This window comes from Halomonas sp. ANAO-440 (assembly GCF_019915905.1).
In the GTDB taxonomy this organism is placed as follows: Bacteria; Pseudomonadota; Gammaproteobacteria; order Pseudomonadales; family Halomonadaceae; genus Halomonas; species Halomonas chromatireducens.
Genome location: NZ_JAHXBV010000036.1, coordinates 1 through 55,076 on the forward strand (window position 1 = coordinate 1; position 55,076 = coordinate 55,076).

Annotated in this window: 60 protein-coding genes and 4 tRNA genes (1 of these 64 running past the window's edge); 52 read left to right on the forward strand and 12 right to left on the reverse strand. The window is 63.1% G+C overall.

All coding sequences use genetic code 11. From position 1 onward, the window contains the following. The first annotated feature begins 197 nt into the window (after positions 1-197). The 46 genes from KZO25_RS17300 (at position 198) to rplQ (ending at position 33,128) form a co-directional block, all read left to right on the forward strand. Positions 198-1,181, forward strand: coding sequence for a biotin--[acetyl-CoA-carboxylase] ligase (locus tag KZO25_RS17300; RefSeq protein WP_223137941.1), 984 nt, complete (start codon positions 198-200; stop codon positions 1,179-1,181). After that, entirely contained in the window at positions 1,178-2,017 is an 840-nt protein-coding gene (locus KZO25_RS17305; RefSeq protein ID WP_066443606.1) for a type III pantothenate kinase, read from the forward strand. Before KZO25_RS17300 ends, KZO25_RS17305 begins: the two co-directional genes overlap by 4 nt. Positions 2,018-2,133: 116 nt before the next feature. Continuing rightward, positions 2,134-2,217: transfer RNA gene (locus KZO25_RS17310), tRNA-Tyr, on the forward strand. A 49-nt stretch (positions 2,218-2,266) separates the two neighbouring features. Continuing rightward, positions 2,267-2,340: transfer RNA gene (locus KZO25_RS17315), tRNA-Gly, on the forward strand. Between the two features lie 61 nt (positions 2,341-2,401). Next, positions 2,402-2,476: transfer RNA gene (locus KZO25_RS17320), tRNA-Thr, on the forward strand. A 143-nt stretch (positions 2,477-2,619) separates the two neighbouring features. After that, a tRNA-Trp gene (locus KZO25_RS17325) sits at positions 2,620-2,695 on the forward strand. Between the two features lie 72 nt (positions 2,696-2,767). Further along, positions 2,768-3,136 carry a preprotein translocase subunit SecE gene (gene secE / locus KZO25_RS17330; RefSeq protein WP_066443608.1) on the forward strand — a complete coding sequence of 123 codons (369 nt, stop codon included), beginning with the start codon at positions 2,768-2,770 and terminating at the stop codon, positions 3,134-3,136. Between the two features lie 8 nt (positions 3,137-3,144). Then, entirely contained in the window at positions 3,145-3,678 is a 534-nt protein-coding gene (gene nusG, locus KZO25_RS17335) for a transcription termination/antitermination protein NusG (RefSeq protein WP_043514683.1), read from the forward strand. 89 nt (positions 3,679-3,767) lie between these two features. After that, entirely contained in the window at positions 3,768-4,199 is a 432-nt protein-coding gene (gene rplK / locus KZO25_RS17340; protein WP_043514686.1) for a 50S ribosomal protein L11, read from the forward strand. A gap of 2 nt (positions 4,200-4,201) precedes the next feature. Further along, the gene (gene rplA / locus KZO25_RS17345; RefSeq protein WP_066443610.1) at positions 4,202-4,894 is read left to right on the forward strand and encodes a 50S ribosomal protein L1; all 693 of its coding nucleotides are present in this window, start codon (positions 4,202-4,204) and stop codon (positions 4,892-4,894) included. Between the two features lie 313 nt (positions 4,895-5,207). After that, the gene (gene rplJ, locus KZO25_RS17350; RefSeq protein WP_043514693.1) at positions 5,208-5,711 is read left to right on the forward strand and encodes a 50S ribosomal protein L10; all 504 of its coding nucleotides are present in this window, start codon (positions 5,208-5,210) and stop codon (positions 5,709-5,711) included. 89 nt (positions 5,712-5,800) lie between these two features. After that, positions 5,801-6,169 (forward strand): 50S ribosomal protein L7/L12, encoded by a 369-nt coding sequence (gene rplL / locus KZO25_RS17355; protein ID WP_066443619.1) that lies wholly within the window; start codon positions 5,801-5,803, stop codon positions 6,167-6,169. A gap of 231 nt (positions 6,170-6,400) precedes the next feature. Further along, the gene (gene rpoB / locus KZO25_RS17360; protein WP_223137942.1) at positions 6,401-10,480 is read left to right on the forward strand and encodes a DNA-directed RNA polymerase subunit beta; all 4,080 of its coding nucleotides are present in this window, start codon (positions 6,401-6,403) and stop codon (positions 10,478-10,480) included. Positions 10,481-10,491: 11 nt separating this feature from the next. After that, positions 10,492-14,712 carry a DNA-directed RNA polymerase subunit beta' gene (rpoC, locus tag KZO25_RS17365; RefSeq protein ID WP_223137943.1) on the forward strand — a complete coding sequence of 1,407 codons (4,221 nt, stop codon included), beginning with the start codon at positions 10,492-10,494 and terminating at the stop codon, positions 14,710-14,712. Positions 14,713-14,860: 148 nt separating this feature from the next. Further along, positions 14,861-15,235, forward strand: a complete 375-nt coding sequence (rpsL, locus tag KZO25_RS17370) for a 30S ribosomal protein S12 (protein ID WP_010626462.1) — start codon at positions 14,861-14,863, stop codon at positions 15,233-15,235. A gap of 125 nt (positions 15,236-15,360) precedes the next feature. Further along, positions 15,361-15,831: a 30S ribosomal protein S7 gene (gene rpsG / locus KZO25_RS17375; RefSeq protein WP_066443625.1), complete on the forward strand. Its 471-nt coding sequence runs from the start codon at positions 15,361-15,363 to the stop codon at positions 15,829-15,831. A gap of 42 nt (positions 15,832-15,873) precedes the next feature. Next, complete coding sequence (gene fusA / locus KZO25_RS17380; protein WP_066443628.1) at positions 15,874-17,994, forward strand: elongation factor G; 2,121 nt, start codon at positions 15,874-15,876, stop codon at positions 17,992-17,994. Positions 17,995-18,026: 32 nt separating this feature from the next. Further along, positions 18,027-19,220 (forward strand): elongation factor Tu, encoded by a 1,194-nt coding sequence (gene tuf, locus KZO25_RS17385; protein ID WP_066443631.1) that lies wholly within the window; start codon positions 18,027-18,029, stop codon positions 19,218-19,220. A gap of 164 nt (positions 19,221-19,384) precedes the next feature. Beyond that, positions 19,385-19,696, forward strand: a complete 312-nt coding sequence (rpsJ, locus tag KZO25_RS17390) for a 30S ribosomal protein S10 (RefSeq protein ID WP_016419080.1) — start codon at positions 19,385-19,387, stop codon at positions 19,694-19,696. 150 nt (positions 19,697-19,846) lie between these two features. Next, complete coding sequence (gene rplC / locus KZO25_RS17395; RefSeq protein ID WP_066443633.1) at positions 19,847-20,485, forward strand: 50S ribosomal protein L3; 639 nt, start codon at positions 19,847-19,849, stop codon at positions 20,483-20,485. Between the two features lie 14 nt (positions 20,486-20,499). After that, entirely contained in the window at positions 20,500-21,105 is a 606-nt protein-coding gene (gene rplD, locus KZO25_RS17400; RefSeq protein ID WP_043518300.1) for a 50S ribosomal protein L4, read from the forward strand. Then, the gene (gene rplW, locus KZO25_RS17405; RefSeq protein WP_066443635.1) at positions 21,102-21,398 is read left to right on the forward strand and encodes a 50S ribosomal protein L23; all 297 of its coding nucleotides are present in this window, start codon (positions 21,102-21,104) and stop codon (positions 21,396-21,398) included. The genes rplD and rplW overlap by 4 nt, the downstream gene beginning before the upstream one ends. Before the next feature lie 17 nt (positions 21,399-21,415). Continuing rightward, on the forward strand, positions 21,416-22,246 hold the full coding sequence (rplB, locus tag KZO25_RS17410; protein WP_223137944.1) for a 50S ribosomal protein L2: 831 nt from the start codon (positions 21,416-21,418) through the stop codon (positions 22,244-22,246). Positions 22,247-22,279: 33 nt separating this feature from the next. Further along, on the forward strand, positions 22,280-22,555 hold the full coding sequence (rpsS, locus tag KZO25_RS17415; protein WP_008959165.1) for a 30S ribosomal protein S19: 276 nt from the start codon (positions 22,280-22,282) through the stop codon (positions 22,553-22,555). Between the two features lie 18 nt (positions 22,556-22,573). Beyond that, positions 22,574-22,906, forward strand: coding sequence for a 50S ribosomal protein L22 (gene rplV / locus KZO25_RS17420; protein WP_018917732.1), 333 nt, complete (start codon positions 22,574-22,576; stop codon positions 22,904-22,906). Between the two features lie 11 nt (positions 22,907-22,917). Further along, positions 22,918-23,616 (forward strand): 30S ribosomal protein S3, encoded by a 699-nt coding sequence (rpsC, locus tag KZO25_RS17425; protein ID WP_066443639.1) that lies wholly within the window; start codon positions 22,918-22,920, stop codon positions 23,614-23,616. Between the two features lie 15 nt (positions 23,617-23,631). Then, positions 23,632-24,045 carry a 50S ribosomal protein L16 gene (gene rplP, locus KZO25_RS17430; RefSeq protein WP_066443642.1) on the forward strand — a complete coding sequence of 138 codons (414 nt, stop codon included), beginning with the start codon at positions 23,632-23,634 and terminating at the stop codon, positions 24,043-24,045. Next, positions 24,045-24,236 (forward strand): 50S ribosomal protein L29, encoded by a 192-nt coding sequence (rpmC, locus tag KZO25_RS17435; protein WP_066443645.1) that lies wholly within the window; start codon positions 24,045-24,047, stop codon positions 24,234-24,236. Before rplP ends, rpmC begins: the two co-directional genes overlap by 1 nt. 1 nt (position 24,237) lies before the next feature. Further along, positions 24,238-24,498: a 30S ribosomal protein S17 gene (gene rpsQ, locus KZO25_RS17440; RefSeq protein ID WP_066443648.1), complete on the forward strand. Its 261-nt coding sequence runs from the start codon at positions 24,238-24,240 to the stop codon at positions 24,496-24,498. A 39-nt stretch (positions 24,499-24,537) separates the two neighbouring features. Beyond that, the gene (gene rplN / locus KZO25_RS17445) at positions 24,538-24,909 is read left to right on the forward strand and encodes a 50S ribosomal protein L14 (protein ID WP_008959163.1); all 372 of its coding nucleotides are present in this window, start codon (positions 24,538-24,540) and stop codon (positions 24,907-24,909) included. A 14-nt stretch (positions 24,910-24,923) separates the two neighbouring features. Further along, a complete protein-coding gene (gene rplX, locus KZO25_RS17450; protein WP_066443651.1) occupies positions 24,924-25,241 on the forward strand; it encodes a 50S ribosomal protein L24 in 318 nt (105 codons plus the stop codon). An 18-nt stretch (positions 25,242-25,259) separates the two neighbouring features. Then, positions 25,260-25,799 carry a 50S ribosomal protein L5 gene (rplE, locus tag KZO25_RS17455; RefSeq protein WP_066443653.1) on the forward strand — a complete coding sequence of 180 codons (540 nt, stop codon included), beginning with the start codon at positions 25,260-25,262 and terminating at the stop codon, positions 25,797-25,799. A 10-nt stretch (positions 25,800-25,809) separates the two neighbouring features. Then, positions 25,810-26,115 carry a 30S ribosomal protein S14 gene (gene rpsN, locus KZO25_RS17460; RefSeq protein ID WP_066443658.1) on the forward strand — a complete coding sequence of 102 codons (306 nt, stop codon included), beginning with the start codon at positions 25,810-25,812 and terminating at the stop codon, positions 26,113-26,115. A 32-nt stretch (positions 26,116-26,147) separates the two neighbouring features. Further along, positions 26,148-26,540 (forward strand): 30S ribosomal protein S8, encoded by a 393-nt coding sequence (gene rpsH, locus KZO25_RS17465; RefSeq protein ID WP_066443667.1) that lies wholly within the window; start codon positions 26,148-26,150, stop codon positions 26,538-26,540. Positions 26,541-26,549: 9 nt separating this feature from the next. Further along, positions 26,550-27,080 (forward strand): 50S ribosomal protein L6, encoded by a 531-nt coding sequence (gene rplF / locus KZO25_RS17470; protein ID WP_066443669.1) that lies wholly within the window; start codon positions 26,550-26,552, stop codon positions 27,078-27,080. A 9-nt stretch (positions 27,081-27,089) separates the two neighbouring features. Beyond that, on the forward strand, positions 27,090-27,440 hold the full coding sequence (rplR, locus tag KZO25_RS17475) for a 50S ribosomal protein L18 (RefSeq protein WP_066443671.1): 351 nt from the start codon (positions 27,090-27,092) through the stop codon (positions 27,438-27,440). Between the two features lie 11 nt (positions 27,441-27,451). Beyond that, positions 27,452-27,952 carry a 30S ribosomal protein S5 gene (gene rpsE / locus KZO25_RS17480; protein WP_066443679.1) on the forward strand — a complete coding sequence of 167 codons (501 nt, stop codon included), beginning with the start codon at positions 27,452-27,454 and terminating at the stop codon, positions 27,950-27,952. Between the two features lie 5 nt (positions 27,953-27,957). Next, entirely contained in the window at positions 27,958-28,140 is a 183-nt protein-coding gene (gene rpmD / locus KZO25_RS17485) for a 50S ribosomal protein L30 (protein WP_066452141.1), read from the forward strand. 3 nt (positions 28,141-28,143) lie between these two features. Beyond that, positions 28,144-28,578 carry a 50S ribosomal protein L15 gene (rplO, locus tag KZO25_RS17490; RefSeq protein ID WP_066443682.1) on the forward strand — a complete coding sequence of 145 codons (435 nt, stop codon included), beginning with the start codon at positions 28,144-28,146 and terminating at the stop codon, positions 28,576-28,578. Next, positions 28,579-29,910 (forward strand): preprotein translocase subunit SecY, encoded by a 1,332-nt coding sequence (secY, locus tag KZO25_RS17495; RefSeq protein ID WP_066443685.1) that lies wholly within the window; start codon positions 28,579-28,581, stop codon positions 29,908-29,910. 51 nt (positions 29,911-29,961) lie between these two features. Beyond that, positions 29,962-30,075 carry a 50S ribosomal protein L36 gene (gene rpmJ / locus KZO25_RS17500; RefSeq protein ID WP_009099023.1) on the forward strand — a complete coding sequence of 38 codons (114 nt, stop codon included), beginning with the start codon at positions 29,962-29,964 and terminating at the stop codon, positions 30,073-30,075. Between the two features lie 121 nt (positions 30,076-30,196). Then, positions 30,197-30,553 carry a 30S ribosomal protein S13 gene (gene rpsM / locus KZO25_RS17505; RefSeq protein ID WP_066443688.1) on the forward strand — a complete coding sequence of 119 codons (357 nt, stop codon included), beginning with the start codon at positions 30,197-30,199 and terminating at the stop codon, positions 30,551-30,553. A 39-nt stretch (positions 30,554-30,592) separates the two neighbouring features. Beyond that, positions 30,593-30,979 (forward strand): 30S ribosomal protein S11, encoded by a 387-nt coding sequence (rpsK, locus tag KZO25_RS17510; protein ID WP_043518279.1) that lies wholly within the window; start codon positions 30,593-30,595, stop codon positions 30,977-30,979. Positions 30,980-30,991: 12 nt separating this feature from the next. After that, complete coding sequence (rpsD, locus tag KZO25_RS17515; protein WP_043518281.1) at positions 30,992-31,612, forward strand: 30S ribosomal protein S4; 621 nt, start codon at positions 30,992-30,994, stop codon at positions 31,610-31,612. An 82-nt stretch (positions 31,613-31,694) separates the two neighbouring features. Further along, positions 31,695-32,693, forward strand: coding sequence for a DNA-directed RNA polymerase subunit alpha (locus KZO25_RS17520; protein WP_043518283.1), 999 nt, complete (start codon positions 31,695-31,697; stop codon positions 32,691-32,693). 39 nt (positions 32,694-32,732) lie between these two features. Further along, positions 32,733-33,128, forward strand: coding sequence for a 50S ribosomal protein L17 (gene rplQ / locus KZO25_RS17525; RefSeq protein WP_066443693.1), 396 nt, complete (start codon positions 32,733-32,735; stop codon positions 33,126-33,128). A 374-nt stretch (positions 33,129-33,502) separates the two neighbouring features. On the opposite strand, the gene uvrA is transcribed toward rplQ, so the two are convergent. Then, positions 33,503-36,364, reverse strand: a complete 2,862-nt coding sequence (gene uvrA, locus KZO25_RS17530; RefSeq protein WP_223137945.1) for an excinuclease ABC subunit UvrA — start codon at positions 36,362-36,364, stop codon at positions 33,503-33,505. A gap of 162 nt (positions 36,365-36,526) precedes the next feature. Between uvrA and KZO25_RS17535 the strand changes: the two genes are divergently transcribed. From KZO25_RS17535 to KZO25_RS17550, 4 genes are all read left to right on the forward strand, one after another. Then, positions 36,527-37,918: an MFS transporter gene (locus KZO25_RS17535; protein WP_066443700.1), complete on the forward strand. Its 1,392-nt coding sequence runs from the start codon at positions 36,527-36,529 to the stop codon at positions 37,916-37,918. 79 nt (positions 37,919-37,997) lie between these two features. Then, the gene (gene ssb, locus KZO25_RS17540; protein WP_223137946.1) at positions 37,998-38,621 is read left to right on the forward strand and encodes a single-stranded DNA-binding protein; all 624 of its coding nucleotides are present in this window, start codon (positions 37,998-38,000) and stop codon (positions 38,619-38,621) included. A gap of 31 nt (positions 38,622-38,652) precedes the next feature. Further along, on the forward strand, positions 38,653-39,537 hold the full coding sequence (locus KZO25_RS17545) for a sugar nucleotide-binding protein (protein WP_223137947.1): 885 nt from the start codon (positions 38,653-38,655) through the stop codon (positions 39,535-39,537). Next, a complete protein-coding gene (locus KZO25_RS17550) occupies positions 39,534-40,301 on the forward strand; it encodes a lysophospholipid acyltransferase family protein (RefSeq protein ID WP_223137948.1) in 768 nt (255 codons plus the stop codon). Before KZO25_RS17545 ends, KZO25_RS17550 begins: the two co-directional genes overlap by 4 nt. A 94-nt stretch (positions 40,302-40,395) precedes the next feature. Here the strand turns inward: KZO25_RS17550 and fabB are convergent, their stop codons facing one another. Beyond that, positions 40,396-41,613 (reverse strand): beta-ketoacyl-ACP synthase I, encoded by a 1,218-nt coding sequence (gene fabB, locus KZO25_RS17555; RefSeq protein WP_066443710.1) that lies wholly within the window; start codon positions 41,611-41,613, stop codon positions 40,396-40,398. A gap of 13 nt (positions 41,614-41,626) precedes the next feature. Then, positions 41,627-42,142, reverse strand: coding sequence for a 3-hydroxyacyl-[acyl-carrier-protein] dehydratase FabA (gene fabA, locus KZO25_RS17560; protein ID WP_043513722.1), 516 nt, complete (start codon positions 42,140-42,142; stop codon positions 41,627-41,629). 248 nt (positions 42,143-42,390) lie between these two features. Between fabA and KZO25_RS17565 the strand changes: the two genes are divergently transcribed. After that, positions 42,391-44,253: a putative bifunctional diguanylate cyclase/phosphodiesterase gene (locus KZO25_RS17565; protein WP_223137949.1), complete on the forward strand. Its 1,863-nt coding sequence runs from the start codon at positions 42,391-42,393 to the stop codon at positions 44,251-44,253. Between the two features lie 13 nt (positions 44,254-44,266). Here the strand turns inward: KZO25_RS17565 and KZO25_RS17570 are convergent, their stop codons facing one another. The 8 genes from KZO25_RS17570 to KZO25_RS17605 all read right to left on the reverse strand — a co-directional run bounded on the left by KZO25_RS17570 (position 44,267) and on the right by KZO25_RS17605 (position 52,518). Continuing rightward, on the reverse strand, positions 44,267-45,454 hold the full coding sequence (locus KZO25_RS17570; protein ID WP_223137965.1) for an SAM-dependent methyltransferase: 1,188 nt from the start codon (positions 45,452-45,454) through the stop codon (positions 44,267-44,269). A gap of 77 nt (positions 45,455-45,531) precedes the next feature. Further along, the gene (locus KZO25_RS17575; protein WP_223137950.1) at positions 45,532-46,305 is read right to left on the reverse strand and encodes a DUF1365 domain-containing protein; all 774 of its coding nucleotides are present in this window, start codon (positions 46,303-46,305) and stop codon (positions 45,532-45,534) included. Continuing rightward, positions 46,302-47,648, reverse strand: a complete 1,347-nt coding sequence (locus KZO25_RS17580; RefSeq protein WP_223137951.1) for an NAD(P)/FAD-dependent oxidoreductase — start codon at positions 47,646-47,648, stop codon at positions 46,302-46,304. The genes KZO25_RS17575 and KZO25_RS17580 overlap by 4 nt, the downstream gene beginning before the upstream one ends. Continuing rightward, complete coding sequence (locus KZO25_RS17585; protein WP_066443722.1) at positions 47,645-48,436, reverse strand: SDR family NAD(P)-dependent oxidoreductase; 792 nt, start codon at positions 48,434-48,436, stop codon at positions 47,645-47,647. Before KZO25_RS17585 ends, KZO25_RS17580 begins: the two co-directional genes overlap by 4 nt. Before the next feature lie 35 nt (positions 48,437-48,471). Further along, entirely contained in the window at positions 48,472-48,912 is a 441-nt protein-coding gene (locus KZO25_RS17590; protein ID WP_066443724.1) for a nuclear transport factor 2 family protein, read from the reverse strand. A gap of 24 nt (positions 48,913-48,936) precedes the next feature. Next, entirely contained in the window at positions 48,937-50,352 is a 1,416-nt protein-coding gene (phrB, locus tag KZO25_RS17595; RefSeq protein ID WP_223137952.1) for a deoxyribodipyrimidine photo-lyase, read from the reverse strand. 24 nt (positions 50,353-50,376) lie between these two features. Then, positions 50,377-51,291 carry a MerR family transcriptional regulator gene (locus KZO25_RS17600; RefSeq protein WP_066443729.1) on the reverse strand — a complete coding sequence of 305 codons (915 nt, stop codon included), beginning with the start codon at positions 51,289-51,291 and terminating at the stop codon, positions 50,377-50,379. A gap of 192 nt (positions 51,292-51,483) precedes the next feature. Continuing rightward, positions 51,484-52,518 carry an NAD(P)/FAD-dependent oxidoreductase gene (locus KZO25_RS17605; RefSeq protein ID WP_223137953.1) on the reverse strand — a complete coding sequence of 345 codons (1,035 nt, stop codon included), beginning with the start codon at positions 52,516-52,518 and terminating at the stop codon, positions 51,484-51,486. A gap of 103 nt (positions 52,519-52,621) precedes the next feature. Here KZO25_RS17605 and KZO25_RS17610 point away from each other — a divergent pair, with 103 nt between their 5' ends. Continuing rightward, positions 52,622-53,533 carry a TIGR01777 family oxidoreductase gene (locus KZO25_RS17610; protein ID WP_223137954.1) on the forward strand — a complete coding sequence of 304 codons (912 nt, stop codon included), beginning with the start codon at positions 52,622-52,624 and terminating at the stop codon, positions 53,531-53,533. Between the two features lie 16 nt (positions 53,534-53,549). Here the strand turns inward: KZO25_RS17610 and rapA are convergent, their stop codons facing one another. Then, positions 53,550-55,076, reverse strand: the 3' portion of a protein-coding gene (gene rapA, locus KZO25_RS17615) for an RNA polymerase-associated protein RapA (protein WP_223137955.1). 1,434 nt of this gene lie beyond the right edge of the window; the window shows 1,527 of its 2,961 coding nt (coding positions 1,435-2,961); the start codon falls outside the window, past its right edge; its stop codon occupies positions 53,550-53,552.

Below are 55,076 nucleotides of genomic sequence, written 5' to 3' on the forward strand. Positions count from 1 at the left end.
GGCATGGGGAGACCCGCTCTTTATATGTGGGGCCGCTCCGCGGGCCGGCTCCTCGTCGGATGGCCGGCCCGAACTATAGTCAGGTGCCTGTCCAAAACCCCAGTTTCGAAAGAAGCTGGGGTTTTTCTTTTTGTGATCAGTGCAGTGCCTGCGGCAGTTCCGCTAGAATGGGATTTTTCCCGGTTGGGGCACAGGGCATGACCATCGGTGATCTGATCCGCCTGCTGAGTGACGGAGAGTTTCACTCCGGCGAGCAATTGGGCGAGCGGCTGGGCGTGTCGCGTACGGCGGTATGGAAGCAGCTAAAAAAGCTCGAAGCGCTGGGAATTCCTCTGGAAGCTGTCAAGGGGCAGGGGTACCGGATATCGGGACCACTGGAGCTTCTCGATGGTGGGATCATCGTGGCCGGTCTGTCGCGGCAAGGCAGGCAACATCTTACCCGCCTGTTCATTGAAGAGACGCTGCCATCAAGCAATCTGTTTATCCGCCAGCGCTTTGATCAGGGTGCAGGCCATGGTGAGGTATGCCTGGTGGAGCAGCAGAGCGAAGGCCGTGGGCGCCGTGGCCGTGCCTGGACGACTCCTTGGGGGCGTGCCCTCATGCTTTCGCTTGGCTGGAGGTTTGATTCCGGCGTCGCGGCTCTGGAAGGACTCAGCCTGGCCGTGGGGGTGGTGCTGGCCCGGGTGCTCGAGCGACACGGGCTCGCGCCGAGGCTCAAGTGGCCCAACGATGTGCTCCTGGAGTGCGACGACGGGGGGCTGGGCAAGCTGGCCGGCATCCTGGTCGAGATCAGCGGGGATACGGCTGGCCCCTGCGAGGTAGTGATCGGTATGGGGATCAACGTCAGCCTGCCCCAGGACTTTCGCAAGACGATCGAGCAGCCTGTCGCGGCGGTGCATGATCAGGCCCAGGGCTTATCTCGGAACCAGCTTGCGTACGAGCTGCTGGATGATCTTCTGCCGCTGCTTGCTGGCTATGAAAGCCAGGGCTTCGCTGCTTGGCGCGACGAGTGGAATGTCAGGCATGCCTTTGGCGGCTGTGAGATCGATGTGCTGCGGGGAGGGCAGCGTTTGGCGGCAACAGCTGAAGACGTCGACGAGTCGGGGAATCTCTGGATTCAACGGAAAGGGCGGCGCGAGCGCTTGGCTGGGGGCGAAATCAGCGTGCGTGGACGCTCATGATCCTTGACCTGGATATCGGTAATACGCTGTCGAAGTGGCGCCTCAAGGATGCCGACAGCAGCGAGATCCGTTCACGCGGTGCCGTCTGGACCCGCGAGGAGTGGAAGCCTGGTTCCGATATTCCTGACCTGGATGTGGTCGAGGCGGTAAGGATTTCCAGTGTGGCTCGAGAGGCTGTGTTGGAGCAGACCGTGGAGTTGCTGCACAGTCGAGTGCGCGGCGTGCATGTGGCTCGCTCCACGCCGGAGGCGCTTGGCGTCGTCAACGGCTATGAGGAGCCTCATCGACTGGGGGTGGATCGCTGGATGGGCGTGTTGGCGGGCTACCAGTTGGCAGGGGGCTGTTGCGCCGTGGACTGCGGTAGTGCGATTACCGTCGATTTCGTGTTGCCCGGTGGGCGGCATCTGGGCGGGTATATCATTCCCGGGCTGCGCCTGATGAAGGAGAGCCTCAAGCTGGGCACCCGCAACGTGGCCATTGATCCGGACAGCGAAGCCGAAGAGCTGCTGCTGCCCGGGCAGCGTACCGTTGAGGCTGTTAACCATGGTATCTATATGGCCGCAGTCAGTGCCATCAACCGAATCTACTCGGAAGTTTGCGACCGGGAGGGCGTGGCGCTGCCAATGTTGCTCACCGGTGGAGATGCGCGCGTCGTGTCGCGCGGCATGCAGTCTCCCCACGCGGTCTGGCCCGACATGGTATACGGAGGGTTGGAGGCGTGCTTTCCGCTGACCGCTGCCGAGCGAGGCGGGCGCATGTCGGGCGCGCCGCGGGTGCCCCAGCCGGCGGGGTTGGAAAAAATCCGCGCGGGCCTTGCTTTCTCCATGCTGCTTTGACACAATGCAGCGCGTTCCACGGTCGAGGGAGCTTCCGGCTAAAGGAAGTTCAGGCAAGTTGCTGATAAACAAGGACTTGACACGGTGCGTGGAGGCGGTAGAATGATCCGCCAGCTGGAGGGGTTCCCGAGTGGCCAAAGGGAGCAGACTGTAAATCTGCCGCGAAAGCTTCGAAGGTTCGAATCCTTCCCCCTCCACCAAGTTTCATGCCGAGATCGACTTTGGCGATTCGGCTGCCAGAGTGGGTAGGCGGGCATAGTTCAATGGTAGAACCTCAGCCTTCCAAGCTGATGATGCGGGTTCGATCCCCGCTGCCCGCTCCAGTATGGGAAGCGCTGACGAAGGTTGTCGGTGCAGGGCATGCGAGATGTGCCAAAGGGTTTTGCTCATGTAGCTCAGGGGTAGAGCACACCCTTGGTAAGGGTGAGGTCGACGGTTCAAATCCGTCCATGAGCTCCAAGTTTGAGAAAGGCGAGCCAAGGCTCGCCTTTCTCTTTTTCGGCGCAGTAGCGCAGGAAGGGGTTGTCAGCAGGCGAGACCTTCGCTATCATGGCGCCCGCTGTTGTGCATGCTGCCTGCAAGGGGTGGCGCGCATCAGATACAGGCCAGTAGCTCAATTGGCAGAGCAGCGGTCTCCAAAACCGCAGGTTGGGGGTTCGATTCCCTCCTGGCCTGCCAGCCTCCCCCAGGTTGGCACCCCATCTATCAGTTATAAAGATTCGATTGCCGCACCCTGAGGAGTCACGTTTCATGAAACATAACGCCGAGGTGCAGGAGTCGCGCCACGACGGGCTCAAGTGGGCGGTGGTCATCACGTTGCTGGCCGTGGCTGTCGTGGGGAATACCTACTTTGCCGACCAGGCCATCCTCTACCGTGTGCTGGGTGTCGTCATTCTCTGTGCTGCAGCTGCAGTCATAGCGCTGACTACTGCCAAAGGACGCGATCTGGCCGAGCTGGCCAAGAGCGCCAAGAAAGAAATTCAGCGGGTGGTATGGCCAACCCGCCCCGAAACCGTGCAGACCACGGCTATCGTGCTTGTCGCCGTGCTGGTGGTCGGTCTGATGCTGTGGTTGATCGACACCCTTCTTGGCTGGGCGATGTCCGGCGTCATCGGTTAGGAGTTTTCATGTCCAAGCGTTGGTACGTCGTTCACGCCTACTCCGGCTTCGAGAAGCATGTCATGCGCTCCCTGTTGGAGCGCGTGAAGATGTATGGCATGGAAGATCGCTTCGGCGAGATTCTGGTGCCGACCGAAGAAGTCGTCGAGATGCGAGATGGCAAGCGCCGCAAGAGCGAGCGCAAGTTCTATCCCGGCTATGTGCTGGTCGAGATGGAAATGGATGACGCCACCTGGCACCTGGTCAATGAGACGCCGCGTGTCATGGGCTTCATCGGTGGGACCAAGGAAAAGCCGGCACCGATCACCCAGAAGGAGGCCGATGCCATCCTGCGCCGGGTGAAAGACGGTACCGACAAGCCGCGGCCCAAGACCATCTTCGAGCCGGGCCAGTCCGTGCGTGTCGTTGACGGCCCCTTTGCCGACTTCAATGGCGTGGTCGAGGAAGTCAACTACGACAAGAGTCGCCTCCAGGTCAGCGTGCTGATCTTTGGTCGGGCGACGCCAGTCGAATTGGAATTTGCCCAGGTCGAGAAGGAGTAGTCTCCTCGTCCCGTATTTGCTGTCTGGCCGCTGAGGCGGCCGTATAACCCGGGGAGCCGAAAGGCGCTATTACCCAACTGGAGTCCATCATGGCCAAGAAAGTACAGGCTTACATCAAGCTGCAGGTTGCAGCCGGTAAAGCCAATCCGAGTCCCCCCGTGGGTCCCGCGCTGGGTCAGCACGGTGTCAACATCATGGAATTCTGCAAGGCCTTCAATGCGGCTACGCAGGAGATCGAGCCGGGTCTGCCGACTCCCGTGGTTATCACCGTCTACTCCGACCGCAGCTTCACCTTCATCACCAAGACGCCCCCTGCGGCTGTCCTGCTGAAGAAGGCGGCTGGCATCAAGTCCGGCTCCGGCGAGCCGAACAAGAAGAAGGTCGGCACCGTGACCCGCGAGCAGCTCGAGGAGATCGCCAAGACCAAGGAGCCGGATCTGACGGCTGCCGATCTTGACGCCGCTGTGCGTACCATTGCCGGTAGCGCCCGCAGCATGGGTCTGAACGTGGAGGGTCTCTGATCATGGCTAAACTGTCCAAGCGTGCCAAGGTGATTCGCGAGAAGGTCGATCCGGCCAAGGCGTACTCCCTGGAAGAGGCAGTGGCACTGCTCAATGAGCTGTCCACCGTCAAGTTCAAGGAATCCCTCGACGTCGCCATCAATCTGGGCGTAGATCCGCGCAAATCCGATCAGGTCGTGCGCGGTGCCACCGTAATGCCCAACGGCACCGGCAAGGACGTGCGCGTTGCCGTCTTTACCCAGGGTGCCAATGCCGATGCCGCCAAGGAAGCCGGTGCCGATATCGTCGGCATGGACGATCTGGCCGAGCGGGTCAAGAAGGGCCAGCTCGACTTCGACGTGGTCATTGCCTCGCCGGACGCCATGCGCGTTGTCGGCCAGCTGGGCCAGATTCTCGGTCCGCGTGGCCTGATGCCCAACCCCAAGGTCGGCACCGTAACGCCTGATGTCGCCACTGCGGTGAAAAACGCCAAGGCGGGCCAGGTGCGTTTCCGCACCGACAAGAACGGCATCATCCATACCACATTGGGCAAGGTCGATTTCGATGCGACCGCCATCCAGGGCAACCTGGAAGCGCTGGTAGCCGACCTCAAGCGTCTCAAGCCGAGTACGTCCAAGGGTATTTATGTGAAGAAGGTCACCCTGTCCACTACCATGGGCCCGGGGCTGACCCTGGACCACTCCGGCCTGGCGTAAGCAGGGCGAGAGAGGTTGCTGTCGGGCATCAATGCCGGCAGCGAAGCAAGTGTAGTTTGCATGAACTTTGCGGTCCCCGAGCGCCTTGCCAGGCAGGGTGCGAGGGGCGCCGTCAAAGACCGCAGGCGCCGCCGCTTTCGAGTGGCGGCTTAATGTCCCCGGCATGGGGTGCCTGCGCAGATGGTGTGGCCGCCAGATCGCTGGTGAGCACCATCACCCGGGACTTCCGAAGTCCGTCGCGAGGCGGCCTGCGGAAGAGATGGTAACCCCCGGAGCCCGCATGGCGAGGTTCCGGCACGAAGGAGTGATCACTGTGCCACTAGCACTCGAAGGCAAGAAGGCGATTGTTGCCGAGGTCAGTGAAGCGGCCAAGGGCGCACTCTCCGTCGTAGTTGCCGATTCTCGTGGTGTCACGGTCGAGAAGATGACCGACCTGCGCAAGCAGGCCCGCGAGAATGGCGTGCAGATCCGTGTTGTCCGCAACACCCTGGCACGCCGCGCCCTCTCAGGCACCCAGTGGGAATGCCTGAACGAGAGCTTCATCGGTCCGACACTGCTGGCTTTCTCCACCGAGCATCCGGGCGCTGCAGCCCGCCTGTTCAAGGAGTTTTCCAAGCAGGATCAGAACTTTGAAGTGAAGGCGCTGGCCTACGAAGGTGAGCTGATTCCGGCAAGCGACATCGATCGACTGGCAACGCTGCCGACTTATGACGAGGCCATCGCCAAGCTGATGTCCGTCATGAAGGAAGCATCTGCCGGCAAGCTGGTTCGTACCCTGGCCGCCCTGCGCGACCAGAAGCAGGAAGCGGCCGCCTGATCGGCGAACTCGCTCCTGCAGCCTGAATCGAACTCTGAATAGACGAGCGCTCGGCGCGCCGAGGCTCCCGCAAAGTTAGGAAGACCAAAATGGCACTGACCAAAGAAGATATCATCAACGCCGTCTCCGACATGTCCGTCATGGAAGTTGTCGAGCTGATCGAAGCGATGGAAGAGAAGTTCGGCGTTTCTGCCGCCGCCGCTGTCATGGCTGGCCCGGCTGCCGCTGGCGAAGTTGCTGAAGAGCAGACCGAGTTCGACCTGGTCCTGACCAGCGCTGGCGACAAGAAAGTCAACGTGATCAAGGCCGTTCGCGAACTGACCGGCCTGGGCCTGAAGGAAGCCAAGGGTGCCGTCGACGGCGCACCGGCTACCATCAAGGAAGGTCTGTCCAAGGACGACGCCGAAGCGGCAAAGAAGAAGCTGGAAGAAGCCGGCGCGAGCGTGGAGCTCAAGTAATCCTTGTGCCCATGGCTTCACGCGCTGCGTAAGCTTCCACGGCTGGTGGCGGGCCCTCCCGCTGCCGGCCTTTTTCTGTTGCACTAGCGCCTTGCTGACGCAGCGTCGCTAGAAGAATCCCGACGGCGAGCTACCTTTGTGGAGCTTGCCGTCAGCGCCTGACGGGGTCGAGCCCGTCGGGTGGCGCCGACCACGCATCGGTCACCATGGTGAACAAGCTGGGGAATACAGATGGCTTACTCATACACTGAGAAAAAACGCATCCGCAAGGATTTCGGCAAACTGCCCCAAGTGATGGATGTGCCCTACCTGCTGGCGATCCAGCTTGATTCCTATTACGACTTCCTCCAGCAGGACCGCTCGGCCGATGAGCGTCTCGAGACCGGGCTTCACGCGGCGTTCAAGTCCGTGTTCCCGATCGAGAGCTTCTCCGGCAACGCCGCGCTCGAGTATGTCAGCTACCGTTTCGGCACGCCGGCCTTCGACGTCAAGGAGTGCCAGCTGCGTGGCGTTACGTACTCGGCGCCCCTGCGGGTCAAGGTTCGCCTGATCATCTATGATCGGGACTCCTCGAACAAGGCCATCAAGGATATCAAGGAGCAGGAAGTCTACATGGGGGAAATCCCCCTGATGACCGAGAACGGTACCTTTGTAGTCAACGGTACCGAGCGCGTCATCGTCTCCCAGCTGCACCGCTCTCCCGGCGTGTTCTTCGATCACGACAAGGGCAAGAGCCATTCATCCGGCAAACTGCTTTACTCGGCCCGGGTCATCCCTTACCGCGGCTCCTGGCTCGACTTCGAGTTCGATCCCAAGGATAACGTCTTCGTTCGTATCGACCGTCGCCGCAAGCTGCCGGCCACGGTGCTGCTGCGTGCGCTGGGCCTGACCGCCGAGGAAGTTCTCGACGAATTCTTCGAGACCAGCACCTTCCACATCGAGAAATCTGGCTTCTCTGTGGAGCTGGTGCCGTCGCGCCTGCGCGGCGAAACCGCCACCTTCGATATCAAGGATGGCGAGGGCAACCTCATCGTCGAGGAAGGCCGGCGCATCACCCAGAAGCATATCCGCCAGCTGGAAAAGGCTGGGCTTGAGCGCCTCGACGTGCCGATGGACTACCTCTTCGGCAAGACTCTGGCGCGGGATCAGGTCGATTCCAGTACCGGTGAGCTGATCTGCCCCTGCAACACGGTGATCACTCCCGAGCTGCTCGAGAGGCTCGGGCAGGCCGGCATCACCACCATTGAGACGCTCTACACCAACGATCTCGACTGTGGCTCCTTCGTCTCCGACACGCTGCGGCTGGACACCACCGGCTCCCAGCTCGAGGCGCTGGTCGAGATCTACCGCATGATGCGTCCCGGTGAGCCGCCCACCAAGGAAGCCGCCGAGACCCTGTTCCACAACCTGTTCTTCACCGAGGACCGCTACGACCTGTCGGGCGTCGGTCGGATGAAGTTCAACCGTCGCCTGCGTCGTGACGCCGATACCGGCTCCGGGGTACTCGACAACCGCGATATTCTCGATGTGCTCAAGGAACTGATCTATATCCGTAACGGCTTCGGCGAAGTCGACGATATCGATCACCTGGGCAACCGCCGCATCCGCTGCGTCGGCGAGATGGCGGAGAACCAGTTCCGCGTCGGCCTGGTGCGGGTCGAGCGTGCGGTCAAGGAGCGTCTCTCCATGGCCGAGAGCGAGGGCCTGATGCCCCAGGACCTGATCAACGCCAAGCCCGTCGCCGCGGCGGTCAAGGAGTTCTTCGGTTCCAGCCAGCTCTCGCAGTTCATGGACCAGAACAACCCGCTCTCCGAGGTCACCCACAAGCGCCGCGTCTCCGCGCTTGGGCCGGGCGGCCTGACTCGTGAGCGGGCCGGCTTCGAGGTGCGCGACGTTCACGCCACGCACTACGGCCGCCTCTGCCCCATCGAGACGCCGGAAGGGCCGAACATCGGTCTGATCAACTCCCTGGCCACCTACAGCCACACCAACAGCTACGGCTTCCTCGAGACGCCGTACCGCAAGGTGGTGGATCGCCAGGTGACCGACGAGGTGGTGCACCTCTCGGCCATCGAGGAGGGCGATTACGTCATCGCCCAGGCCTCGGCTGCCGTGGACGAGTCCAACAAGCTGGACGACGACCTGGTTCAGGTGCGCCACAAGGGCGAGACCACCTTCATGCGTCCCGAGCAGGTGACGCTGATGGACGTCTCTCCGCGCCAGGTGGTCTCCGTGGCCGCGGCACTGATCCCGTTCCTCGAGCACGACGATGCCAACCGCGCCCTGATGGGCTCGAACATGCAGCGTCAGGCGGTGCCGACCCTGCGTGCCGAGAAGCCGCTGGTGGGTACCGGCATGGAGCGCTTCGTTGCGCGTGACTCCGGCGTCTGCGCCGTGGCACGTCGCGGCGGTGTGATCGACTCGGTCGACGCCAAGCGTATCGTGGTGCGTATCAACGAGGACGAGATCATCGGTGGCGAGGCCGGCGTCGATATCTACAACCTCACCAAGTACGTGCGTTCCAACCAGAACACCTGCATGAACCAGCGCCCGATCGTGCGTCCCGGCGATACCGTGGCGCGTGGCGATATCCTGGCCGACGGCCCGTCCGTCGACATGGGTGACCTGGCCCTGGGCCAGAACATGCGCATCGCCTTCATGCCCTGGAACGGCTACAACTTCGAGGACTCGATCCTGCTGTCGGAGCGGGTGGTGCAGGAAGACCGTTTCACCACCATCCACATCCAGGAACTGACCTGTGTGTCCCGCGACACCAAGCTGGGGCCGGAGGAGATCACCTCCGATATTCCCAACGTGGGTGAGTCGGCGCTCTCCAAGCTGGACGAGGCGGGCGTGGTCTACATCGGTGCCGAAGTCGGTCCGGGTGACATCCTTGTGGGCAAGGTCACGCCCAAGGGCGAGACTCAGCTGACACCGGAAGAGAAGCTGCTGCGGGCGATCTTCGGTGAAAAGGCCTCCGACGTGAAGGACACTTCGCTGCGTGCGCCCACCGGCATGAAGGGTACGGTCATCGACGTCCAGGTCTTCACCCGCGACGGCGTGGAGAAGGATTCCCGCGCACTGGCCATCGAGCAGATGCAGCTCGACGAGGTGCGCAAGGACCTGCAGGAGACTTACCGCATCGCCGAGGACGCCACCTTCGAGCGCCTCAAGCGCACCCTGAATGGCGAGGTGGTGCATGGCGGGCCCAAGCTCAAGAAGGGCGACGTGCTCTCCGAGAGCTACCTGGAGGAGCTGCCGCGCCAGCAGTGGTTCAAGCTGCGCCTGCAGGAGGAGTCCCTCAACGAGCTGCTGGCCCAGGCTGACGAGCAGTTGGAGAACCGTCGCAAGGAAATGGAGGAGCGCTTCGAGGACAAGAAGCGCAAGCTCACCCAGGGCGATGATCTGGCGCCGGGCGTACTGAAGATCGTGAAGGTCTACATGGCGGTCAAGCGTCGCATCCAGCCGGGTGACAAGATGGCCGGCCGTCACGGTAACAAGGGTGTCATCTCCGCCATCATGCCGGTCGAGGACATGCCTTTCGACGACAACGGTGTGTCGGTGGACGTCGTCCTCAACCCGCTGGGCGTGCCGTCGCGCATGAACGTGGGTCAGATCCTCGAGACTCACCTGGGCCTGGCGGCTCAGGGGCTGGGCGTGAAGATCGATGCCATGCTCCGCGACGCCCGCGGCCAGCAGGTGGCCGAGATCCGCGAGTTCCTGGACAAGGTCTACAACTCGGCTACCGGCACCCGGGTCGAGGACCTCGACACCCTCAGCGACGACGAGGTGATCGCCCTGGCCAAGAACCTGCGCAGCGGCGTGCCGATGGCCTCGCCGGTGTTCGACGGCGCCGATGAGAGCGAGATCAAGCACCTGCTGCGCCTGGCGGATCTGCCGGACTCTGGCCAGATGGCCCTTTACGACGGTCGTACCGGCGACGCCTTCGACCGGCCGGTCACGGTGGGCTACATGTACATGCTGAAGCTCAACCACCTGGTCGACGACAAGATGCACGCGCGTTCCACCGGCTCCTACTCGCTCGTCACCCAGCAGCCGCTGGGCGGCAAGGCGCAGTTCGGTGGCCAGCGCTTCGGGGAGATGGAGGTCTGGGCGCTGGAAGCCTACGGTGCCGCCTACACCCTGCAGGAGATGCTGACGGTGAAATCCGACGACGTGGAAGGTCGCACCAAGATGTACAAGAGCATTGTGGACGGCGACCACACCATGCATGCCGGCATGCCGGAATCCTTCAACGTACTCGTTAAGGAAATCCGTTCGCTGGGCATCGATATCGAGTTAGAGAGCTAGGAGCCGACTCCATGAAAGATTTGGTGAAAGTCCTCAAATCGCAGTCACAGTCCGAAGAGTTCGATGCGATCAAGATCTCGCTCGCCTCGCCGGACATGATTCGCTCCTGGTCCTTCGGTGAGGTCAAGAAGCCCGAGACCATCAACTACCGTACCTTCAAGCCGGAGCGGGATGGCCTGTTCTGCGCCAAGATCTTTGGCCCGGTGAAGGACTACGAGTGCCTCTGCGGCAAGTACAAGCGCATGAAGCACCGCGGCATCATCTGCGAGAAGTGCGGCGTCGAAGTGACCAAGGCCGCGGTGCGCCGCGAGCGCATGGGCCACATCGAGCTGGCCTCGCCGGTTGCGCACATCTGGTTCCTGAAGTCGCTGCCGTCACGCATCGGCATGTTCCTGGACATGACCCTGCGCGACATCGAGCGGGTGCTCTACTTCGAAAGCTTCGTGGTCATCGATCCGGGCATGACCACCCTGGAGCGCGGCCAGCTGCTCAACGACGAGCAGTACTTCGAGGCCCTCGAGGAGTTCGGTGACGACTTCGACGCCCGCATGGGCGCCGAGGCGATCCAGGCGCTGCTCAAGGACATCGAGCTGCCGGAAGAGATCGACCGGCTGCGCGAGGAGATCCCGCAGACCAACTCCGAGACCAAGATCAAGAAGCTCTCCAAGCGGCTCAAGCTGCTGGAAGCCTTCCACAATTCCGGCAACGCGCCGGCGTGGATGGTCATGGAGGTGCTGCCGGTACTGCCGCCGGACCTGCGTCCGCTGGTACCGCTGGACGGCGGCCGCTTCGCGACCTCCGACCTGAACGACCTGTATCGCCGGGTGATCAACCGCAACAACCGCCTGAAGCGTCTGCTCGACCTCAATGCGCCGGACATCATCGTGCGCAACGAGAAGCGCATGCTCCAGGAGGCGGTCGACGCCCTGCTGGACAACGGCCGTCGCGGCCGGGCCATCACCGGCTCGAACAAGCGCCCGCTGAAGTCCCTGGCCGACATGATCAAGGGCAAGCAGGGGCGTTTCCGTCAGAACCTGTTGGGCAAGCGCGTCGACTACTCCGGCCGTTCGGTCATTACCGTCGGCCCGACCCTGCGCCTGCATCAGTGTGGCCTGCCCAAGAAGATGGCGCTGGAGCTGTTCAAGCCGTTCATCTATTCAAAGCTGCAGTCGCAGGGTCATGCCTCGACGATCAAGGCGGCCAAGAAGATGGTCGAGCGCGAGCTGCCCGAGGTGTGGGATATCCTCGCCGAGGTTATCCGCGAGCACCCGGTGCTGCTCAACCGCGCGCCGACCCTGCACCGTCTCGGGATCCAGGCCTTCGAGCCGCTGCTGATCGAAGGCAAGGCGATCCAGCTGCACCCGCTGGTGTGTGCCGCCTACAACGCCGACTTCGACGGTGACCAGATGGCGGTACACGTGCCGCTGACGCTGGAAGCCCAGCTCGAGGCGCGGGCGCTGATGATGGCCACCAACAACGTGCTGTCACCGGCCAACGGCGATCCCATCATCGTGCCGTCCCAGGACGTGGTGCTGGGCCTGTACTACATGACCCGCGAGAAGATCAACGCCAAGGGCGAGGGCATGGTGTTCTCCGGTCTCAACGAGGTCGAGCGCGCCTTCGGCACCCAGAGCGTCTCGCTGCATGCCCGGGTCAAGGTGCGTCTCACCGAGGTGGTGATCGACGAGGAGACCGGCGAACAGAGCACGGTGCGTACCATTTACGACACCACCGCCGGTCGTGCCCTGCTGTTCCGTATCCTGCCCGACGGCGTGCCCTTCGAGCTGGTCGACCAGCCGATGAAGAAGAAGGCGATCTCCAAGCTGCTCAACGAGGTGTATCGTCGTGCCGGCCTCAAGCCGACGGTTATCTTCGCCGACCAGCTGATGTACACCGGTTTCCGCATGGCGACCTGGTCCGGCGCCTCCATCGGCGTCAACGACTTCGTCATCCCGGATGCCAAGGTCGAGATCGTCGATGCGGCCGAGGCCGAAGTGAAGGAGATCGAGGATCAGTTCTCCTCGGGCCTCGTCACCGCTGGCGAGAAGTACAACAAGGTCATCGATATCTGGTCCAAGGCCAACGACAAGGTGGCCAAGGCGATGATGCGCGGGATCGAGAAGGAGACCGTGATCGACCGTGACGGCAACGAGGTCGAGCAGGACTCCTTCAACAGCGTCTTCATCATGGCCGACTCCGGTGCCCGGGGTAGTGCCGCCCAGATCCGCCAGCTGGCGGGCATGCGTGGCCTGATGGCCAAGCCGGACGGCTCGATCATCGAGACGCCGATCGTCGCCAACTTCCGTGAAGGCCTTAACGTACTCCAGTACTTCATCTCGACCCACGGCGCGCGGAAAGGCCTGGCGGATACGGCACTGAAGACCGCCAACTCCGGTTACCTGACCCGTCGCCTGGTCGACGTGGCCCAGGACATGGTGATCACCGAGACCGACTGCGGCACCGAGCGCGGTCTGACCCTGCACCCGGTCATCGAGGGCGGCGATATCATCGTCTCCCTGGCCCAGCGTGTGCTTGGCCGTGTGGTGGCCCAGGACGTCATCGATCCGGCCACCGACGAGGTGCTGATCGAGAAGGGCACCCTGCTCGACGAAGCCTGGTGCGAGCATCTCGACACCATGGGTGTCGACGAAATAGTGGTGCGCAGTGCCATCACCTGCGAGTCTGCGCACGGCGTCTGTGCCTGCTGCTACGGCCGTGATCTGGCCCGTGGCCATCAGGTCAACATCGGCGAGTCGGTGGGTGTCATCGCCGCCCAGTCGATCGGTGAGCCCGGCACCCAGCTGACCATGCGGACATTCCACATCGGTGGCGCGGCATCGCGTGCCTCGGCGGTGGACAGCGTCCAGGTCAAGCACGGCGGTCGCGTACGCCTGCACAACATGAAGTTCGTCGAGCGCGCCGACGGCAAGCTGGTGGTGGTCTCCCGCTCCAGCGCCCTGGCCGTCGCCGACGACCATGGCCGCGAGCGCGAGTACTACAAGCTCCCCTACGGTGCCGAGCTTTCCATCAAGGATGGCGATGCCGTGGATGCCGGCCAGGCCGTGGCCAAGTGGGATCCGCACACCCACCCGATCATTGCCGAGGTCGAGGGCAAGGTGCACTACGCCGACATGGACGAGGGCATGACCATTCACCGCAGCGTGGATGAGATGACCGGCCTCTCGTCCATCGAGGTGATCGAGTCCGCCGCCCGTCCCCAGGCCGGTCGCGAGAAGCGTCCGATGATCCTGCTCACCGACGAAGCCGGCGAGCCGATCAGCGTCACCGGGTCCAATACGCCCGTCCAGTACCTGCTGCCGGGCAAGTCCATCGTCTCGGTGGAGAACGGTGCAAAGATCGGCATTGGCGAGATCGTCGCCCGTATCCCGGTGGAAGCGTCCGGCAACAAGGACATCACCGGGGGTCTGCCCCGCGTGGCCGACCTGTTCGAAGCGCGCAAGCCGAAGGAGCCGGCAATCCTCGCCGAAGTCAGCGGCGTGATCAGCTTCGGCAAGGAGACCAAGGGCAAGCGTCGCCTGACGATCTCTCCCGAGGACGGTGGCGATCCGTTCGAGGCGCTGATTCCGAAGTGGCGCCAGATCGCTGTCTTCGAAGGCGAGAGCGTCGAGAAGGGCGAGGTGATCTCCGACGGCCCGAGCAACCCGCACGACATCCTGCGACTGCTGGGCGTGGCGGAGCTGGCCAAGTACATCACCGCCGAGATCCAGGAGGTCTATCGCCTCCAGGGCGTGGGCATCAACGACAAGCACATCGAAGTGATCGTGCGTCAGATGCTGCGCAAGGTCGAGATCACCGATTCTGGTGATTCCGACTTCATCCCGGGCGACCAGGTCGAACTGGTGCGGGTGCTGGAGCAGAATGCACGCCTGGAGAAGGCCGAGAAGTTCCCGGCCAAGTACCAGCGGGTGCTGCTGGGTATCACCAAGGCCAGCCTGGCCACCGAGTCGTTCATCTCTGCGGCCTCCTTCCAGGAGACCACGCGGGTGCTGACCGAGGCGGCGGTTACCGGCAAGCGCGACTACCTGCGCGGCCTGAAGGAGAACGTGGTGGTCGGCCGACTGATTCCGGCAGGAACCGGTCTGGCTCACCACCAGGAGCGTCGCCGCAAGCGTGAAGACACCGAGCGTTTGCTCCACCCGTCGGCCTTCGATGTCGAGCAGGAGCTGGGCGCCCAGCTCACCGCGCTCGACTCGGACGATGACGACCTGTAGACGGCGTGCAAGGGTGTCAGGCCGCGAGCAGTGCTCCCGGCTTGACGCCCGACCCCGCTAGACATTAGAATGCGCAGCCTTTAACAGTGGGGTGGGTGTGCCCGCGCCCGCTGGAAGGCAAGGCAACCATTGGAGTCAGCTACACAACATGGCAACGATCAATCAGCTCGTGCGCAAGCCGCGCAAGCGCCCCGCCGCCAAGAGCGACGTGCCGGCGCTGCAGGCCTGTCCGCAGAAACGCGGTGTCTGCACCCGCGTCTACACCACCACCCCGAAGAAGCCGAACTCGGCCCTGCGTAAGGTCTGCCGCGTGCGCCTGACCAACGGGTTCGAAGTGTCGTCCTACATCGGCGGTGAGGGTCACAACCTCCAGGAGCACTCTGTGGTGCTGATCCGCGGCGGCCGTGTCAAGGATTTGCCGGGTGTGCGCTATCACACCGTTCGCGGCGCCCTGGACACCTCCGGCGTGCAGAACCGCAAGCAGGGCCGTTCCAAGTACGGCACCAAGCGTCCCAAGTCCTGATCGACATCGGTACGCATCCAGAATCAATTTCGGTCTGATAAGAGTAAGGCCGGGCGTCGCGAGTTCGAAAAGAGCGTGCGAGAGTTCCGGGTTTGCCTGAAAGACCCTTCGATAGAGGGCTTGTCATGCCTAGAAGAAGAGTAGTAGCCAAGCGCGAAATCCTGCCGGATCCCAAGTTCGGAAGTGAGCGCCTGGCGAAGTTCATGAACCACCTGATGTACAGCGGCAAGAAGTCCGTGGCCGAGCACATCGTCTACGGTGCGCTGGACAAGGTTGCCGAGCGTAGCAAGGAAGAGCCGCTGGAGATCTTCGACAAGGCGCTGGAAGCCATCCAGCCCATGGTCGAGGTCAAGTCCCGCCGCGTTGGCGGTGCGACCTATCAGGTTCCGGTAGAAGTCCGCCCTTCGCGCCGTCAGGCGCTGGCCATGCGTTGGCTGGTGGACGCGGCGCGCAAGCGCGGCGAGAAGACCATGGTGCAGCGTCTCGCTGGCGAGATGCTCGACGCCGCCGAGGGCAAGGGCTCCGCGGTCAAGAAGCGTGAAGACGTGCATCGCATGGCCGAAGCCAACAAGGCGTTCTCGCACTACCGCTTCTAAGTGCGCTTCTAAACGCATCGCCAACCAACGGGGAGTTCCACCGTGGCTCGCAAGACTCCACTAAAACGCTACCGTAATATCGGCATCGTCGCTCACGTCGATGCCGGCAAGACCACCACGACCGAGCGCGTGCTGTTCTATACCGGCCTGTCCCACAAGGTCGGCGAGGTGCATGACGGCGCTGCTACCACCGACTGGATGGAGCAGGAGCAGGAGCGTGGCATCACCATCACGTCGGCTGCTGTCACTACCTTCTGGAAGGGCATGAATCAGCAGTTCGATGAGCACCGCATCAACATCATCGACACGCCCGGACACGTCGACTTCACCATTGAAGTCGAACGCTCCCTGCGCGTGCTCGACGGTGCCGTGGTGGTGCTGTGCGGCTCGTCCGGCGTTCAGCCCCAGACCGAGACCGTCTGGCGCCAGGCCAACAAGTACGAAGTCCCGCGCATGGTGTTCGTCAACAAGATGGACCGCACCGGCGCCGACTTCTTCATGGTGGTTGACCAGCTGAAGCAAAAGCTGGGAGCCAACGCGGTGCCGATCCAGATCAACTGGGGCACCGAGGAAGAGTTCAAGGGCGTCGTCGATCTGATCCAGATGAAGGCCATTCTCTGGGACGAAGACAGCCTGGGCATGAGCTATGACCTCGTTGATATCCCGGCCGAGCTCCAGGAGACCGCGGAGAAGTATCGCGAAGAGATGGTCGAGGCTGCCGCCGAGGCATCCGAAGAGCTGATGGAGAAGTATCTCGAGGGTGGTGAGTTGACCATCGAAGAGATCAAGGCCGGTCTGCGTCGCCGCACCCTGGCCAACGAAATCGTGCTTGTCACCTGCGGCTCTGCGTTCAAGAACAAGGGCGTGCAGGCGGTTCTCGATGGCGTCATCGAGTACATGCCGTCACCCACCGAGGTCAAGGCCATCGAGGGTGAGCTGGACGACAAGGATGGCACCATCGCCACCCGCGAGGCGGATGACAGTGCTCCCTTCGCTGCCCTGGCATTCAAGATCGCCACCGATCCGTTCGTCGGCACGCTGACCTTCATTCGCGTCTATTCCGGGGTTCTCAACTCTGGCGACAGCGTCTACAACTCGGTCAAGCAGAAGAAGGAGCGGGTGGGTCGTATCGTTCAGATGCACGCCAACTCCCGCGAAGAGATCAAGGAAGTTCTGGCTGGTGACATCGCTGCCTGTATCGGCCTGAAGGACGTCACCACGGGTGATACCCTGTGCGATCTGAATGAAAAGATCGTGCTGGAGCGCATGGAGTTTCCGGATCCGGTAATCTCCGTGGCCGTGGAGCCGAAAACCAAGACCGACCAGGAGAAGATGGGTGTCGCGCTGGGCAAGCTGGCCCAGGAAGACCCGTCGTTCCGCGTCAAGACCGACGAGGAAACCGGGCAGACCATCATCTCCGGCATGGGTGAGCTGCACCTCGATATCATCGTCGACCGCATGCGTCGCGAGTTCAAGGTCGAGGCCAACATCGGCAAGCCCCAGGTCGCCTACCGCGAAACCATTCGCGGCAGCGTCGAGCAGGAAGGCAAGTTCGTGCGCCAGTCTGGCGGTCGCGGCCAGTATGGCCACGTCTGGCTGCGTATCGAGCCGCTGACCGAGGCGGACAAGGGCGAAGACGAAGACATGCACTTCAAGTTCGCTTCCGAGATCGTCGGCGGTGTGGTGCCCAAGGAGTACGTGGGTGCCGTCGAGAAAGGGGCCTTTGAGCAGCTGCAGAACGGCGTCATCGCGGGCTACCCGATGATCGACGTCAAGGTCACGCTGTACGATGGCTCCTACCATGACGTGGACTCGAACGAGAACGCGTTCAAGGTTGCCTCTTCCATGGCTGTCAAGGAAGGGGCCCGCAAGGCCAAAGCCGTGCTGCTGGAACCGGTGATGAAGGTCGAGGTCGTGACCCCCGAGGAATTCATGGGTGACGTCATGGGCGACCTGAACCGTCGTCGCGGTCTGGTGCAGGGCATGGATGACTCTTCCTCCGGCAAGATCATCCGCGCGACGGTGCCGCTGGGCGAGATGTTCGGTTACGCAACCGATCTGCGCTCTCAGTCCCAGGGTCGTGCGAGCTACACTATGGAGTTCTCGAAGTACGACGAGGCGCCCTCCAGCATCGTAGAAGCCGTCATCAACCAGAAAGGTTAAACCGTTTTAGCTAACGTAAAGAGGTTATCGAAGTGGCTAAGGAAAAATTCGAACGTTCCAAACCGCACGTCAACGTCGGCACCATCGGTCACGTCGACCACGGCAAGACCACTCTGACTGCGGCCCTGACTCGTGTTTCTGCTGAGGTCTTCGGCGGCGATTGGCGCGAATTCGACACCATCGACAACGCACCGGAAGAGCGTGAGCGCGGTATCACCATCGCCACCTCTCACGTCGAGTATCAGTCCGAGCAGCGTCACTACGCTCACGTCGACTGCCCGGGACACGCTGACTACGTCAAGAACATGATCACCGGTGCTGCCCAGATGGACGGCGCTATCCTGGTCTGTTCCGCTGCTGACGGCCCCATGCCGCAGACTCGCGAGCACATCCTGCTCTCCCGTCAGGTCGGCGTGCCTTACATCGTCGTGTTCCTGAACAAGGCCGACATGGTCGACGACGAAGAGCTGCTTGAGCTGGTCGAGATGGAAGTTCGCGAGCTGCTGAGCGAGTACGACTTCCCGGGCGACGATACCCCGATCATCACCGGCTCTGCTCTGATGGCGCTGGAAGGCAAGGACGACAACGGCATGGGCACCACCGCCGTTGCCAACCTGATCAAGGCCCTGGACGACTATATCCCGGAGCCTGAGCGTGCCATCGACCAGCCGTTCCTGATGCCGATCGAGGATGTATTCTCCATCTCCGGTCGCGGCACCGTGGTTACCGGTCGTATCGAGCGTGGCATCGTCAAGGCCGGCGAAGAAGTCGAGATCGTCGGTATCCGCGACACCACCAAGACCGTCGTGACCGGCGTCGAGATGTTCCGCAAGCTGCTCGACGAAGGTCGTGCGGGTGAGAACGTTGGCGCCCTGCTGCGTGGCACCAAGCGTGATGACGTCGAGCGTGGCCAGGTGCTGGCCAAGCCGGGCTCCATCAACCCGCACACCGTCTTCGAAGCCGAAGTCTACGTGCTGTCCAAGGAAGAGGGTGGTCGTCACACGCCGTTCTTCAAGGGCTACCGTCCGCAGTTCTACTTCCGTACCACCGACGTGACCGGTACCTGTGAGCTGCCGGAAGGCGTCGAGATGGTCATGCCGGGCGACAACGTCAAGATGGTTGTCACCCTGATCGCTCCGATCGCCATGGATGACGGCCTGCGCTTCGCCATCCGCGAAGGCGGCCGTACCGTCGGCGCCGGCGTCGTGGCCAAGATCATCCAGTAAGCGGTTTTCGCTGGAATGATCGAAGGGGGCTCCGATTGGAGCCCCCTTTCTGCGCATCGCAGCCAGAGTGTTTGACTCTCGCTGGCGACGTGCCTATAATGCGCATCCTTTGAATGCGTGGGTAGACGGCAGGCGCCGTCGACATCCATTGGAGTTTAGGGCAAATGCAGAACCAGAAGATTCGCATTCGGTTGAAAGCGTTCGACCATCGCCTGATCGACCAGTCCGCCGCGGAGATCGTTGAAACCGCCAAGCGCACCGGTGCTCAGGTCCGTGGGCCGATCCCGCTGCCGACCAATCGTGAGCGTTACACCATCCTGATCTCACCGCACGTCAACAAGGACGCGCGCGATCAGTATGAGATTCGCACACACAAGCGTGTGCTCGATATCGTCGAGCCGACCGAGAAGACTGTCGATGCGCTGATGAAGCTCGACCTCGCCGCTGGCGTGGACGTTCAGATCAAGCTCGACTGACTACACTAGACACCCCGCGGCCCAGCGCTCATAGGCGAGACATGAGCAGCAGCCGCCACGCCGAGATGGCGTCATACAACGTGCTAGTGGAATGCTCTGGAAAGGGCAGCCATAGCGGGTGATAGCCCCGTACACTAAAGGAGACTGAGAATGACTATCGGTTTAGTCGGTAGAAAGGCCGGTATGACCCGTGTCTTTACCGAAGATGGCGCCTCTGTGCCCGTAACCGTGATCGAGGTTGAGCCGAATCGCGTCACCAGCGTCAAGTCTGTCGAAGCCGACGGCTACGCAGCGATTCAGGTCACAACCGGCTCCCGCAAGGCCAAGCACCTCACCAAGGCCCAGGCAGGTCAGTATGCCAAGGCAGGTGTCGAGGCCGGTCGTGCGCTGATGGAGTTCCGCCTTGCAGAAGGCGATGAGGCTCCGGCAGTGGGCGGCGAACTCACCGTATCCCTCTTCGAAGCTGGTCAGATGGTTGATGTGACCGGTACCTCCAAGGGCAAGGGCTTCCAGGGCGCCGTCAAGCGCTGGAACTTCCGTACCCAGGATGCCACCCACGGCAACTCACTGTCGCACCGCGCGCCGGGTTCCATCGGCATGTGTCAGACCCCGGGTCGTGTCTTCAAAGGCAAGAAGATGGCCGGCCAGATGGGCAATGTCCGCTGCACCGTGCAGAGCCTGGAAATTGTCCGTGTCGACGCCGAACGCAACCTGCTGCTGGTCAAGGGCGCCGTGCCCGGTGCTACCGGCAGCGATGTCATTGTGCGCAGCGCCGTCAAGGCTGGCTGAAGGGGATAGAACCGATGAATCTGAATCTAGCTGCAGGCGCGGGCACTGTCGAAGTTGCCGACGCCACCTTTGGCAAAGAATTCAACGAGGCGCTGGTTCACCAGGTCGTCACCGCCTATCTGGCCGGTGGTCGTCAGGGTACCCGTGCCCAGAAGAACCGTTCCGACGTGCGTGGCGGTGGCAAGAAGCCGTGGCGCCAGAAGGGCACCGGTCGTGCTCGTGCCGGTACCATTCGCTCGCCCCTGTGGCGTAGCGGTGGTGTGACCTTTGCGGCTCGCCCGCAGGATCACTCCCACAAGGTCAACCGCAAGATGTACCGTGCGGCCATGCGCGCGATTCTCTCCGAGCTGGTTCGCCAGGAGCGTCTGGTGGCGATCGACGAGATTACCGTCGAAGCGCCCCGGACCAAGGAGTTGGTGGCCAAGCTCAAGGAGCTGAACCTCGAGAAAGTGCTGATCGTCACCGAGGAAGTCGACGAGAAGCTCTATCTGGCCGCCCGCAACATTCCCAACGTGGATGTGGTGGATGTGGCTGCTGCCGACCCGGTGAGCCTGATCGCCTTCGACAAGGTGCTGGTCACCGTCTCTGCTCTGCGTAAATTCGAGGAGAAGCTGGCATGAACCAGGAACGCGTATTCAAGGTTCTGCTTGGTCCGCACGTGACCGAGAAGGCCGCTTTCGCCGCTGAGAACAACCAGTACGTGTTCAAGGTGGCCAGTGACGCGACCAAGCCGGAAATCAAGCAGGCCGTTCAGGTCCTGTTCGGCAAGAAGGTCGATCGCGTCCAGGTATTGAACGTCAAGGGCAAGACCAAGCGCTCCGCGAATGGTCTGGGCCGTCGCCAGGGCTACCGCAAGGCTTATGTGTCCCTGGCCGCCGGTGAGACGCTCGAAGACTTCACTGGCGCCGAATAAGGGCAGGAGTACGGATCATGGCAATCGTCAAGACAAAACCCACATCCGCCGGTCGTCGCCACGTCGTCAAGATCGTCAGCGAGGATCTGCACAAGGGCAAGCCCTATGCACCGCTGCTCGAGAAGCAGTCGCGCTCCGGTGGACGTAACAACAACGGCCGCATCACCACCCGCCATGTGGGCGGTGGTCACCGTCAGCATTATCGGCTCGTGGACTTCAAGCGCACCAAGGATGGCGTTCCCGCCGTCGTCGAGCGCCTGGAATACGACCCGAACCGCAGCGCCCACATCGCGTTGCTGAAGTATCTGGACGGCGAGCGTCGCTACATCATCGCGCCCAAGGGCGTGAAGGCCGGCGACCGTCTCGAGTCCGGTGTCAACGCGGCGATCAGGAAGGGTAACACCCTGCCGCTGCGTAACATCCCGCTGGGTTCCACCGTGCACTGCATCGAACTGAAGCCCGGAAAGGGTGCTCAGATCGCGCGCAGCGCCGGTACCAGTGCCCAGCTGGTCGCTCGTGAAGGCAACTATGCCACCCTGCGTCTGCGCTCCGGCGAGATGCGCAAGGTGCTGGCAGAGTGCCGCGCGACCCTGGGGGAAGTGAGCAACTCCGAGCACAGCCTGCGTCAACTTGGCAAGGCCGGTGCGAAGCGCTGGAGAGGCGTGCGTCCGACCGTTCGCGGTGTGGCCATGAACCCGGTTGATCACCCGCACGGCGGTGGCGAAGGCCGCACCAGCGGTGGCCGTCACCCGGTGTCCCCGTGGGGCGTTCCCACCAAGGGCCACAAGACGCGCAAGAACAAGCGCACCGACAAGCTCATCATCCGTCGCCGCAAGGCACGGGGCTGAGACCATACGCCAAGACATTAAGAGGTAACGGCTGTGCCACGTTCACTGAAGAAAGGTCCCTTCATTGACCTTCATCTGCTGAAGAAGGTTGAGGCTGCAGTGGAGAAGAGCGACCGCAAACCGATCAAGACCTGGTCGCGTCGCTCCATGATCCTGCCGAATATGGTCGGGCTCACCATTGCTGTCCATAACGGTCGCCAACACGTCCCGGTGCACGTCTCCGAGGAAATGGTTGGCCACAAGCTGGGCGAATTCGCTGCCACCCGCACGTATCGCGGGCATGCGGCGGACAAGAAAGCCAAACGGTAAGCCAGAGAGGATTGAGAGATGGAAGTCACAGCTAAGCTGCGTGGCGCTCGTTTATCCGCCCAGAAGGCCCGTTTGGTGGCTGACCAGGTGCGCGGTAAACCGGTCGCCGAAGCAATTGACCTGCTGACCTTCTCACCGAAGAAGGCTGCCAAGCTGGTCAAGAAAGTGCTTCAGTCCGCCATCGCGAATGCGGAAGAAAACAACGGTATGGATATCGACGAGCTGCGTGTCTCGACCATCTGCGTCGATGAGGGCATGACGCTCAAGCGCATCAAGCCGCGTGCCAAGGGCCGTGCGGATCGCATTTTGAAGCGCACCTGCCACATCACCGTCAAGGTAGCCGAGAAGTAGGAGTCGACCAGATGGGTCAGAAAGTACATCCGACAGGTATTCGGCTGGGTATCGTCAAGGATCACTCCTCGGTGTGGTATGCCGAGCGCGGTGCCTACGCCGACAAGCTGAATAATGATCTCGAAGTGCGTCGTTTCCTCGAGGAGCGACTGAAGAATGCGTCCGTGAGTCGCATCCACATCGAGCGTCCGGCGAACAACGCCCGCATTACCATTCACACCGCCCGTCCGGGCATCGTGATTGGCAAGAAGGGTGAAGACGTCGATCGTCTGCGTCGTGACGTCACGGCGATGATGGGCGTGCCCGTGCACGTCAACATCGAAGAAGTCCGCAAGCCGGAACTGGATGCCAAGCTCGTCGCGCAGAACATCGCCGGCCAGCTCGAGCGTCGCGTCATGTTCCGTCGCGCCATGAAGCGTTCCGTGCAGAACGCCATGCGCCTGGGTGCCGGTGGTATCAAGGTGATGCTGTCGGGTCGCCTCGGTGGTGCGGAAATCGCTCGTACCGAATGGTACCGCGAAGGCCGCGTGCCGCTTCACACCCTGCGTGCGGACATCGACTACGCCACCTACGAAGCAAAAACCACCTACGGCATCATCGGTGTCAAGGTTTGGGTCTTCAAGGGTGAAATCCTCGGGGGCATCGAAGAGGTCCGCGCCAAGGCTAAACAGCCGCAGGCCGCGCCCTCCAAGAAGAAAGGTTCCAGGTAAGGGGAGAGCGAGTCGATGTTACAACCCAAGCGCATGAAATTCCGCAAGATGATGAAGGGCCGCAACCGTGGCCTGGCGCATCGCGGAAGCAAGATCAGCTTCGGGGAATATGGCCTGAAGGCAACCGGTCGCGGCCGTATCACGGCGCGTCAGATCGAAGCCGGCCGTCGTGCGATCACTCGTCACGTCAAGCGTGGCGGCAAGATCTGGATCCGCATATTCCCTGACAAGCCGATTTCCAAGAAGCCGCTCGAAGTTCGTATGGGCAAGGGCAAGGGCTCCGTCGAGTACTGGGTCGCACAGATCCAGCCTGGCCGGGTCCTGTATGAAATCGAAGGGGTGTCGGAAGAGCTGGCTCGTGAAGCCTTCTCCCTGGCGGCCCAGAAGATGCCCATATCCACCACCTTTGTGAAACGGACGGTGATGTGATGAAAGCCCAGGAAATTCGTGAAAAGTCAGTAGACGAACTGCGTGAGCAGCTCTTCGAACTCCTCCGCGAGCAGTTCAACCTGCGCATGCAGAAGGCCACTGGCCAACTGAGCCAGACTCATCTGCTCAAGCAGGTCCGTCGGGATATCGCCCGCGTCAAGACTGTGCTCAACGAGAAGGCAGGTGACTGAGATGGCCGAAGAAAAGAAAGCTCGTACGCTCACCGGCAAGGTGGTGAGCGACAAGATGGAGAAGTCCATCGTCGTCATGATCGAGCGCCGTGAGCGGCACCCGATCTATGGCAAGTACGTCAAGCGCTCCACCAAGCTGCACGCCCACGACGAGACAAACCAGGCGAAGGTCGGCGACACGGTTTCCATTCAGGAATGCCGTCCGCTGTCCAGGAAGAAAGCCTGGTCCCTGGTCGAGGTGGTCGAGCAGGCCAAAGGCTGAGCTCGGCGAGAGCAGTCAGATTAGGTTTGGAGAAAACCGATGATTCAGACTCAGACAATGCTGGATGTCGCCGACAACAGCGGAGCGCGCCGGGTGCAGTGCATCAAGGTGCTTGGCGGTTCTCACCGTCGCTACGCCCGCGTGGGTGACATCATCAAGGTCACGGTGAAGGAAGCCATTCCGCGTGGCAAGGTCAAGAAAGGCCAGGTCCTCAAGGCGGTGGTGGTTCGCACCCGCAGCGGTGTCCGTCGTCCCGACGGCTCGCTGATCCGCTTCGATGGAAATGCGGCAGTTCTGTTGAACAACACCAACGAGCAGCCGATCGGTACCCGTATCTTCGGACCGGTGACACGTGAGCTTCGCAACGAGAAGTTCATGAAGATCATTTCCCTGGCGCCCGAAGTGCTGTAAGGAGCGAGGCGGATATGCAAAAGATCAAACGTGACGATGAAGTGGTCGTCATCGCCGGCAAGGATAAGGGCAAGCGTGGCACGGTAAAGCGCGTCCTCGGAGAGGAACGTTTTGTGGTGTCCGGTGTGAACATGATCAAGCGTCACACCAAGCCCAATCCTATGGCGGGCAAGCAGGGCGGTATCGTCGAGCGCGAGGCTCCGATTCACGCGTCCAACGTGGCGATCTTCAACTCGGAGACCGGTAAGGCGGATCGCGTCGGCTTCCAGGTTAAGGAAGACGGTACCAAGGTACGTATCTACAAGTCGACGCAGACGCAGATCGACGCCTAACGCGAGTCGGGTAGCAAAATGGCGAACTTGAAAGAACGTTATCAGAACGAGGTGGTGGCTCAGCTCAAAGAGCAGTTCAGCTACGCCAATGTGATGCAGGTGCCGCGGGTCACCAAGGTGACTTTGAACATGGGCATCGGCGACGCAACCAGCGACAAGAAGCTGATCGAGAATGCCGTCGGCGACCTGGAGAAGCTCTCCGGTCAGAAGCCGTTGGTGACCAAGGCACGGAAGTCCATTGCGGGCTTCAAGGTGCGCGAAGGCTGGCCGATCGGCATCAAGGTGACCCTGCGCAGTGAGCGTATGTGGGAATTCCTCGATCGCCTGGTCAACATCGCGATACCCCGCGTGCGTGACTTCCGTGGTCTCAACCCGAAGTCCTTTGACGGTCGCGGCAACTACTCCATGGGTGTGCGTGAGCAGATCATCTTCCCGGAGATCGAGTATGATAAGATCGACCGGATTCGTGGTCTGGATGTCACCATCACCACCACTGCCAACACCGACGAGGAAGGTCGTGCGCTGCTGAGCGCGCTGAACTTCCCGTTCAAGAAATAAGGGTTGGATCATGGCAAAGAAGAGCATGGTAGAGCGTGAGCTCAAGCGCACCAAGCTGGTCGCGAAGTATGCGGCCCGCCGCGCCGAGCTCAAGGCGATCATCCAGAACGTGAACACTTCTGAAGAAGAGCGCTTCGACGCAACGCTCAAGCTGCAGCAGTTGCCGCGTGACTCGAGCCCGGTACGCCAGCGTAACCGCTGTCGTATCACCGGCCGTCCGCACGGCTACTACAACAAGTTCGGCTTGGGCCGCAACAAGCTGCGCGAAGCCGCTATGCGTGGCGAAGTCCCTGGGCTGAAGAAGTCCAGCTGGTAAGCCGCCACGGAATCATCAGGAGCGCAACGTAAATGAGCATGCAAGACACTCTGGCGGATATGTTCACTCGTATCCGCAATGCGCAGATGGCCACCAAGGAGACGGTTACCATGCCGTCTTCGAAGCTGAAGGTCGAGGTGGCCCGCGTATTGAAGGAAGAGGGCTATATCACCGACTTCGCGGTGGCTGAAGGCACCAAGCCCGAGCTGACCGTAACCCTCAAGTACTTCGAGGGAAGGCCGGTCATCGAGCACCTGCAGCGGGTTTCCAAGCCGTCTCTGCGCCAGTACAAGGGCAAGTCTGCACTGCCCAAGGTGGCGGATGGCATGGGTGTCGCGATCGTCACCACCTCCCGGGGCGTGATGACCGACCGTGCCGCTCGCCAGGCGGGCGTCGGTGGCGAAGTCATCTGCACCGTATTCTAGGAGTTTGGAATGTCCCGCGTAGCCAAATATCCGGTTAAAGTGCCTGCCGGCGTCGACATCAAGCTTGATGGCGACCAGCTGACCGTCAAGGGCAGCCAGGGCACGCTGTCCATGACCGTTCATCCGGACGTGGTGGTCGCCCAGGAAGAGGGTCAGCTGACCTTCAACCCGAGCAAGACCGCCAAGTCCTGGGCCATGGCCGGCACCACACGCGCACTGGTCCAGAACCTGGTCACCGGCGTCTCCGAGGGCTTCACCAAGTCCCTGGAAATCATCGGCGTCGGCTATCGTGCCCAGGCCAAGGGCCAGACGCTCAACCTGACACTGGGCTTCTCGCACCCGGTCGACTACACACTGCCTGATGGTGTCTCGGCGGAAACGCCCAAGAACACCGTGATCGTGCTGAAAAGCGCGGACAAGCAGAAGCTCGGCCAGGTCGCTGCGGAAATCCGCGCCTTCCGTCCCCCGGAACCCTATAAAGGTAAGGGTGTACGGTACGCCGACGAGCAGGTGCGTCGCAAAGAAGCCAAGAAGAAGTAAGGCAGGGTTATGAACGCGAAGAAAGAATCTCGTCTCCGTCGTGCCCGCCGCGCTCGCGCGAAGATCCGCGAGCTGGGCGTGTATCGCCTGTGCGTCAACCGTACCCCGCGTCACATCTATGCGCAGATTATCTCGCCGGATGGTGGCAAGGTGCTGGCCAGCGCTTCCACGCTGGACAAGGATCTGCGCGAGGGTGCGACCGGTAATTCGGACGCCGCTGCCAAGGTGGGTGCGCTGATTGCCGAACGTGCCAAGCAGGCAGGCATCACCCAGGTAGCCTTCGATCGTGCCGGCTTCAAGTACCACGGCCGTGTCAAGGCCCTGGCCGACGCCGCACGTGAAGGCGGCCTGGAATTCTAAAGGGTTTTACGATGGCGAAGAACGAACAGAACACCGGCGACCTGCAGGAAAAGCTCGTACAGGTCAACCGTGTCGCCAAGGTGGTCAAGGGTGGCCGGATATTCGGCTTCACCGCTCTGACCGTCGTCGGCGACGGCAATGGTCGTGTGGGCTTCGGTCGTGGCAAGGCGCGTGAAGTGCCGGTCGCGATCCAGAAGGCCATGGACCAGGCGCGCCGCAACATGGTCAAGGTCAGCCTGAAGGGCCACACGCTGCAGTACCCGGTCAAGGCCCGTCACGGTGCCTCCAAGGTGTACATGCAGCCGGCTTCCGAAGGTACCGGGATCATCGCTGGCGGTGCCATGCGCTCCGTGCTCGAGCTGGCAGGCGTCCATGACGTCCTGGCCAAGTGCTACGGTTCCACCAATCCGGTGAACGTGGTGCGGGCAACCGTCAAGGGCCTCGCTTCCATGCAGTCGCCGGACGACATCGCCGCCAAGCGCGGCCTGTCTGTCGACGCGATCACGGGGTGAATACCATGGCAGCAACACTCAAGGTTACCCAGACCCGCAGCACCATCGGCACACTGCCCAAGCACAAGGCAACCATGAAAGGCCTGGGTCTGCGTCGCATTGGTCATACGGTTGAACTGGAAGACACCCCTGCCGTTCGCGGCATGATCCACAAGGTAAATTACCTTGTGCGTGTTGAGGGAGAGTAATCCATGAAACTCAATAGCCTGAGCCCGGCACCGGGTTCCAAGCACGCCGAAAAGCGTGTCGGTCGTGGCATCGGCTCCGGTCTGGGCAAGACCGGCGGCCGTGGCCACAAGGGCCAGAAGTCGCGCAGTGGCGGCACCGTGAAGCCTGGCTTCGAGGGCGGTCAGATGCCGCTGCAGCGGCGCCTGCCCAAGTTCGGCTTCACCTCCGCGAAGTCGCTGGTCTCCGAAGAAGTTCGCCTGGGCGAGCTGTCCAAGGTGGCGGGTGATGAAGTCACCATGGCGACTCTCAAGGAAGCCAACGTGCTCAAGGATGCCACGCTACACGCGAAAATCATCCTTTCCGGCGACGTCAACAAGGCGGTTACCGTGCGCGGCATCAAGGTCACCAAGGGTGCCCGTGCTGCAATCGAAGCCGCCGGTGGCAAGGTAGAGGACTAAATGGCCAAGTCAGGAAACATGCCGGCGATGGGCAGCGGTCTGAGTGAACTGTGGGCGCGTCTGCGCTTCGTGCTCCTCGCCATCGTGGTGTACCGTATCGGTGCCCATATTCCCGTGCCCGGTATCAATCCTGACCAGCTTGCTGCCTTGTTCAGGGAGCAGCAGGGTACCATCCTGGGCATGTTCAACATGTTCTCGGGTGGTGCGCTGGAGCGCATGAGCATCATGGCGCTGGGGATCATGCCGTACATCTCGGCGTCGATCATCATGCAGCTCTTGACCGCGGTCTCACCCCATCTTGAGCAGCTCAAGAAGGAAGGTGAGGCCGGCCGCCGCAAGATCAGCCAGTACACCCGCTACGGCACGGTGTTGCTGGCGCTTGTCCAGGGCACCGGTATGTCGGTGGGCCTGGCCAGCCAGGGCATCGCGTATACGGCCGACTTCAGCTTCTACTTCACCGCCATCGTCAGTTTCGTGACCGGTGCGGTGTTCCTGATGTGGCTGGGCGAGCAGATCACCGAGAAGGGCATCGGCAACGGCATCTCGCTGCTGATCTTCGCCGGCATCGTCGCCGGGCTTCCGGGTGCCGTGGGGCAAGCCTTCGAGCTGGCCCGCAACGAAGGTGCCTGGAACGTGCTGCCGCTGCTGGCACTTTCCGTACTGGGTGTCGCCACCGTGGCTTTCGTGGTGTTCATCGAGCGCGGGCAGCGCCGGATTACGGTGAACTATCCGCGTCGTCAGGTCGGCAACAAGATGTATGCCGGCCAGAGCAGCTACCTGCCGCTGAAGGTGAACATGGCGGGCGTCATTCCGGCCATCTTCGCCTCCAGCATTCTGCTGTTCCCCGCATCGATGGGACAGTGGGTAGGGGCCGGCGACGGCATGGAGTGGTTGCAGCGTGCATCTCAGGCGCTCGGCCCAGGTCAGCCACTGTATATCTTGCTTTTCGGCGCGGCGGTGATATTCTTCTGCTTCTTTTACACAGCGCTGGTCTTCAACCCCAAGGATGTCGCCGACAATCTCAAGAAGTCAGGCGCATTCCTGCCGGGCATACGCCCTGGTGAACAGACCGCTCGCTATGTCGACAAGGTCATGACGCGTTTGACCCTGTTCGGTGCCTTGTATATCGCTGCGGTTTCCCTGATGCCCCAGTTCCTGATCGTGGCCTGGAACGTGCCGTTCTTCTTCGGCGGAACCGCGCTGCTGATCATTGTCGTGGTGATCATGGACTTCATGGCCCAGGTGCAGTCGCATCTCATGTCGCATCAGTATGACTCGGTGATGAAGAAGTCCAACCTGAAAGGCTATGGCAGCGGCGGCATCATGCGCTGAAGCGCAGAGCCGGAGCATCTGCGCCGCGAGCCGATTTTGGAGTAAGGAACGATGAAAGTTCGAGCTTCCGTAAAGAAAATGTGCCGTAACTGCAAGATCATTCGTCGCAATGGCGCCGTTCGCGTCATCTGCATCGAACCGCGGCACAAGCAGCGCCAGGGTTGATTCTGGCGCGTGTTGAAAGCGGTGCCGGCATGCCCCTTGCCCTTCATCGGGTAAAGGGGTATGCTGTTGCGCCTTTTGTAGTGACTAAACGAGCAAGCCGCTCAAATTTCGGAGTAAGCTGATGGCCCGTATTGCAGGCGTCAATATCCCGGACAACAAGCATGCGGCGATCTCGCTGACCTATATCTTCGGGATTGGCCGCACGCGTGCACAGCAGATTTGTGCCGCCACCGGCATCGCGCCGACTGCCAAGATTCAGGAGCTTTCCTCTGAAGAAGTGGATGCCCTGCGTAGTGAAGTCGGCAAGTACACCGTAGAAGGCGACCTTCGTCGTGATGTGACGCTCAACATCAAGCGTCTCATGGACCTGGGTTGCTATCGTGGTCTGCGTCATCGTCGCGGTCTTCCGCTGCGTGGTCAGCGTACCAAGACCAACGCGCGTACCCGCAAGGGCCCGCGCAAGCCGATTCGCAAGTAACACGCACGTTCTGGCGTAAAGACAGGAAACGACATCAACATGGCTAACCCGCGTAGCAACCGTAAAAAGGTTAAAAAGCAGGTAGTGGATGCCATCGCGCATATCCACGCCTCTTTTAACAACACGATCGTGACGATCACAGACCGCCAGGGCAACGCTCTCTCTTGGGCGACTGCCGGTGGTTCGGGTTTTCGTGGTTCTCGCAAGAGCACCCCGTTCGCTGCTCAAGTGGCAAGCGAACGTGCAGCAACTGCTGCAGCCGAGTATGGTGTGAAAAACGTCGACGTGCTGGTCAAGGGCCCCGGTCCTGGCCGTGAATCCGCCGTTCGCGCTCTGAGCGCTGCCGGCTTCCGCGTGCAAAGCATCACCGACGCGACGCCCATTCCCCACAATGGCTGCCGTCCGCCGAAGAAACGCCGCGTTTAAGGAGACAGATTCATGGCTCGTTATATTGGACCGAAGTGCAAACTGTCTCGTCGTGAAGGCACCGATCTCTTTCTGAAGAGTGGCGTGACTCCCTTCGAGAAGAAGTGTAAATCCGAGCAGATCCCGGGTGTACACGGCCAGCGCCGTCAGCGTCTTTCAGACTACGGCTTGCAGCTTCGCGAGAAGCAGAAAGTGCGTCGTATGTATGGCGTACTCGAAAAGCAGTTCCGCAGCTACTACAAGGAAGCCGCCCGTCGCTCCGGCGCCACCGGCGAAGTCCTTCTGCAGCTGCTCGAAACCCGACTGGACAACGTCGTCTACCGTATGGGCTTTGGTTCCACCCGCTCTGAAGCACGTCAGCTGGTGAGCCACAAGGCCATCGCCGTCAACGGCCGCACCGTCAACGTGGCGTCCTACCAGGTCAAGCCCGGTGACGTGGTCTCCATTCGCGAGAAAGCCAAGAACCAGGCGCGCATCCAGAGTGCGCTCTCCATTGCCGCCAACCGCGGTGAGGTGGTCTGGATCGAGGTGGACGCGAAGAAGATGGAAGGCACCTTCAAGGCTATCCCGGAACGCGGCGACCTGTCTGCCGACATCAACGAAAACCTGATCGTCGAGCTGTACTCGAAGTAAGCGTCGCTGATCGCGTCGTGCCGGTCCTTCGGGGCCGGCAACGAGTACCGAGTAACCGATAGGCAGCCTCAAAGGTGTAGTTATGCAGCGTTCAGTGACAGAGTTTCTCCGTCCGCGCGATATCAAGGTCGAAGAGATCAGCGCGCATCACGCGAAGATCGTACTCGAGCCCTTCGAGCGTGGCTTTGGTCACACCCTGGGGAATGCGCTGCGTCGCATTCTGCTCTCGTCCATGCCCGGCTGTGCCGTGGTGGAAGTCGAGATCTCGGGTGTCGAGCATGAGTACAGCGCGATCGAGGGTGTACAGGAAGATGTCATCGAGATCCTCCTGAACCTCAAGGACGTGGCCATCCGCATGCACAGTCGTGACGAGGCGGTGCTCTCGCTGAACAAGCAGGGCCCGGCCGTGGTGACAGCGGGTGACATCGTTCTTGATCATGATGTCGAGATCGTCAATCCGGATCACGTCATCGCCCACGTTAACGAGGGCGCTGAACTCAAGATGCAGCTGAAGATTGCCCGTGGTCGTGGCTACGAGCCGGCGGATGCACGTGTCGGCGCCGACGATGAGTCCCGTGCCATCGGCCGCCTGCAGCTGGATGCCACTTTCAGCCCCGTGCGCCGTGTTTCGTATGCCGTCGATGCCGCGCGTGTCGAGCAGCGTACCGACCTCGACAAGCTGATCATCGACCTGGAAACCGACGGCACCCTGGATCCGGAAGAGGCCATCCGTCGCAGCGCCACCATCCTGCAGGAGCAGCTGGCAGCGTTCGTCGACCTGGAAGCCGACAAGGAACAGGAAGTCGAGGAGGAAGAGGATCACATCGATCCCATCCTGCTGCGCCCCGTAGACGATCTCGAGCTGACCGTCCGCAGCGCCAACTGTCTGAAGGCCGAGAATATCTACTACATCGGCGATCTGATTCAGCGCACCGAAGTCGAGCTGCTGAAGACGCCGAACCTCGGCAAGAAGTCTTTGAACGAAATCAAGGACGTGTTGGCAGCACGCGGTCTGTCCCTGGGCATGCGTTTGGAGAATTGGCCTCCGGCAAGCCTGAAGGACGACAAGGCCTCTGCGTGAGCGTCGACTCGAGTCCCAGTTTGGTAAGGAATAGCAACCATGCGTCATCGTAAGAGTGGTCGTCACCTGAATCGTACCAGCTCGCACCGCCAGGCCATGTTCAAGAACATGTCCGTCTCGCTGGTCGAACATGAAGTGATCAAGACAACCCTGCCCAAGGCCAAGGAGCTGCGTCGCGTCATCGAGCCGCTGATCACCCTGGCCAAGCAGGACAGCGTCGCCAACCGTCGTCTGGCCTTCAGCCGTACCCGCTCGAAGGAAGCGGTCGGCAAGCTCTTCAATGAGCTGGGTCCGCGTTACGCCGAGCGTCCGGGCGGATACGTCCGTATTCTCAAGTGCGGTTTCCGCACCGGCGATAACGCGCCGATGGCCTTCGTCGAGCTGGTCGATCGTCCGATCGTCGAGTCCGAGGAAGAGGTTGCCGTCGAGGAGTGATCCTCGGCTTCGGGCCTGGCCCGGCAACGCTGTAGCAGCAATGCAAAAACCGGCTCCCTTGGGAGCCGGTTTTTTTGGGTTCATCGCATTTTGGCGTGAACCTGCTCTGCATAGGCTGCATTGCGGAAGGGGGCTCGACGACAGCGACGCAGGCGCTCCTTGTTGGAGCGCTGGTTCCCATCGCGACTGGCGCCGATAGGCGCCCGGCGGCGGCTGCCGCGCTGGCAATAACCGCGACCATCGGTAACGCCGCCGGGAGTCCTTCGGCCTCCAGTCGTGATCTGAAGATACTCCTACAGCGTGGCCATGACTTCCCTTGCCATTTCACGCCAAAGTGTGAAGATCCTTTTTTTGCGCACTCTCATATTTCCAGCCTACGCCGTGGCTTTCGGCTCGGCCTGCTGGGCCTTGGCCCGTTCCAGCATGGGCTTGAGGAAGCGCCCGGTATGGGAGGCCTCCATCTTCGCCACCTGCTCCGGGGTGCCCTCGGCGATGATGCGCCCGCCGCCGGAGCCGCCCTCGGGCCCGAGGTCAACGATCCAGTCGGCGGTCTTGATCACGTCGAGGTTGTGCTCGATGACCACGATGGTGTTGCCGTGGTCGCGTAGGCGGTGGAGAACGGTCAGCAGCTGGCGGATATCCTCGAAGTGCAGCCCGGTGGTGGGTTCATCGAGGATGTAGAGGGTCTTGCCGGTATCGCGCTTGGCCAGCTCCCTCGCGAGTTTGACGCGCTGGGCTTCACCGCCGGAGAGGGTGGTGGCGCTCTGCCCCAGGCGTATGTAGGAGAGCCCCACGTCGAGCAGTGTCTGCAGGCGGCGGGCGATGGCCGGCACCGGGCTGAAGAATTCCAGTGCCTCCTCGACGGTCATCTCCAGCACTTCGTGGATGCTCTTGCCCTTGTAGTGGATCTCCAGGGTCTCGCGGTTGTAGCGCTTGCCCTTGCAGACATCGCAGGGAACGTAGATGTCCGGCAGGAAGTGCATCTCGACCTTGATCATCCCCTCGCCCTGGCACGCCTCGCAGCGGCCGCCCTTGACGTTGAACGAGAATCGCCCGGGCTTGTAGCCCCGTGAGCGAGACTCCTGGGTGCCGGCGAAGAGTTCGCGGATCGGCGTGAAGATGCCGGTGTAGGTGGCCGGGTTGGAGCGCGGGGTGCGTCCGATGGGGCTCTGGTCGATGTCGATGACCTTGTCGAGCTGGTCGAGCCCCTCGATCGTCTCATAGGCGGAAGGCGTCAAGGTGGTGGCGCGATTGAGCTCCCTGGCGGCAATGGGCATCAGCGTCGAGTTGATCAGCGTCGACTTGCCCGACCCGGAGACGCCGGTGACGCAGATGAACAGCCCCAGTGGCAGGGTGAGGGTCACATCGTGCAGGTTGTTGCCGCTGGCACCGGTCAGTCGCAGCTGCTTCTCGGGGTTGCCGGGGATGCGCCAGGGCGGTATCTCGATGCGGCGCTTGCCGGAGAGGTACTGGCCGGTCAGGGAGTCGGGGCTGGCCATGACATCCTCGGGGGTGCCTTGGGCGACGATCCGTCCGCCATGCACACCCGCGCCGGGGCCGATGTCCAGCACGTGGTCGGCGGCGCGGATGGCATCCTCGTCGTGCTCCACCACGATCACGGTGTTGCCCAGGTCGCGCAGGTGAATCAGCGTCTTGAGCAGGCGGTCGTTGTCGCGCTGGTGCAGGCCGATGGAGGGCTCGTCGAGGATGTACATGACGCCGACCAGGCCGGCGCCAATCTGGCTTGCCAGGCGGATACGCTGGGCTTCGCCACCCGAGAGGGTGTCGGCGCTGCGCTCCAGGTTGAGATAGTCGAGGCCGACGTTGACCAGGAATTCCAGCCGGGCATGGATCTCGTTGATGATCTTTTCGGCGATCTCGCCGCGGCGACCGGGCAGCGTGAGCTGGCGGAAGTAGTCCCAGGCCTCGCCGATGGGAAGCTCGACGATCTGGGGCAGGGTGCGTTCGTCGATGAACACGTGGCGCGACTCGAGGCGCAGGCGTGAGCCGTGGCAGCTGGGACAGGGTTGGTCGGCGATATAGCGCGCCAGCTCCTCGCGGACCATGCTCGATTCCGTCTCGCGGTAGCGGCGCTGCATGTTGGGGAGCACCCCCTCGAAGGGGTGCTCCCGGGTGACCTTGCGGCCGCGGTCGTTGACGTAGCTGAAAGCGATATCGTCGCTGCCGCTGCCATGCAGGATCACGTCCCGTTCATGGCGGGCCAGCTCCTGCCAGGGCGTCTCCAGGGCAAAGCGGTAGTGGCTGGCCACCGCCTGGAGCTGGCTGAAGTAGTAGACGCTGCGCCGGTCCCAGCCCTTGATCACGCCCTCGGCCAGCGACAGCTCCGGGTGGCTGATCAGCTTGTGGGGATCGAAGATCTGCTGCACCCCAAGGCCGTCGCAGGTAGGGCAGGCGCCGGCCGGGTTGTTGAACGAGAACATCCGGGGCTCGAGTTCGGCAATGGCGTAGCCGCACACCGGGCAGGCGAAGCGCGCCGAGAAGATGATGTCTTCGGCTTCGCCGTCCATGAAGTGAACCATGGCGATGCCGTCGGAGAGGCCCAGCGCCGTCTCGAAGGATTCCGCCAGCCGCTGCTGAAGGCCCTCGCGAACCTTGATGCGGTCGACCACTACGCTGATGTCATGCTTCTTGTTCTTGTCCAGCGGGGCGATGTCGTCGAGTTCGAGCACCTGGCCGTCGATCAGGGCGCGCACGAAGCCCTGGGCACGGAGCTCGGCAATCAGCTGCAGATGCTCGCCCTTGCGCCCCTTGACCACCGGGGCCAGCAGCATCAGCTTGCTGCCTTCTGGCAGCGCAAGCACCTGGTCGACCATCTGCGAGATAGTGCTCGCCTCGAGATCCTCGCCGTGCTCAGGGCAGCGCGGTGTGCCGGCACGGGCAAACAGCAGGCGCAGATAGTCGTAGATTTCGGTGATGGTGCCCACGGTGGAGCGAGGATTGTGCGAGGTGGACTTCTGTTCGATGGAGATCGCCGGCGACAGGCCTTCGATATGGTCCACGTCGGGTTTTTCCATCATCGACAGGAACTGACGGGCATAGGTGGAGAGCGACTCGACGTAGCGGCGCTGGCCTTCGGCATAGAGTGTATCGAACGCCAGCGAAGACTTGCCGGAGCCCGAAAGTCCCGTCACCACGATCAAGCTGTCCCGGGGCAGGTCGACGTCGATCTGCTTGAGGTTGTGAGTGCGGGCACCCCTGACCAGTATTCTGTCCATTCCCACCTCGTGACGCACGGCAAAACCTCGATTATACGTCCGCGGCACACCGGGCAGCAAAGCGGCTGTGGCGAGGGCGTTTCCTGTATGGTCCGGAACCGATAGAATAGGCGGTTCACCTAAGGGCCTCGAGCCCGCCTACCCATGGATTCTCGTCACTCTATGCGCAAGGTCTCTGGACTGCTGCTAGCCACCGAACGGCGGGCCATCACCGGCCTGGCGAGCCTGTATGCCACCCGGATGCTGGGGCTGTTCATGGTACTGCCGGTGCTGGCGCTCTATGCCGACGAGCTGGCCGGCGCCACGCCGCTACTGATAGGGCTGGCCCTGGGGGTCTACGGCCTGACCCAGGCGATACTGCAGATTCCCTTCGGCCTGCTCTCCGATCGTGTCGGTCGCAAGCCGGTGATCGCCGGCGGACTGCTGCTGTTCCTGCTCGGCAGCGTGGTGGCTGCCGGTGCGGATACCATCGGTGGCGTGATCCTGGGTCGCTGCCTTCAGGGTAGCGGTGCCGTTGCCGCGGCGATCATGGCGCTGCTGGCGGACCAGACCCGGGAGCAGGTGCGTACGGCCGCCATGGCCACCATTGGGCTCTCCATCGGCGTGGCCTTCGCAGTGGCCATGGTGCTCGGCCCCTGGCTGGCGGCGTCCTTCGGGCTGTCGTCGGTGTTCTGGTTTACCGCCATGCTGGCTGCGGTGGGGATCCTGGTGCTGTGGAAGCTGGTGCCGCCGGCGCCTCGCCGCATGCGCCATCGCGACGTGGGTATCGACCGGCAGCAGCTGAAGGTCATACTCACCCGGGCCGACCTGTGGCGTCTCGACCTGTCGATCTTTGCCCTGCACCTGGTACTGATGGCAATCTTCGTCGCGGTGCCCTTTCGCCTTCTCGAGGCTGGCATCGGCGCCGAGCGGCACGGCCTGACCTATCTGGGTATCATGCTGCTGGCCTTCCTCTGCATGGTGCCGCTGGTGGTGCTGGCCGAGAAGCGCCAGCGCATGAAGGACATGTGTCTGCTGGCGATCGGGGCCATTGCCGTCAGCCTGGCGGGATTGGCCGGTATCGGTACCGGCGCCTGGGCGCTGTTCGCCTGGTTGCTGCTGTTCTTCACGGCCTTCAATCTGCTCGAGGCGACGCTGCCGTCGATGCTCAGCAAGCTGGCCCCGGCTGGGGCCAAGGGTACGGCCATGGGCGTCTACTCCACCAGCCAGTTCCTGGGTGCCTTTCTGGGTGGCTTGCTGGGTGGTTTTCTGGCCCAGCAGTGGGGGTTGCCTGCCGTCTTCGTTGGCAGCGCCCTGCTGGCCGGCATATGGTGGCTGCTGATGCTGGGCATGCCGGCGCCGCCCCACCTCTCGAGCGAAGTGGTCGAGCTGGATGAAGACCAGCAGGACGATGCGCTGGATACCCTGATGGCGAGCTTCGCCGAAGTGGCCGGCGTTGAAGACGTGCTGGTCGTGCCCGAGGAGCGGCTGGCCTATCTTAAGGTGGACCGGCGGCGTCTCGACAGGGACGCCCTGGCCCGTCTGGTTCGGCCGGACCAGGACCGCGGTAACTGACCGGCAGCTCGGCGGGTGCCGACAGGGCTCCGCCGGGAATTCATGACAACGAGTGTATACAACCAATAGGGAGTCCAGCATGGCCCGTGGCGTCAACAAGGTCATTCTCATCGGCAACCTGGGGCAGGACCCCGAGGTCCGCTTCATGCCGTCCGGCAGTCCCGTCGCCAACCTGCGCGTCGCCACGACCGACACGTGGACCGACAAGCAGAGCGGCCAGAAGCAGGAGCGCACCGAGTGGCATTCGGTGGTGCTCTTCAACCGACTGGCCGAGATCGCCCAGCAATTCCTGAAGAAGGGCTCCCGGGTCTATCTCGAGGGTCGTCTGCAGACACGCAAGTGGCAGGGGCAGGACGGTCAGGATCGCTATACCACCGAGATCGTGGTCAACGACATGCAGATGCTCGATAGCCGAGGCGGCGATGCCCCCGGCCAGGGTGCGGGCTTTGGCGCGCAGGCCCAGGCGCCCCAGCAGGGGGGATACGGCAACGCTCCACAGCAGCAGGGCGGTTATGGCGGCGGGCAGCCCCAGCCGCGCCCGGCCCCGGCGGCCCCCCCGCAACAGGGTGGCCATCAGCAAGGTGGGCAACAGCAGGGTGGTCAACAGCAGGGTGGTCAACAGCAGGGTGGCCAGCAGCACGGCAACTATGGTGCCCCCGACCCGGGCAGCTTCGACGATTTCGACGACGAGATCCCGTTCTGAGTGTCCAGACCATGACTGGCGGAGGCGTTGAGTGAAGCTGTTGATACTGGATGCCGGTCACTGCCTGAACCTGGCGCTGGCTCGGGTGGCCCACCGCAGAAGCGATACCGAACTGGTCATCGAGCCCGGTATCGCCATTGATGCCGTCTATCTGCGCGAATTGAAGCCGGATGCGGTGATCATTCCGCCACTATCTGCGCCGATGGAGATCCAGCCCGCCGCCGTTGTGCGCCATGGCGAAGGGGTGGATATCGTCCTGGAAGCCTGCCGCGAGACCGATACGCCACTGGTCTGGTGCGTCTCCGATCAGCTCTACCAGGATGGCTTCGATACCCCGATCGACGAGCATGTGATCCCGGCGCCGCGGGACGAAAGCCTGCGGCGCCTGATCGCCATCGGGGATCGAATCCGCAGCAGCCACCCCCGTCACCTGATTGTGCGGCTGGGTCCGCTGTTCGCCCTGGAGGGCGGGCATGCCTGGCTGAGCGGGGTGATCGACAGCCTGATGGGCGGGGAGGATGTACGGGCCGCCCAGGACGTCATCTTCTGCCCCACCTCGGCCGATGCCGTGGCCATGGCACTGATCGGCATGCTGCATCAGCTTGGCTGCGGTTCCACCGCCTGGGGCGCCTACCACCTGGCGGGCACGGAGCCGGTCAGCGCCTATACCTTCACCACCATGGTTCGCACGCAACTATCGACTCGCCTCGAGGGGTTGGGCGAGCAGGTGGCGCTGGGCGAGGTCAAGGCGCTCAAGCATCATCACGACCAGCCGCTGCGACGCGTGCTCAACTGTCGCCGCGTGCTGGAGGCCTTCGGCGTGCATCAGAAGCCCTGGCGGCTGGAGGTGGGGCGCCTGCTGGATGACTGGTGTCAGTCGCGGCGACCACTCGAGGAGGGTGACGCTCCCCCATGAATGTGATTCGCAGCCTGTTGTTTTATCTGGGCTATTTTCTGGCCATTCTGGTATGCGGGGGGCTGTTCCTGCCGGTGGCGCCGCTTCTGCCACTGCAGGCCCGATACCGGTTGCTCAACCTCTATAATCATTTCATTACCGCCTGGTTTCGCTGGACCTGCGGGGTGCGCTACCGGGTCAGCGGCAGGGAGCACCTGCCCGAAGGCCCCTGCGTGATCCTGGCCAATCATCAGTGTGAATGGGAAACCATCTATCTCCAGATTCTCAAGCCGCCGGTGTGTACGGTGCTCAAGCAGGAGCTACTGCGAATTCCCCTCTTCGGTTGGGGGCTGCGACTGTTGCACCCCATTGCACTGGACCGCTCGAAGCCGGCGCGGGCCATGCGTCAGGTCCTGACCCAGGGTGTGCAGCGGCTGAACGAGGGTCTGTCGGTATTGATATTTCCCGAGGGTACCCGGGTAGCGCCGGGCGAGCGTCGGCGCTACAACAAGAGCGGAACGGTGATTGCCTGCCGTGCGGGGGTGCCGGTGTTGCCTGTGGCGCATAACGCCGGCGAGCGTTGGCCGGGTCGACACTGGGTCAAGAACCCGGGGCTGCTGAGTGTCGTGGTGGGCGAGCCCATTGCCACCGAGGGCCGCACGCCCGAAGAGGTGCTGATCGAGGTGGAGGCGTGGATCGAGGCTCGCCTGACGGAGATTTCCGAAGTGCCGCGGCCCGAGGCCCCTGCGCCTGACCGCGGAAGGCGTGTCCGCTCCACGTCATAAATGTGCCGGTCAGGAGAAAACCGGGGCACGAAAAAGGCGTCCGCGAAGCGGACGCCTTTTTTGAGGGTGCGACAGATTTCAGTAATAGACCGGCTCAGTCGCGATAACGCTGGAGTACCAGGCAGGCGTTGGTGCCGCCAAAGCCGAAGCTGTTGGAGAGCACGCGTTCGATGGATACGCCGTCGCGACGGCTGGTGACGATATCGAAACCGGCGGCCTGGTCATCGAGTTCCTCGACGTTGGCCGAGGCGGCGATGAAGTCGTTCTCCATCATCAGCAACGAGTAGATCGTTTCCTGTACGCCGGTAGCGCCCAGCGAGTGACCGGTCAGCGACTTGGTGGAGCTCATGGCCGGCGTACTGTCGCCGAACACCGCACGGATGGCCTTGAGTTCGGCGACATCCCCCACCGGCGTCGAGGTGCCATGGGTGTTGATATAGTCGATATCGCCTTCCACCGTGGCCAGCGCCTGGCGCATGCAGCGAGTCGCGCCTTCACCCGACGGGGCCACCATGTCGTGGCCGTCGGAGGTGGCGCCATAGCCGACCAGCTCCGCGTAGATCTTCGCGCCGCGGGCGCGGGCGTGTTCCAGCTCTTCGAGCACCAGCATGCCACCGCCACCGGCGATGACGAAGCCGTCGCGGGCCTTGTCGTAGGGCCGTGAGGCCTTCTCGGGCGTGTCGTTGTAGTGCGTCGACAGGGCGCCCATGGCATCGAACAGGCAGGAGAGGGTCCAGTGCTCCTCCTCGCCGCCGCCGGCGAAGACGATGTCCTGCTTGCCCAGCTGGATCTGCTCCATGGCGTTGCCGATGCAGTGGGCCGAGGTGGCGCAGGCCGAGGAGATCGAATAGTTGACCCCCTTGATCTGGAAGGGCGTGGCCAGGCAGGCGGAAACGGTGCTGCCCATGGTGCGGGTGACCCGATAGGGACCGACCCGGCGCAGGCCTTTTTCGCGCATGACATCGGCGGCTTCGACCTGGTTGGCGCTGGAAGCGCCGCCGGAGCCGGCAATCAGGCCGGTTCGCTCATGGGAGACCTGTTCCGGCGTAAGCCCCGAATCCTCGACGGCCTGGGCCATGCTGACATACGCATAGGCCGCCGCATCGCCCATGAAGCGGCGCAGCTTGCGGTCGATGAGGGAATCGAGGTCGATATCCACGGCGCCGGCCACCTGGCTGCGAAAGCCGCGTTCGGCATATTCTTCCTTGAAGCGAATGCCCGAGCGCCCGTTCCTTAGCGCCTCGACGACCGCCTGCCGGTCGTTGCCCAGGCAAGATACGATGCCCAGGCCGGTGACTACCACTCGTCGCATGGAAGCCTCCTGATCAGAAATTCGCGGTAGAAGTGAACAGGCCGACACGCAGGTCGTGTGCCTGATAGATCTCGCGGCCGTCGACAGTCACTGTGCCATCGGCCATGCCCAGTATCAGGCGCCGGGTGATGATGCGCTTGATATTGATCTGGTAGGTGACCTTCTTGGCATCGGGCAGAATCTGGCCGGTGAACTTCACCTCACCACAGCCGAGTGCGCGCCCCCTGCCGGGGTGGCCGAGCCAGCCCAGATAGAAGCCCACCAACTGCCACATGGCGTCCAGCCCCAGACAGCCGGGCATGACAGGGTCGCCGGGGAAGTGGCAGTCGAAGAACCAGAGGTCGGGGTGTATATCCAGTTCGGCGGTCAGTTCGCCCTTGTTGAACTGGCCTCCCGCTTCGTGGATATGCGTGATGCGATCGAGCATCAGCATATTGGGGGCCGGCAATTGGGCATTGCCGGGGCCGAAAAGCTCACCGCGGCTGCACGCCAGCAGTTCTTCGCGTACGAAAGAGTGTTGCTTGGTCACTGAGTCGTTCCGAGTCGCAGTTGTTGTGGGCCTTCCCGCGAGTATAGCGGACGCGGCATTGGCTCTTGGGCCGTCCCGCCCTGGGCGGCCCTGCCTAGTCTACTGGCGGAGGCCGGTGATTGCACGTCAGGCATGACGCGAGGTGCCGGAGCGATTAAAGTGAATGCGTTTGCAGTCGATAATCGACTGTTAGTTCGATGCACGGCACGGGCGCGACTTCCCCTTCATCCGTCAGACCGGGATACGACATGTGGTCACCTTTCGCGATCAATCGCCCGTTGGCCTGGGCCGCAATGGCTGCGCTGCTGGCATGCGTCTGGCTGCCTGGTCCTGGCTTGCGCCTGATGGCGGCGACCATCGTGGTCGCTGGCCTTTCCCATATATGGCGGCAGCTGCGACGTGAGCGACAGAATGCCGACCTGATGCAGCAGGCGCTGATGCTCTCCGAGGAGGGCGTGCAGATCACCGATGCCGAGAACCGTATCCTGGCGGTCAACCCCGCCTTCACCCGAATCACCGGCTTCACCGAGGAGGAGGTGCGAGGCGTCAATGCGGCCAACCTGGTGGCGTCCCGGCACGACTCCAGCTTCTTCAAGCGCTTCTGGCAAACCCTGGAAAGCAAGGGACGCTGGGAGGGTGAGATATGGAATCGGCGCAAGCAGGGCGACGAGTACCCCGAGTGGCTGCGCGTCAAGGCAGTGGTGGGCAGGAAAGGCAGGATCACCCACTTTGTCGGCACCTTCACCGACATCTCCGTTCACAAGGCCCGCGAGCAGGACCTGCGGCGCATCGGCTTCGAGGACCCGCTCACCGGCTTGCCCAATCGGCGTCGACTGCATGATCTGATGACATCGCGCCTGCGCCACCTGAGAGCCGGCGAAAGTCTCGATATGGCGATCATCGATATCGACGGCTTCAAGTCGGTCAACGACAGCCTGGGTGTCGATCAGGGCGACCGTTTACTGGCCAGGTTCGGGCAGCGCCTGGCGGGGCATGTGGCGGGAGGCGTGGTGGGGCGCCTGGGCGGCGACGAATTCCTGGTGATCCGCACCACCACCTTCGACGACCATGACAAGTGGATTGCCGGCCTGCGTGAACACCTGGGCGAGCCCTTCGAGATCGATCACCGCTCCCTGCGGCTGGGACTGTCGATCGGCAGCTGCCGAGCCCCCGAAGACGGCAGCGACTCCGGAGTACTCTTCCAGCGGCTCGAGTCGGCGCTCTACTCGGCCAAGCGTCACGGCCGCAACGTCAGCCAGCGCTTCCGGCCGGCACTGGACGTTCAGGACACGCCGCAGATGGCGCTCGTCTATAGCCTGCGTGACGCATTGGCCAACGGCGGCCAGCTGGAACTCTATTACCAGAGCCAGCATCGTACCAGCGATGGCCTAGTGGTGGGGCTGGAGGCCCTGCTGCGCTGGCGGCATCCCGAGCACGGCCTCGTTTCGCCGGGTGACTTCATTCCCCTGGCCGAGCGGCACGGCCTGATGGGCATGCTTGGCAACTGGGTCATCGACGAGGCCCTGGGGCAGATGGCGCGCTGGCGGGAAACGGGGATGCCCAAGCTGCCGGTATGGATCAACATCTCGGCCATCCAGATGTTTCAGGGCGAGCTGGAGTCGGCGCTCTCCTCCGGCCTGGCCCGCCACGGCATCGCTGCCGGCCAGCTTGGCCTCGAGCTGACCGAGTCGGTGCTGCTCGACGAACGCGCCGGCGATATCGTCCCACGCCTCGAGGCCCTGCGAGAGCGTGGCCACCGCATTGCCATCGACGATTTCGGTACCGGCTATTCGTCCTTGGGCTACCTCAAGCGCCTGCCGCTGGACAAGATCAAGCTGGACCGGGCCTTCATCCGCTCGCTGCCTGACGACCCCGCCGATGCCGCCATCGTCAGTGCGGTGCTGGCCATGGCTCGGGGGCTGTCGCTGGATGTCATTGCCGAAGGGGTGGAGACCCAGGGACAGCTTGATTTCCTGCGCGATGCCGGCTGTCGTCTGGTGCAGGGTTTCTACTTCGCCCGCCCAATGGCGGTCGGCGCATTGGAGGAGCACTGGCAGAGCCTCGCCGGCCAGTCGTCGACAGCCCAACTGGGCACCACCCCCGTCGTCTGATCGCTGCCTGCGATCACGGCTGACCCTCCAGCGGTGCCGGACGGGCGCCGGGGCGGGCCAGCAGCAGGTGGCAGGTACCGATCGTCCGCTCGAGAAAGCCCCCCTCGCAGTAGCAGAGATAATAGCGCCACAGGCGAATGAAGCGCTCCTCGTAGCCCAGCTTTCTCACCGTCTCCAGGTTCGCCTCGAAGCGGTGGCGCCACTCCCGCAGCGTGCGGGCGTAATGGGGGCCGATCTCGTCGAGTGCCAGCACGTTGAGCGAGGTATGGCGGGCCATGGCGTCGAGGATGACCCGGTGAGAGGGCAGGAAGCCTCCGGGAAAGACGTGACGCTTGATGAAGTCCATTTCTCGCTTGGCGGCCTCGAAGCGCTGGTCGCGTATGGTGATGGCCTGCAACAGAGCGAGGCCGTCGGCGTTCAGCAGTCGATCCAGCGTCTTGAGGTAGGTCGGCAGGTACTGATGCCCCACGGCCTCGATCATCTCCACCGATATCAGCCGGTCGAAGCGGCCCTCCAGCTTCCGGTAGTCCTGTTGCAGCAGCGTGATCCTCTCCTCCAGCCCTTCTTCACGGATGCGCTGTGCCGTATAGGCGTACTGCTCGGCGGAAATGGTCGTGGTGGTGACACGACAGCCGCGCGTCTTCGCCGCATGGATGGCCAGCCCGCCCCAGCCGGTACCGATCTCCAGCAGATGATGCTCCGGCCGGACGTCGAGCTTTGCCAGCATCAGATCGAGCTTGTGGGTCGAGGCCTCTTCGAGAGTGGCATCGGCACGGGGGAAGACGGCACTGGAATACATCCGGTGTTCGCGGTCCAGAAAGGTGGCGAACAGGTCGTTGCCGATGTCGTAGTGGGCGGCAATGTGACGCTTGGCGCCGCGGTGAGTGTTTCGCTGCAAGGCGTTCAGGGCGGCCAGCAACCATCGACCCATCCGGGCGGTGCCGTTTTCCATGTCACGATTGACTCGTTCCAGGTTGGCGGCGAACAGGCGGATCAGCGCTACCAGATCGTCTGCATCCCAGTCGCCGTCGAGGTAGGCTTCGGCCGCCCCCACGCTACCCCCCAGGGCCAGGCGCTGCCAGGCCCGTGGATTGCGAACCACCAGCGTCACGCGCAGCGGGCCGTCCTGGCCGAGAAGGTGGCAGTGGCTGCCTTCGATCAGGGTGATCCGGCCGCCCTCCAGGCGGTCGAGCTGGGCCATCACCCGAGGTCGGAGCCAGCGTGTCAGGCGCCCGCCGTTGACGGGCACCGGGCGGCAGGAAGCGGAACGTAAGGACGTCACGGTGAAGTCTCCTCGCGGGTGGAACGAGCGGGATGGTCATGGATCGGCACACCCTTGCGCCATAGACGCAGCGCCTCCAGGTGAATGGCGGCTCGGCTCTTGAGATTCATCCAGGGCTGACGCGCCAACGTTTCCAGCAACACTCGTCGGGTGGCCGGCCTGGCGGCGAGGAGCAAGGTGGCATCGAAGTGACGCTCTTGCTCACGCCAGTTCTCCATATGCATCAGCAGCCGGCCACCCGGCGTGTTGAAGCGCCAGCGGTAGGTCATGTCCATGGGGTGGAAGGGAGACACATGCATCGCCTTGTCGAAGCTGGCGGTGTGATGGCTCCGCTCAGGGTCAACGCGGCAGGCGTAGCGGGTGCGTTCTCCCCAGGGCGTATTGGTTACCTCGGCGAGCAGGGCGCGCAAGCTGCCGTCGCTGTCGTGGAGGTAATAGAGCGACAGGGGGTTGAAGCCCGAGCCCAGGGTGCGCAGCTGCGTCAGCAGGCAGATGCGGCCCTCCGGGGCGACACCGAGCTGGCGCTCGACCTCCTCTCGCACGGCCTGCTTGAGTGGCCGGTCATGGGGTGCCAGGTAGTCGCTGCGGCGAAAGCGTGCCAGGGCCGGCCGCCGGGCGCTGAAGCCGGGGACGCCATCGAACAGCGTGGGCAGTTCATCCAGGTCGAGCCAGGCCATCCACAGCCGATAGACGAAGGCATGCTCCCGCGGCAGGAAGCGGCGGTGTCGCAGGGTGCCGTGATAGACCCGCGACCGGGGGGCGGCGGTCATGACGGTATCTCCAGGGCAAGCGGGGGCGTGGCGGCAGGGGGCCGCTGTTCGTCGCAGCCGAGGGCGCGCGCCACACGCAGGGCGCTCCACACGCCATCCTCGTGAAAGCCGTTGCGCCAGTAAGCGCCGCAGAAATGGGTGCGCCGGCGCACGCTGGAGATCTCGGCGTGGCGGGCTTGCGCCGCCTGCCCGGCCAGCGAGAACTGGGGGTGCGCGTAGCGGAATCGGCCGAGCACCTTCGTCGGGTCGATGGCAGCACTGTCGTTGAGCGTGACGCAGAAGGTGTGCGCGGTATCGAGCCGCTGCAGGATGTTCATGTTGTAGGTCACGGCGGCCCGGGCGTCTTCGCCCCGCCCATCGAGGCGGTAGTTCCAGCTTGCCCAGGTGCGGCGGCGGCGGGGCAGCAGCCGGGTGTCGGTGTGCAGTACCACGTCGTTGTCTCGATAGGGCAGCGCGGCGAGTATGTCGCGCTCGTCGGGGGTGGCGTCCACCAGCAGCCCCTGGGCCTGGTCCGCATGACAGGCCAGTACCACCTGATCGAACCTTTCACGGCCCGCCCGGGAATCGATGAACACGCCTTCCGGGCCACGGTGGATGCCGAGCACCGGGGTGGCCAGCCGGATGCGCTCGGCATAGGGCGCGGTCAGTGCCGGAATGTAGGCGCGAGAGCCGCCCACCAGGGTGTACCACTGGGGTCGGTCGTTGACCGAAAGCAGGCCGTGGTGATGAAAGAAGCGCAGGAAGAAGAGGGCCGGGAAGGTGCGCATGTCGCGAACACTTGCCGACCAGATGGCCGCGCCCATGGGCAGCAGGTAGCGGCGCTGGAAATCGCGGCCGTAGCCGGCCTGGTCCAGGTAGTCACCGAGGCTCATGTCGCCGCCAAGGCTACCGCTCTCCAGTTCGTGAAGAGCACGCCGGTTGAAGCGCAGGATATCGGCCAGCAGGCGATAGAAGCGGGGGCTCAGCAGGTTGCTGCGCTGGGCGAACAGGGAGCCCAGGGTATGTCCGTTGTACTCGAAATCCAGCGGCGTCTCATGCACCGAGAAACTCATCTCAGTGGGCTGGCTGGCAACGCCGAGTTCGGTGAGCAGGCGCTGAAAATGAGGGTAGGTGCGGTCGTTGAAGACGATGAACCCGGTATCGATGGCGTGGTGTTGGCCTCCCAGCTCCACATCAACGGTCGCCGTATGCCCGCCCAGCCGGTCGGCGGCCTCGAACAGCGTCACCGTATGACGCTGGCTGAGGTACCAGGCGGCGGCCATGCCGCTGATGCCGCTGCCCACCACGGCGACGTGCTGAGCGGCTGGCGAATCTGGGTTGCCGGGGGAGAAGGAGGCGGTCATGGGCGGGGCTCACTGGGCGTTGGGCGCACCAGGCGAAGGCCCAGGCGATGACGCAGGGTCGGGGGTAGGATGCCCATCAGTCGCACTCCCAGGGTGAAGCGGCGGGGAAAATGGATGTCTAGCCGGCGTCGCTCGAGACCGTCGAGAATCGCGTCGGCAGCCGCGGTGGCAGAGATCCGCATGGGCATGGGGAAGTCGTTGCGCGCCGACAGGGGCGTGTCGACGAAACCGGGGTGGATCAGGCTGATATCGATGCCTTCGTCGTACAGGTCCAGGCGCAGCGACTCCAGGAAATGGCTCAGGGCGGCCTTGGATGCGCCGTAGGCGGCCGCCCGGGGCAGCGGCACGTAGGCCGAGGCGCTGGAGGTCGCGGCGAGCAGCGGGCGACTGCCTTCGGCACGAGCCTTGCGCAGCAGCGGCAGTGCGGCATCCAGGCAGTGAAGGACGCCGAAGAAATTGGGCGCGAAGACTCGCTGCACCAGGTCTAGATCGAACCGCCGTGCGTCCAAGTATTCGCAGGTGCCGGCATTGAATATCGCCAGGTCCAGACGGCCGAACAGGTCGTCGAGATGATCCCCCGCGGCGCGTACCGCCTCACGGTCGCTCACGTCCACCGGCAGCAGCAGAGCATTGCTTCGGGCGCCGGCGAGTTCGGCCAAGGCGTCGAGGTTACGGGCACTGAGTGCCACGTGATGCCCTTCATCCAGCAGGCGCGTGGCCAATGCGCGCCCGATACCCGAGGTCGCTCCAGTCAGCCAGACAACCCGCCTTCCACTCAATGCCACCATGCCGCCTCCCTGAGCGCACCGCTGGGCAGTGCCGGTTACTCGCCCAGGCGGCGCTTCAGCAAGCGAACCGTCGGGCCCAGAATCGGCAGGTGCTCGTAGAGCATGGCGCCGGCATCGAAGAAATCACGATGTCGACACACCCGCCGTGGGTCTTCAGCCGGGAATGACAGCCTTGAGCACCCATCCACCGAGACGGGGCGGCCGCGAGCCAGACGCGGATGGATCAGCCGCATCGTCCAGGTCACACAGGCCTCGTGGCCCTGGTGCAGGCGGTCGTGGAACTCGAAGCTGCACTCGGTCACATTTTCGTACAACCCACGGAAGTACCTTTCCAGCGCATCCCGTCCCTGGATATGGTGCAGAGGGTCGGTGAAGACCACATCCTCAGTATATACCTCGTACAGTTTATTTGTATAGGTTGTGTCTAGTTTATTGAAGAAGGCGCAGAAGGCCTCCAGGGCAGGTTCCTGGCTCATGGGGTGGCTCTCCCGTGGGTGGGGTCAGTCGGGTTTCAGTGCCTTGAAGGCGTCAATCGCTCTTAGCCTGGCGACCTTGTGATCGACGACCGGTGGTGGGTAATGGGTCTGTTGACGTTGCTCCGCGGACGGAGCCAGCCTGCCCTTGGGGGGAAGCGCGGCCAGCTCCGGCACGAATTTGGCGATGAAGGCACCCTCGGAGTCGAAGCGACTCGACTGGGTGGTCGGGTTGAAGACGCGGAAATAGGGTGCGGCGTCGGTGCCGGTGGAAGCCGCCCACTGCCAGCCACCGTTGTTGGCGCAGAATTCGCCGTCGACAAGATGATGCAGGAAGAAGCTCTCGCCGCGTCGCCAGTCGATCAAGAGGTGCTTGCTGAGGAACATGGCGGTGATCATGCGCAGGCGATTGTGCATCCAGCCGGTCTGCACCAGCTGGCGCATGGCGGCATCGACGAGGGGGTAGCCGGTACGCCCTTCGCACCAGGCACGAAAGCCGGCTTCGTCATTGCGCCACGCCACGTATTCGGTATGCCGCTGAAAGGCGCGGTGCTGGCACACCCTCGGAAAGCCCGCAGCCACGTGCTGGTAGAACTCACGCCAGACCAGTTCGTTCACCCAGGCCACGAGGCCGGCATCCCCCTCGGCCAAGCGGCCATGGTTTTCGCCAAGCACCGCCTGCAGGCACTGGCGATGGGAAACCATTCCCAGTGCCAGGTAGGGCGAGAGCTCGCTGGTGCCCTGGATGGCCGGAATGTCACGCTGCCGCGCATAGTGCCGACCACGAAAGCGCAGAAAACGCTCGAGCCGGTCGGCCGCCGGTTCTGCGCCGGCAGGCCAATCCTCGGTGGCCACGGGCTGTTCGCCGAGATGGGGAGAGGGCGGCAGTGGGTCGCTGGCAATGGCCGGCGGTGACTGGGGAGGAGGGGTATCGTGAAGGGTCAGGCGCTCGGCGCTGAGCCGCCGGTGCCAAGCCTTGGCGAAGGGCGTGAAGACGCGATAGTAGTCCCCGTTTCCCGTCAGCAGCTCGCCGGGGGCAAAGGCCGTGGCGTCGTGATGCCCCCTGGCGGAGAGCCCGGCCCGCTCGAAGTCGGTGATTACGGTCTGATCGCGGCGCTGTTCGTCCAGCGGGTACTCGCGATTGAAATGTAGCCTCTGAGCACCGGTTTCCCGAGCCAGGGCGAGCAGGGTTGTCGGGGCCTGGTCGTAGGCCTCGATATCCCGGTGCAGCAGCGGAATGTTCAGGCCGGCCAGCTCCCTGCGCAGTGCCGATACGCCACGGTGCCAGAAGTCGAGCTTGTTGGCGCCATGGCCATGGCGCTGCCACTGGGGGAGGCAGCGCAGGAAGACCGCTACCACAGGGCCCTGGCGTGCTGCGGCAGCCAGTGCGGTATTGTCATGGACTCGCAGGTCGCTGCGAAACCACATCAGTACGCAGGTCATGCTGGCTCCTGGATTGGGGAACAATCAGGCGTTGTGAAGCAGGGAGCGTAGCCTCGCCAGCGCCAGGGGGAGGTCATCTCCCAGCAGCTCCACATGGGTATCGACGAGGTCGTTGCCGCGTATGCGCGCTACCGGCCCGCAGAGGCCCAGGGGAACATCGAGCTGCTCGGCGAGGCGTGGAAGCTGCCGGCGAATCAGGTCAGGGCGCTCGGCACGGCCGCTGACCAGCATCAGTGCCGAGGCCTTCAGGCGCTCCACCGCCAGCGGCAGTTCACCGAAAGGCACGGAGCCGTCGAGCAGTTGGATACGATAGCCGGCATCGCTGCCGGCCAGGGCTGCCAGCAGCAGCCAGAGCGGGCCTGGGTCATCGGGCAGCGCGCACATCAGTACAACCGGCCCCTTGACGACCTGATTGGCATGAAAGAGCCGGGTGCCGATCAGCGTGCGCAGGAAGGTTTCCAGGTTGACCCGTTGCAGCCTGGCGCCGAGCTGGTCGTCCCAATGCTCTTCCAGCTCGCGTATGGTGGGTTGCCAAAGTTCTTCCAGGCTGGTGGTCACCGGGTAAAGCGCCAGACTCTGGTTGAACAGGCGTTCCAGCTGCGCCATGTCCAGTGCCTCCACGGCGGCAACCAACTGGCGACGCTGGCTCGGCCAGTCCCCGGAGGCGGGCTCGGAGAGGGGGGGCGCTTCGGGCTGGTCGAGAAGTTCCTTGACCTGGCTGACCGGCACGCCGCGGCTCAACCACTGCAGGATCTGCTCGACACGCTCGATGTCTTCGCGTGCATAGAGGCGGTGACCCTTGGGGGTACGCTGAGGGCGGATCAGCCCATAACGCCGCTCCCAGGCGCGCAGGGTGACCGAATTGACACCGGTTATGCGCGACACTTCGCGGATCGGATAGAGCGGCGTGTCGGCCGGGTGGGTTGCCTTGTCGGTCATGCTCACATCTGCCTCTCGCTGTTGTCAGGGCCGTTCCAGGCCGCCAAAGGATGCCTGGCATCCGGGCGCGACTCTCCATGGTGGACAATATTGTACATCAATCGCGTGATGTACAACCGTTGCTGTTGCGATCAGTGCAAGCGGCTCGCCAAACGGTTGGGCGAGCCGCTATGAAGCCAGTGGGACACGGTGTCAGTCGCTAGCCGCCAGGGCATGCCCCAGGTGATGGCCGGAGAGCCAGGCATCCTCCACCCGTGGCCCACGCCAGCCGTCGCCGCAAAGCGCAAGGCCGTTGGCCGAGAGCCGATAGTCCCGATTGATAGCCTCGCCAGCGGCGAAGACGTCGGGTTGGGCGTAGCGCCACCGGTGGGCGCCGATCGCCGTGATGGCGGGCAGTGCAGTCGTATCCGGCAAGGTTTTGCGAAAGGCGGTCAGCAGACTGTTTGCCACGCTGGTTTCATGCATTTCCAGGTGCGCTTCGCTCCACTCCAGCCGGGCCAGCAGGGTGAGGCTTTCACCCTGCTGCTCACGGCCGGGCTTGTGGTCGTTGCGGGCGACGAAGCGCAGCGGGCCCTCGGAAAACATCACGGCCTGCCAGTCGGGGGAAACCCCCGGTGCCGTGGCCAGCGGCTGGTCGAAGCAGGCCCATGCCGCCCAGCAGGGACGCTGGATGACGCCCTCGCATGCCTCCGCCAGCAGGGAGTCATGCGGCGCCACCAGTGCCTGGGCCTGGGGCGAAGGCGCCGTGATCACGACATGGTCGAAGGGACCATGGTGCTGCCGGGCCTGATCCTGAAGCGTCCACCGGCCATTGTCTCTTGCCAGCGAGACGATACGACAGTTCACCTCCAGGGCCAGTCCCCGGGAAAGATGGCGCGTTACCGCGCTCATGCGTGGCTTGCCTGCGTAGCGTTCTCTGCCATCATGACGGTAGTGCCAGCTATCGTTCGTGACCCGCCAAAGTTTCCAAGGCCAGGGCGCTATCAGGCCGGCCTTCAGCCAGGTTTCGGCTTCACGGCGAAAGGCGTCGTGTCTGACGCTGAAAAACTGCGCGCCGATATCCACCGTGGCGGCAGCGAGGCTCCGGCTGGTCATGCGGCCGCCGGGGCCGCGGGATTTCTCGAACAGGGTGACCCGCCAGCCGGCTTCGTCGAGGACGCGCGCACAGGCCAGGCCGGCGATACCTGCGCCGATGATGGCGGCTGTGGGGCGTGTCGGTGATGACATGAAGACCTCACGCAGGGGGCGGTATTTACGTTAGACTAGCAGAAGCGTACAACGACTGTATAACTTTATGTGCGCGGTCATGAATCCGGGGGAGGAGAGAGCTATGCGTGTGCTGATGACGGGTGGCAGTGGCTTTGTGGGGCAGCGCCTCTGCCAGCGCCTCAAGGAGGCGGGGCATCGCCTGCAGGTGGTCTCGAGAGACCCCAATGATGCAAAGGGGCAGCTTCCGGCGGGCACCGATGTTCGTCGCTCCGTGCTGGACTTCGTTGACGCGCCACCGGACGCCATCGTCAACCTGGCCGGTGAGCCGATAGCGGCGCGACGCTGGAGCGACAACCAGAAGAAGCGGCTGATCGACTCCCGAGTCAATATCACCCGTGACCTGGTGATTCTCTGTGAGCAGCTCAAGCAGTCGGGGGGACAGGCACCGCGTGTGATGGTGTCGGGCTCGGCCATGGGGTACTACGGCGACCAGGGCGACCGCGAGGTCACCGAAGAGACGCCGCCCCATGATGAGTTCGCCCACCGTCTCTGCAAGCGCTGGGAGGATACCGCCCGGGAGGCGGCGGACTTCGGTACCCGGGTTGCCTTGCTGCGTACCGGGCTGGTGCTGGACCTTGGAGGCGGCAGCCTGCAGAAGATGCTGCCGCCCTTCAAGCTTGGGCTGGGGGGGCGCTTCGGCGACGGCAAGCAGTTCATGCCCTGGATCCATCGCGAGGACCTGGTGCGCATCATCCTGTTCCTGCTGGAGCACGGCGAGATGGAAGGTCCCTTCAACGGCAGCGCCCCCAAGCCGGTGACCAACGCTGAATTCACCCGGACCTTGGCAGGTCAGCTCCATCGTCCCGCCGCGCTACCGGTACCCGCCATCGCCCTGGAGACCGCCTTCGGCGAGATGGCGCGGCTGCTGCTGACCGGTGCCGACATGCGTCCCCGGCGGCTGCTCGACGCGGGCTTCGAGTTTCGCTACCCCACCCTGGAAGAGGCGCTGGCGGAGATCCTGGGCAGGCGCTGAGCCTGCCCAGAGGCGCTCAGCGGCTATCCTGGTCCACCGTGACGATTACCCGCACGGCGTCAAGCCGTAGCCGGGCTCCATCAATGGACGTGTCCAGCGCACGGCGTTCGCGCCGCATGGCGTCGAGTTCCTCCTCGCGCACGGCTGGGTTGAGCCGGGCCAGGGCCTCCAGGCGGGCGAGTTCGCTATCCAGCTCGCTGCGCATGCGGGTCTGGGCCGCTTCGATGATGCTCGGCAGTTCCCGTTCGGCTTCCGACTCGCCCTGGGCGAGCAGCCCACGCAGCTGATCGTGACGGCTGCGGATCAAATCCCTTGCCATCGCCTTCTTGACCTTCTGCAGGTTCTTCGACAGCCCCGTGAAGGAGACCTTGTCGGTGAGTACGGCGCCGGATTCGTCGAGCAGTACCCGCACGGCGGTGGGCGGCAGGAAGCGGTTCACATGCAGCTGCCTCGGTGCTGGACAGTGAGTGCGGAAGACCAGCTCCACCATCAGTCGCCCAGCGGGAATCGCCGGATGCTTTAGCAAAGACAGGGCGGTATTGCCCATGGTGCCATCGATGATCCGTCCCATCATCTCGCGCAGCAGCGGGTGCTCCCAGGAGAGCCGCTGAACATCGTCGCGGGCCAGGGCGCGGGACCGGGAGAGGGTTGCCGTAAAACCCTCTTCGCCCTTGGCCAGGCCCGGGAGGCCATCAAGCATGTGCTGGCCTGGCTGCAAGTGCAGCAGGCCGTTGCCAAGCTCTTGGCTGTCGACGCCAAAGACATCCATGGCCTGATCCAGGTAACGGGGCAGTGCGGCATCGTCGTCCAGCTCGCGGATGGCACTGGCCACCGCCTCGGCGCGTGCCGGACGGCAGGCATTGAGTTCCAGCAGCCGGTTGCGTCCGGCATCACGCTCGGCCAGGCGGCTGAGGAAGAGCATGCGGGTTTCGGCAATGACCTCTTCCAGCGCCTCATCGTCGAGCAGGGCCTCGGAGAGAGCGTCGCCGAAGGCATCGAAGAGTTCGTTGCCCACACCGTGGGGTGCCAGGAAGGCATCCATGCCGTCCCGGTACCAGCGCAGCAGTCGCTCGGCGGGACTGCCCTCGAACAGCGGCACATGGATCTCGATGGCGTGGCGCTGGCCAATGCGATCCAGGCGGCCGATGCGCTGCTCGAGCAGGTCGGGATGCTGGGGGAGGTCGAACATCACCAGGTGGCGACAGAACTGAAAGTTGCGCCCCTCCGAGCCGATCTCCGAGCAGACCAGCAGCTGGCTGCCCTCCTCCTCGTCGGCAAAGTCAGCGGCGGCGCGGTCCCGCTCCACCAGGCTCAGGCCTTCATGGAAGACCGGGGCATGGATGCCACCCAGCACCCGCAGTGCCTCGGCAAGCTCCTCGGCCGTTTCGCGGCCGTGGGCGATCACCAGCACCTTGTCGCCAGCGAAGCCGTGCTCGCCGTCATCGCTCAGCCGCTCCATCAGCCACGTTACCCGGTTGTCGAATTGCCACCAGGGCTCGGCGTTGAGCGGATCCTCGGTCAGGGCGCGATACATGGCGTCCGG

Bases quoted from the DNA above. Each gene is read 5' to 3' on its own strand.
- KZO25_RS17300 (WP_223137941.1), top strand. From the start codon at position 198: ATGACCATCGGTGATCTGATCCGCCTGCTGAGTGACGGAGAGTTTCAC.
- KZO25_RS17305 (WP_066443606.1), top strand. From the start codon at position 1,178: ATGATCCTTGACCTGGATATCGGTAATACGCTGTCGAAGTGGCGCCTC.
- secE (WP_066443608.1), top strand. From the start codon at position 2,768: ATGAAACATAACGCCGAGGTGCAGGAGTCGCGCCACGACGGGCTCAAG.
- nusG (WP_043514683.1), top strand. From the start codon at position 3,145: ATGTCCAAGCGTTGGTACGTCGTTCACGCCTACTCCGGCTTCGAGAAG.
- rplK (WP_043514686.1), top strand. From the start codon at position 3,768: ATGGCCAAGAAAGTACAGGCTTACATCAAGCTGCAGGTTGCAGCCGGT.
- rplA (WP_066443610.1), top strand. From the start codon at position 4,202: ATGGCTAAACTGTCCAAGCGTGCCAAGGTGATTCGCGAGAAGGTCGAT.
- rplL (WP_066443619.1), top strand. From the start codon at position 5,801: ATGGCACTGACCAAAGAAGATATCATCAACGCCGTCTCCGACATGTCC.
- rpoB (WP_223137942.1), top strand. From the start codon at position 6,401: ATGGCTTACTCATACACTGAGAAAAAACGCATCCGCAAGGATTTCGGC.
- rpoC (WP_223137943.1), top strand. From the start codon at position 10,492: ATGAAAGATTTGGTGAAAGTCCTCAAATCGCAGTCACAGTCCGAAGAG.
- rpsL (WP_010626462.1), top strand. From the start codon at position 14,861: ATGGCAACGATCAATCAGCTCGTGCGCAAGCCGCGCAAGCGCCCCGCC.
- rpsG (WP_066443625.1), top strand. From the start codon at position 15,361: ATGCCTAGAAGAAGAGTAGTAGCCAAGCGCGAAATCCTGCCGGATCCC.
- rpsJ (WP_016419080.1), top strand. From the start codon at position 19,385: ATGCAGAACCAGAAGATTCGCATTCGGTTGAAAGCGTTCGACCATCGC.
- rplC (WP_066443633.1), top strand. From the start codon at position 19,847: ATGACTATCGGTTTAGTCGGTAGAAAGGCCGGTATGACCCGTGTCTTT.
- rplD (WP_043518300.1), top strand. From the start codon at position 20,500: ATGAATCTGAATCTAGCTGCAGGCGCGGGCACTGTCGAAGTTGCCGAC.
- rplW (WP_066443635.1), top strand. From the start codon at position 21,102: ATGAACCAGGAACGCGTATTCAAGGTTCTGCTTGGTCCGCACGTGACC.
- rplB (WP_223137944.1), top strand. From the start codon at position 21,416: ATGGCAATCGTCAAGACAAAACCCACATCCGCCGGTCGTCGCCACGTC.
- rplV (WP_018917732.1), top strand. From the start codon at position 22,574: ATGGAAGTCACAGCTAAGCTGCGTGGCGCTCGTTTATCCGCCCAGAAG.
- rpsC (WP_066443639.1), top strand. From the start codon at position 22,918: ATGGGTCAGAAAGTACATCCGACAGGTATTCGGCTGGGTATCGTCAAG.
- rplP (WP_066443642.1), top strand. From the start codon at position 23,632: ATGTTACAACCCAAGCGCATGAAATTCCGCAAGATGATGAAGGGCCGC.
- rpmC (WP_066443645.1), top strand. From the start codon at position 24,045: ATGAAAGCCCAGGAAATTCGTGAAAAGTCAGTAGACGAACTGCGTGAG.
- rpsQ (WP_066443648.1), top strand. From the start codon at position 24,238: ATGGCCGAAGAAAAGAAAGCTCGTACGCTCACCGGCAAGGTGGTGAGC.
- rplN (WP_008959163.1), top strand. From the start codon at position 24,538: ATGATTCAGACTCAGACAATGCTGGATGTCGCCGACAACAGCGGAGCG.
- rplX (WP_066443651.1), top strand. From the start codon at position 24,924: ATGCAAAAGATCAAACGTGACGATGAAGTGGTCGTCATCGCCGGCAAG.
- rplE (WP_066443653.1), top strand. From the start codon at position 25,260: ATGGCGAACTTGAAAGAACGTTATCAGAACGAGGTGGTGGCTCAGCTC.
- rpsN (WP_066443658.1), top strand. From the start codon at position 25,810: ATGGCAAAGAAGAGCATGGTAGAGCGTGAGCTCAAGCGCACCAAGCTG.
- rpsH (WP_066443667.1), top strand. From the start codon at position 26,148: ATGAGCATGCAAGACACTCTGGCGGATATGTTCACTCGTATCCGCAAT.
- rplF (WP_066443669.1), top strand. From the start codon at position 26,550: ATGTCCCGCGTAGCCAAATATCCGGTTAAAGTGCCTGCCGGCGTCGAC.
- rplR (WP_066443671.1), top strand. From the start codon at position 27,090: ATGAACGCGAAGAAAGAATCTCGTCTCCGTCGTGCCCGCCGCGCTCGC.
- rpsE (WP_066443679.1), top strand. From the start codon at position 27,452: ATGGCGAAGAACGAACAGAACACCGGCGACCTGCAGGAAAAGCTCGTA.
- rpmD (WP_066452141.1), top strand. From the start codon at position 27,958: ATGGCAGCAACACTCAAGGTTACCCAGACCCGCAGCACCATCGGCACA.
- rplO (WP_066443682.1), top strand. From the start codon at position 28,144: ATGAAACTCAATAGCCTGAGCCCGGCACCGGGTTCCAAGCACGCCGAA.
- secY (WP_066443685.1), top strand. From the start codon at position 28,579: ATGGCCAAGTCAGGAAACATGCCGGCGATGGGCAGCGGTCTGAGTGAA.
- rpmJ (WP_009099023.1), top strand. From the start codon at position 29,962: ATGAAAGTTCGAGCTTCCGTAAAGAAAATGTGCCGTAACTGCAAGATC.
- rpsM (WP_066443688.1), top strand. From the start codon at position 30,197: ATGGCCCGTATTGCAGGCGTCAATATCCCGGACAACAAGCATGCGGCG.
- rpsK (WP_043518279.1), top strand. From the start codon at position 30,593: ATGGCTAACCCGCGTAGCAACCGTAAAAAGGTTAAAAAGCAGGTAGTG.
- rpsD (WP_043518281.1), top strand. From the start codon at position 30,992: ATGGCTCGTTATATTGGACCGAAGTGCAAACTGTCTCGTCGTGAAGGC.
- KZO25_RS17520 (WP_043518283.1), top strand. From the start codon at position 31,695: ATGCAGCGTTCAGTGACAGAGTTTCTCCGTCCGCGCGATATCAAGGTC.
- rplQ (WP_066443693.1), top strand. From the start codon at position 32,733: ATGCGTCATCGTAAGAGTGGTCGTCACCTGAATCGTACCAGCTCGCAC.
- uvrA (WP_223137945.1), bottom strand. From the start codon at position 36,364: ATGGACAGAATACTGGTCAGGGGTGCCCGCACTCACAACCTCAAGCAG.
- KZO25_RS17535 (WP_066443700.1), top strand. From the start codon at position 36,527: ATGCGCAAGGTCTCTGGACTGCTGCTAGCCACCGAACGGCGGGCCATC.
- ssb (WP_223137946.1), top strand. From the start codon at position 37,998: ATGGCCCGTGGCGTCAACAAGGTCATTCTCATCGGCAACCTGGGGCAG.
- KZO25_RS17550 (WP_223137948.1), top strand. From the start codon at position 39,534: ATGAATGTGATTCGCAGCCTGTTGTTTTATCTGGGCTATTTTCTGGCC.
- fabB (WP_066443710.1), bottom strand. From the start codon at position 41,613: ATGCGACGAGTGGTAGTCACCGGCCTGGGCATCGTATCTTGCCTGGGC.
- KZO25_RS17565 (WP_223137949.1), top strand. From the start codon at position 42,391: ATGTGGTCACCTTTCGCGATCAATCGCCCGTTGGCCTGGGCCGCAATG.
- KZO25_RS17570 (WP_223137965.1), bottom strand. From the start codon at position 45,454: ATGGCCCAGCTCGACCGCCTGGAGGGCGGCCGGATCACCCTGATCGAA.
- KZO25_RS17575 (WP_223137950.1), bottom strand. From the start codon at position 46,305: ATGACCGCCGCCCCCCGGTCGCGGGTCTATCACGGCACCCTGCGACAC.
- KZO25_RS17580 (WP_223137951.1), bottom strand. From the start codon at position 47,648: ATGACCGCCTCCTTCTCCCCCGGCAACCCAGATTCGCCAGCCGCTCAG.
- KZO25_RS17585 (WP_066443722.1), bottom strand. From the start codon at position 48,436: ATGGTGGCATTGAGTGGAAGGCGGGTTGTCTGGCTGACTGGAGCGACC.
- KZO25_RS17590 (WP_066443724.1), bottom strand. From the start codon at position 48,912: ATGAGCCAGGAACCTGCCCTGGAGGCCTTCTGCGCCTTCTTCAATAAA.
- phrB (WP_223137952.1), bottom strand. From the start codon at position 50,352: ATGACCTGCGTACTGATGTGGTTTCGCAGCGACCTGCGAGTCCATGAC.
- KZO25_RS17600 (WP_066443729.1), bottom strand. From the start codon at position 51,291: ATGACCGACAAGGCAACCCACCCGGCCGACACGCCGCTCTATCCGATC.
- KZO25_RS17605 (WP_223137953.1), bottom strand. From the start codon at position 52,518: ATGTCATCACCGACACGCCCCACAGCCGCCATCATCGGCGCAGGTATC.
- KZO25_RS17610 (WP_223137954.1), top strand. From the start codon at position 52,622: ATGCGTGTGCTGATGACGGGTGGCAGTGGCTTTGTGGGGCAGCGCCTC.